The sequence below is a fragment of the Paenibacillus catalpae genome, from assembly GCF_900112695.1.
Classification (GTDB): Bacteria; Bacillota; Bacilli; order Paenibacillales; family Paenibacillaceae; genus Pristimantibacillus; species Pristimantibacillus catalpae.
Genome location: NZ_FOMT01000007.1, coordinates 1 through 57,671 on the forward strand (window position 1 = coordinate 1; position 57,671 = coordinate 57,671).

Annotated in this window: 56 protein-coding genes, 1 rRNA gene and 1 riboswitch (1 of these 58 running past the window's edge); of the genes, 8 read left to right on the plus strand and 49 right to left on the minus strand. The window is 48.0% G+C overall.

What is annotated here, in order from left to right; all coding sequences use genetic code 11:
* Both BM200_RS27285 and BM200_RS27290 read right to left on the minus strand, forming a co-directional pair.
* Positions 1-200 (minus strand): 16S ribosomal RNA (locus BM200_RS27285); the annotation flags it as partial.
* Between the two features lie 337 nt (positions 201-537).
* Positions 538-1,410 carry a nucleotidyltransferase-like protein gene (locus tag BM200_RS27290; RefSeq protein WP_091190160.1) on the minus strand — a complete coding sequence of 291 codons (873 nt, stop codon included), beginning with the start codon at positions 1,408-1,410 and terminating at the stop codon, positions 538-540.
* Positions 1,411-1,572: 162 nt separating this feature from the next.
* Between BM200_RS27290 and BM200_RS27295 the strand changes: the two genes are divergently transcribed.
* Positions 1,573-1,917, plus strand: coding sequence for a YgzB family protein (locus BM200_RS27295; RefSeq protein WP_175533066.1), 345 nt, complete (start codon positions 1,573-1,575; stop codon positions 1,915-1,917).
* Between the two features lie 66 nt (positions 1,918-1,983).
* On the opposite strand, the gene BM200_RS27300 is transcribed toward BM200_RS27295, so the two are convergent.
* The 26 genes from BM200_RS27300 to BM200_RS27415 form a co-directional block, all read right to left on the minus strand.
* Positions 1,984-3,696, minus strand: a complete 1,713-nt coding sequence (locus BM200_RS27300) for a glycosyl hydrolase family 18 protein (protein WP_245773182.1) — start codon at positions 3,694-3,696, stop codon at positions 1,984-1,986.
* A 312-nt stretch (positions 3,697-4,008) separates the two neighbouring features.
* Positions 4,009-4,446, minus strand: coding sequence for a peroxide-responsive transcriptional repressor PerR (perR, locus tag BM200_RS27305; RefSeq protein ID WP_091190166.1), 438 nt, complete (start codon positions 4,444-4,446; stop codon positions 4,009-4,011).
* A gap of 75 nt (positions 4,447-4,521) precedes the next feature.
* The gene (locus tag BM200_RS27310) at positions 4,522-6,336 is read right to left on the minus strand and encodes a DUF6677 family protein (RefSeq protein WP_091190169.1); all 1,815 of its coding nucleotides are present in this window, start codon (positions 6,334-6,336) and stop codon (positions 4,522-4,524) included.
* Entirely contained in the window at positions 6,318-7,028 is a 711-nt protein-coding gene (locus BM200_RS27315) for an MgtC/SapB family protein (protein WP_091190170.1), read from the minus strand. Before BM200_RS27315 ends, BM200_RS27310 begins: the two co-directional genes overlap by 19 nt.
* 119 nt (positions 7,029-7,147) lie before the next feature.
* Positions 7,148-8,590, minus strand: a complete 1,443-nt coding sequence (gene gatB / locus BM200_RS27320; protein WP_091190173.1) for an Asp-tRNA(Asn)/Glu-tRNA(Gln) amidotransferase subunit GatB — start codon at positions 8,588-8,590, stop codon at positions 7,148-7,150.
* A gap of 14 nt (positions 8,591-8,604) precedes the next feature.
* The gene (gene gatA / locus BM200_RS27325) at positions 8,605-10,065 is read right to left on the minus strand and encodes an Asp-tRNA(Asn)/Glu-tRNA(Gln) amidotransferase subunit GatA (RefSeq protein WP_091190175.1); all 1,461 of its coding nucleotides are present in this window, start codon (positions 10,063-10,065) and stop codon (positions 8,605-8,607) included.
* Between the two features lie 32 nt (positions 10,066-10,097).
* A complete protein-coding gene (gene gatC, locus BM200_RS27330; RefSeq protein WP_091190176.1) occupies positions 10,098-10,385 on the minus strand; it encodes an Asp-tRNA(Asn)/Glu-tRNA(Gln) amidotransferase subunit GatC in 288 nt (95 codons plus the stop codon).
* A 142-nt stretch (positions 10,386-10,527) separates the two neighbouring features.
* Positions 10,528-10,911, minus strand: coding sequence for an ATPase (locus BM200_RS27335; protein WP_091190179.1), 384 nt, complete (start codon positions 10,909-10,911; stop codon positions 10,528-10,530).
* A gap of 83 nt (positions 10,912-10,994) precedes the next feature.
* Positions 10,995-12,476 (minus strand): PH domain-containing protein, encoded by a 1,482-nt coding sequence (locus tag BM200_RS27340; RefSeq protein WP_175533053.1) that lies wholly within the window; start codon positions 12,474-12,476, stop codon positions 10,995-10,997.
* Positions 12,469-12,948 carry a PH domain-containing protein gene (locus tag BM200_RS27345; RefSeq protein ID WP_091190183.1) on the minus strand — a complete coding sequence of 160 codons (480 nt, stop codon included), beginning with the start codon at positions 12,946-12,948 and terminating at the stop codon, positions 12,469-12,471. The genes BM200_RS27340 and BM200_RS27345 overlap by 8 nt, the downstream gene beginning before the upstream one ends.
* Before the next feature lie 29 nt (positions 12,949-12,977).
* Positions 12,978-14,204: a M24 family metallopeptidase gene (locus BM200_RS27350; protein ID WP_091190186.1), complete on the minus strand. Its 1,227-nt coding sequence runs from the start codon at positions 14,202-14,204 to the stop codon at positions 12,978-12,980.
* 365 nt (positions 14,205-14,569) lie between these two features.
* A complete protein-coding gene (locus tag BM200_RS27355; protein ID WP_091190188.1) occupies positions 14,570-15,055 on the minus strand; it encodes a hypothetical protein in 486 nt (161 codons plus the stop codon).
* 21 nt (positions 15,056-15,076) lie between these two features.
* Complete coding sequence (locus BM200_RS27360) at positions 15,077-15,502, minus strand: hypothetical protein (protein ID WP_091190190.1); 426 nt, start codon at positions 15,500-15,502, stop codon at positions 15,077-15,079.
* Positions 15,499-15,645, minus strand: coding sequence for a hypothetical protein (locus BM200_RS30175; RefSeq protein ID WP_175533054.1), 147 nt, complete (start codon positions 15,643-15,645; stop codon positions 15,499-15,501). Before BM200_RS30175 ends, BM200_RS27360 begins: the two co-directional genes overlap by 4 nt.
* Positions 15,646-15,657: 12 nt before the next feature.
* Entirely contained in the window at positions 15,658-15,825 is a 168-nt protein-coding gene (locus tag BM200_RS30180; RefSeq protein WP_175533055.1) for a hypothetical protein, read from the minus strand.
* A gap of 39 nt (positions 15,826-15,864) precedes the next feature.
* On the minus strand, positions 15,865-16,731 hold the full coding sequence (locus tag BM200_RS27365; protein ID WP_091190192.1) for a hypothetical protein: 867 nt from the start codon (positions 16,729-16,731) through the stop codon (positions 15,865-15,867).
* A gap of 18 nt (positions 16,732-16,749) precedes the next feature.
* Positions 16,750-17,694 carry a type II secretion system F family protein gene (locus tag BM200_RS27370; protein WP_245773176.1) on the minus strand — a complete coding sequence of 315 codons (945 nt, stop codon included), beginning with the start codon at positions 17,692-17,694 and terminating at the stop codon, positions 16,750-16,752.
* Complete coding sequence (locus BM200_RS27375; RefSeq protein ID WP_091190196.1) at positions 17,678-19,048, minus strand: ATPase, T2SS/T4P/T4SS family; 1,371 nt, start codon at positions 19,046-19,048, stop codon at positions 17,678-17,680. Before BM200_RS27375 ends, BM200_RS27370 begins: the two co-directional genes overlap by 17 nt.
* Positions 19,045-19,890, minus strand: coding sequence for a CpaE/TadZ family protein (locus BM200_RS27380; RefSeq protein WP_091190198.1), 846 nt, complete (start codon positions 19,888-19,890; stop codon positions 19,045-19,047). The genes BM200_RS27375 and BM200_RS27380 overlap by 4 nt, the downstream gene beginning before the upstream one ends.
* Positions 19,887-20,603 carry a CpaB family protein gene (locus tag BM200_RS27385; RefSeq protein WP_091190200.1) on the minus strand — a complete coding sequence of 239 codons (717 nt, stop codon included), beginning with the start codon at positions 20,601-20,603 and terminating at the stop codon, positions 19,887-19,889. The genes BM200_RS27380 and BM200_RS27385 overlap by 4 nt, the downstream gene beginning before the upstream one ends.
* A 253-nt stretch (positions 20,604-20,856) precedes the next feature.
* Entirely contained in the window at positions 20,857-21,207 is a 351-nt protein-coding gene (locus BM200_RS27390; RefSeq protein WP_015842701.1) for a type II toxin-antitoxin system PemK/MazF family toxin, read from the minus strand.
* Between the two features lie 3 nt (positions 21,208-21,210).
* Positions 21,211-21,492 carry a CopG family ribbon-helix-helix protein gene (locus tag BM200_RS27395; RefSeq protein WP_041613299.1) on the minus strand — a complete coding sequence of 94 codons (282 nt, stop codon included), beginning with the start codon at positions 21,490-21,492 and terminating at the stop codon, positions 21,211-21,213.
* Between the two features lie 215 nt (positions 21,493-21,707).
* Complete coding sequence (gene alr, locus BM200_RS27400) at positions 21,708-22,892, minus strand: alanine racemase (RefSeq protein WP_091190202.1); 1,185 nt, start codon at positions 22,890-22,892, stop codon at positions 21,708-21,710.
* 163 nt (positions 22,893-23,055) lie between these two features.
* Positions 23,056-24,282, minus strand: coding sequence for a LolA family protein (locus tag BM200_RS27405; protein ID WP_091190204.1), 1,227 nt, complete (start codon positions 24,280-24,282; stop codon positions 23,056-23,058).
* Between the two features lie 176 nt (positions 24,283-24,458).
* Positions 24,459-26,906: an asparaginase domain-containing protein gene (locus BM200_RS30760; RefSeq protein ID WP_091190207.1), complete on the minus strand. Its 2,448-nt coding sequence runs from the start codon at positions 26,904-26,906 to the stop codon at positions 24,459-24,461.
* 33 nt (positions 26,907-26,939) lie between these two features.
* On the minus strand, positions 26,940-28,319 hold the full coding sequence (locus tag BM200_RS27415; protein WP_091190208.1) for an asparaginase: 1,380 nt from the start codon (positions 28,317-28,319) through the stop codon (positions 26,940-26,942).
* Between the two features lie 365 nt (positions 28,320-28,684).
* Here BM200_RS27415 and BM200_RS27420 point away from each other — a divergent pair, with 365 nt between their 5' ends.
* Positions 28,685-29,389 carry a YqaA family protein gene (locus tag BM200_RS27420; RefSeq protein ID WP_091190211.1) on the plus strand — a complete coding sequence of 235 codons (705 nt, stop codon included), beginning with the start codon at positions 28,685-28,687 and terminating at the stop codon, positions 29,387-29,389.
* A gap of 123 nt (positions 29,390-29,512) precedes the next feature.
* Here BM200_RS27420 and pyk read toward each other — a convergent pair whose 3' ends face one another.
* The gene (pyk, locus tag BM200_RS27425; RefSeq protein ID WP_091190456.1) at positions 29,513-30,934 is read right to left on the minus strand and encodes a pyruvate kinase; all 1,422 of its coding nucleotides are present in this window, start codon (positions 30,932-30,934) and stop codon (positions 29,513-29,515) included.
* Between the two features lie 139 nt (positions 30,935-31,073).
* Here pyk and BM200_RS27430 point away from each other — a divergent pair, with 139 nt between their 5' ends.
* Together BM200_RS27430 and BM200_RS27435 are read left to right on the plus strand one after the other, a co-directional pair.
* Positions 31,074-31,853, plus strand: a complete 780-nt coding sequence (locus BM200_RS27430) for a helix-turn-helix domain-containing protein (RefSeq protein ID WP_091190212.1) — start codon at positions 31,074-31,076, stop codon at positions 31,851-31,853.
* Between the two features lie 111 nt (positions 31,854-31,964).
* Positions 31,965-32,633 carry a hypothetical protein gene (locus tag BM200_RS27435; protein WP_091190215.1) on the plus strand — a complete coding sequence of 223 codons (669 nt, stop codon included), beginning with the start codon at positions 31,965-31,967 and terminating at the stop codon, positions 32,631-32,633.
* 70 nt (positions 32,634-32,703) lie between these two features.
* Here the strand turns inward: BM200_RS27435 and BM200_RS27440 are convergent, their stop codons facing one another.
* From BM200_RS27440 to BM200_RS27450, 3 genes are all read right to left on the minus strand, one after another.
* Positions 32,704-35,187: an EAL domain-containing protein gene (locus tag BM200_RS27440; protein ID WP_091190217.1), complete on the minus strand. Its 2,484-nt coding sequence runs from the start codon at positions 35,185-35,187 to the stop codon at positions 32,704-32,706.
* 249 nt (positions 35,188-35,436) lie between these two features.
* Positions 35,437-35,898, minus strand: coding sequence for a hypothetical protein (locus tag BM200_RS27445; protein ID WP_091190220.1), 462 nt, complete (start codon positions 35,896-35,898; stop codon positions 35,437-35,439).
* Positions 35,899-36,008: 110 nt separating this feature from the next.
* Positions 36,009-37,043, minus strand: a complete 1,035-nt coding sequence (locus tag BM200_RS27450) for a CobW family GTP-binding protein (protein ID WP_245773177.1) — start codon at positions 37,041-37,043, stop codon at positions 36,009-36,011.
* A gap of 135 nt (positions 37,044-37,178) precedes the next feature.
* Here BM200_RS27450 and BM200_RS27455 point away from each other — a divergent pair, with 135 nt between their 5' ends.
* Positions 37,179-38,168, plus strand: coding sequence for a diaminopimelate dehydrogenase (locus tag BM200_RS27455; RefSeq protein WP_175533056.1), 990 nt, complete (start codon positions 37,179-37,181; stop codon positions 38,166-38,168).
* Positions 38,169-38,516: 348 nt separating this feature from the next.
* On the opposite strand, the gene BM200_RS27465 is transcribed toward BM200_RS27455, so the two are convergent.
* Entirely contained in the window at positions 38,517-38,996 is a 480-nt protein-coding gene (locus tag BM200_RS27465) for a GAF domain-containing protein (protein WP_091190224.1), read from the minus strand.
* A gap of 104 nt (positions 38,997-39,100) precedes the next feature.
* Between BM200_RS27465 and BM200_RS27470 the strand changes: the two genes are divergently transcribed.
* Both BM200_RS27470 and BM200_RS27475 read left to right on the plus strand, forming a co-directional pair.
* Positions 39,101-39,601: a CAP domain-containing protein gene (locus BM200_RS27470; protein ID WP_091190226.1), complete on the plus strand. Its 501-nt coding sequence runs from the start codon at positions 39,101-39,103 to the stop codon at positions 39,599-39,601.
* A 142-nt stretch (positions 39,602-39,743) separates the two neighbouring features.
* A complete protein-coding gene (locus tag BM200_RS27475; protein ID WP_091190229.1) occupies positions 39,744-41,009 on the plus strand; it encodes an alkaline phosphatase in 1,266 nt (421 codons plus the stop codon).
* Positions 41,010-41,094: 85 nt separating this feature from the next.
* On the opposite strand, the gene BM200_RS27480 is transcribed toward BM200_RS27475, so the two are convergent.
* The 3 genes from BM200_RS27480 to BM200_RS27490 form a co-directional block, all read right to left on the minus strand.
* Positions 41,095-41,817: an amino acid ABC transporter ATP-binding protein gene (locus tag BM200_RS27480; protein ID WP_091190230.1), complete on the minus strand. Its 723-nt coding sequence runs from the start codon at positions 41,815-41,817 to the stop codon at positions 41,095-41,097.
* Positions 41,810-42,481 (minus strand): amino acid ABC transporter permease, encoded by a 672-nt coding sequence (locus BM200_RS27485; RefSeq protein ID WP_091190233.1) that lies wholly within the window; start codon positions 42,479-42,481, stop codon positions 41,810-41,812. The genes BM200_RS27480 and BM200_RS27485 overlap by 8 nt, the downstream gene beginning before the upstream one ends.
* Before the next feature lie 76 nt (positions 42,482-42,557).
* Positions 42,558-43,418 (minus strand): ABC transporter substrate-binding protein, encoded by an 861-nt coding sequence (locus BM200_RS27490; RefSeq protein ID WP_091190235.1) that lies wholly within the window; start codon positions 43,416-43,418, stop codon positions 42,558-42,560.
* Positions 43,419-43,668: 250 nt separating this feature from the next.
* On the opposite strand from BM200_RS27490, the gene BM200_RS27495 reads away from it, so the two are divergent.
* On the plus strand, positions 43,669-43,971 hold the full coding sequence (locus BM200_RS27495; protein WP_091190237.1) for a hypothetical protein: 303 nt from the start codon (positions 43,669-43,671) through the stop codon (positions 43,969-43,971).
* A 41-nt stretch (positions 43,972-44,012) separates the two neighbouring features.
* Here the strand turns inward: BM200_RS27495 and BM200_RS27500 are convergent, their stop codons facing one another.
* From BM200_RS27500 to BM200_RS27560, 13 genes are all read right to left on the minus strand, one after another.
* The gene (locus BM200_RS27500) at positions 44,013-45,284 is read right to left on the minus strand and encodes a nucleobase:cation symporter-2 family protein (RefSeq protein ID WP_091190239.1); all 1,272 of its coding nucleotides are present in this window, start codon (positions 45,282-45,284) and stop codon (positions 44,013-44,015) included.
* A gap of 2 nt (positions 45,285-45,286) precedes the next feature.
* The gene (locus BM200_RS27505; protein WP_091190241.1) at positions 45,287-45,889 is read right to left on the minus strand and encodes a xanthine phosphoribosyltransferase; all 603 of its coding nucleotides are present in this window, start codon (positions 45,887-45,889) and stop codon (positions 45,287-45,289) included.
* A 150-nt stretch (positions 45,890-46,039) separates the two neighbouring features.
* Positions 46,040-46,143: riboswitch (purine riboswitch) on the minus strand.
* 199 nt (positions 46,144-46,342) lie between these two features.
* Entirely contained in the window at positions 46,343-47,515 is a 1,173-nt protein-coding gene (locus BM200_RS27510; RefSeq protein ID WP_091190243.1) for a glycosyltransferase family 4 protein, read from the minus strand.
* Positions 47,512-48,657: a glycosyltransferase gene (locus BM200_RS27515; RefSeq protein WP_091190245.1), complete on the minus strand. Its 1,146-nt coding sequence runs from the start codon at positions 48,655-48,657 to the stop codon at positions 47,512-47,514. Before BM200_RS27515 ends, BM200_RS27510 begins: the two co-directional genes overlap by 4 nt.
* A 17-nt stretch (positions 48,658-48,674) precedes the next feature.
* The gene (locus BM200_RS27520; protein ID WP_091190248.1) at positions 48,675-49,685 is read right to left on the minus strand and encodes a polysaccharide deacetylase family protein; all 1,011 of its coding nucleotides are present in this window, start codon (positions 49,683-49,685) and stop codon (positions 48,675-48,677) included.
* A 41-nt stretch (positions 49,686-49,726) separates the two neighbouring features.
* Positions 49,727-51,088, minus strand: coding sequence for a phenylacetate--CoA ligase family protein (locus tag BM200_RS27525; protein WP_091190251.1), 1,362 nt, complete (start codon positions 51,086-51,088; stop codon positions 49,727-49,729).
* A gap of 49 nt (positions 51,089-51,137) precedes the next feature.
* Positions 51,138-51,698, minus strand: coding sequence for a YdcF family protein (locus BM200_RS27530; RefSeq protein ID WP_091190252.1), 561 nt, complete (start codon positions 51,696-51,698; stop codon positions 51,138-51,140).
* Between the two features lie 2 nt (positions 51,699-51,700).
* Complete coding sequence (locus BM200_RS27535; RefSeq protein ID WP_091190255.1) at positions 51,701-52,645, minus strand: glycoside hydrolase family protein; 945 nt, start codon at positions 52,643-52,645, stop codon at positions 51,701-51,703.
* Between the two features lie 29 nt (positions 52,646-52,674).
* A complete protein-coding gene (locus tag BM200_RS27540) occupies positions 52,675-53,343 on the minus strand; it encodes a sugar transferase (RefSeq protein WP_245773178.1) in 669 nt (222 codons plus the stop codon).
* A 7-nt stretch (positions 53,344-53,350) separates the two neighbouring features.
* A complete protein-coding gene (locus BM200_RS27545; protein ID WP_091190259.1) occupies positions 53,351-54,448 on the minus strand; it encodes a glycosyltransferase in 1,098 nt (365 codons plus the stop codon).
* 18 nt (positions 54,449-54,466) lie between these two features.
* Positions 54,467-55,717: an O-antigen ligase family protein gene (locus BM200_RS27550; RefSeq protein WP_091190261.1), complete on the minus strand. Its 1,251-nt coding sequence runs from the start codon at positions 55,715-55,717 to the stop codon at positions 54,467-54,469.
* A 2-nt stretch (positions 55,718-55,719) separates the two neighbouring features.
* Positions 55,720-57,027: a lipopolysaccharide biosynthesis protein gene (locus BM200_RS27555; RefSeq protein ID WP_091190263.1), complete on the minus strand. Its 1,308-nt coding sequence runs from the start codon at positions 57,025-57,027 to the stop codon at positions 55,720-55,722.
* 76 nt (positions 57,028-57,103) lie between these two features.
* Positions 57,104-57,671, minus strand: partial view of a tyrosine-protein kinase family protein gene (locus BM200_RS27560; protein WP_175533057.1) — the 3' portion only. Its footprint extends 14 nt past the window's final position; the window shows 568 of its 582 coding nt (coding positions 15-582); its start codon lies beyond the right edge, outside the window; its stop codon occupies positions 57,104-57,106.

A 57,671-nucleotide genomic window follows, 5' to 3' on the forward strand; every position in this document is an offset into this window, starting at 1 on the left:
CGATTCGGCCATGCGACCAATTCGCGTATCCGGTATTAGCATTCGTTTCCGAATGTTATCCCAGTCTTATGGGCAGGTTACCCACGTGTTACTCACCCGTCCGCCGCTAACCTTGTCCCGAAGGACAAGATCCGCTCGACTTGCATGTATTAGGCACGCCGCCAGCGTTCGTCCTGAGCCAGGATCAAACTCTCCATGAAATGGTTCTGTTTGACTTGCTCAAACTTGTTTTTTCGCTTTTTCCGTTATTTCTAACGGGGCAGTTTTGCTCGTTGTTCAGTTTTCAAAGAACAATTTCTCTTTCGTTTATCGCCCGTATCTCTCAGCGGCGACTTTTATAATATATCACAGTTGCCTATTTGAATGCAAGCACTTTTTTTCGTCTTTCGACATTTTTTTCAAATGTCGTTTTCGACTTATTTCGTATTGCCTCAAAAGCGGCGAGTATTAATGTACCACAGGGCAAAAAGATAAGTCAACCCATTTGTAAAAATAAAATACCCGTTCAAACAACGGGTATTTTGCATCATTACTGTATCAAATTGCCGTAAGCAAATATCTGAGTTCCATTACATCCGGATCTCCGTTATTCGGCAGAACCGCTACCTCGCGGACATATGCCCGCTTAACCAGATTCTGAACGACAAGGGACAAATCAATATGCAGTTCTTGTATCAATGGATAGTTCTGCAGCTCACATAAACTCCATGGCTCCTGCCTGCTGCTAATTGCTTCAAATAATAAAGAGCAGCATGCCTTCATTTTGTTCATAACGGTAAACTCACAAGCAAGCATAACGAGCCGGACACGCTGTTCCAAGGATTCCGGACTTGCCGTCAGTTCCTCATACAGCTTATATACACCCGGATGGACTCTGCGGATCTGTCTCCATAACGTAAGCTCCGGATGATACCCTTCTTCTATAAGTACAATGTGTGCCCAGTGATGAAGTGCTGTCATCACATGACTGTGCGCATCCAAAATATTATTGTCCTCAAGATCCTGCTTCGCTTGCAGATAGGTACGCAAGAATCCGGAAAACTCGGCGAAACGCTTTTGTTCCCGCATCATATCAGGAAATAACATCAATTGCTCACGAATATTCGTCAAGTAATTGTCGCGCTCCAACAATATCTCCCCCCGAACCATCCATTGGATTATGCTGCCGCTTCCTCTGCCCACAATCCATTGCTCCAAACGACCGGTGTCAACCGTCCGAACCATGATTCGTTTGCCATTCAAACAAACTTGTTCGGTTTCTTCACTTGCCCCGCTCTCTCGCACAACAAGAAATAAAACGTCCAACCCTTCAATCTGTGGATTATAAGGATACGGATTTTCGATTGCTACCAGACCGACTAAATCCAGCTGCGAACGATACGTTTCAATAAAATACTGTTTCGTATTCACTTGAGCCTCCGTATAGCTAAACCAATTGGATTAAGCTATAATAATTATCTGTATAGTATTATCTTTTTCGACAAACTGTGGCGGTTTCCTTCTTTCCAAATAAAGAAAACCGTTAACGTTACATACGTCTGTCGCATAGAGAGGAATGGAATAGTGAATAAGATTTTTTTCAAATCGGCAAAAATCAATGAATTCCGTTTGTGGGGCCTCGTCTTTACGCTAGTTGGCATGGGAGTCATGATCATAGGAACAGGCGGAATTGTCTGGTGGGGACAAACCGGCAAAATATTCGCTGCTATCTTTATGGTTATCGGAATGATCTCCCTTTTGATCAGCTGCGTGGTATATTTCTGGGCAGGCATGATGTCGACAAGCGCCACGATGCTCGAATGCCCTGAATGTCACCGACCGACAAAAATGCTTGGGAAAACCGACCGCTGTATGTATTGCAAAACAATACTGACGCTTGATCCCGCTCAAGCGACGCATGAGCCTTCGGTAGAATAGAACAAAAGAACATCCCCCTGGTGCCTGGCATCAGGGGGATGTTCTTTTGTTTATTTATAAAATTTATTATGGCCTTTTGTTAATTGCTTCATCAATTACTGACCAGATAGAAGAGGTCTGGAAGGAACGGTTCCATGTAGCAACGCCTGCAAGATCAAGCTCTCGCATTAGCTTCACACGGGACTGGATAGATTTCGCGTCTTCAATCCATATCCGGTTAAGAGCACCGTTCTCCGTATACTCCACATAATTCTGCCCCGAAGCTTGGTCAAACTTTGGTGTAAGTTTTTTGCTCGCTATAATGTCCTTAACCTTGTCCATCCCTACTGCCTTGGAACTTACTTTCCCGCCTTGTTCCGTCCAGATACGAGTATATAACGGCATACTCAGAATAAGTTTATTCGCCGGCACACCATCTTCTTCAATTATCCGTTTTACCGAATTCTCCGTCCAAGCAAGAGATGCAACAGAGCCTGCTACCGGACTGGAAGACCAGTGCTCGTCATAAGCCATCACCATCATATAATCGACTGTACGACCGAGTGCCGTACGGTCAAGGAACAAGGACCAAAGCTCACTATTAGATTTTGGCGTTACATCAATTGATACAACAAGCCCTTCTTCATGCAGAAGAGGTGTAAGCTCTCTGACAAATTGAACAAGATTCGCTTTATCCGACGTACGCACGTTCTCAAAATCGATATTAATCCCCTGGAGATCGTAGGTCTCAGCAAAAGCCAGCAACTGACGAATCATCTTGAACCGTGTATCGGCCTTGGCTAAAGCCTCGGTTGTTTGTTCTGGCTCAAATCCGTTACTGAATAAGGCCCAAACCTGCATCCCTTGTTTATGAGCCCACCGCACATAGGCCGGGTCCGCCTTGCCTTCAATGGTCCCCTTACCGTCCTGAAGCTCAAACCAGGTTGGACTTACTACATTAACGCCTTTCAGGCTGCTGCCTATGGATGCCGGATCAGGATTTTTCTCATACACAGCTTCCCAGGTAAGATTAATTTTTTTGCCAAGTACTTTCCAAGGAATAAACGCCTCTTCCTTAGTTGCTTGGGGCACCTTCTCTATACTAGCCAGCTCTACACTCGACTTCTGCATAAAACCAATTTGTCCTTGGGGACCTTGGACGAACAGCCATCCGTCTTCCTCTCCCCAAATCCGGACCACCTCACCTTGCGGCACCTTTTCCGCAATGGGCGAATGAATACTTGTTTTAGCTCGAATCGCACTGCCCTTTGATTTTAATGCTTTCGCTTGCTGAATAGATTCCCCGGCCTGGAGTAAAATAACGATGCCGGTATCCGCCTTGTACTCTGCCTTCAAGCCGTACAGCTCTTCAAGCGGTGTGATTGGTATATAGACGGCATTATCCTTCGTCTGTGCCGCAATATGCAATTCATAAGGCTTCTGATTAAGTTCTGCTGTAAGTGCATCCGTCTTTAACCTTAATACCTTATTATTAGTGGTCAAAACAAGGGAGCCGGTTGCCGCTTCATAATAGATAGGCTCGTCCGGTCCAAGCACCTTCTGCACGGCTGTAATAGGCAACAGCACTTCATCTTTATCAATAACTGCGCCTTGATCCATCAATTCGCCCTGATAGGTTATCGGATGTTCCATCCCGTAGTCAGGAACCGTTATATGCTGGTTAGGGATAAACTTCATGTAAATAAACCACACGCCCATCGCTGCCGCGATAAATAGCAGGAATAGCATCGTATACCATGCTCCCCCGCCCTTTCGGCGGCGCGGCGCCCTGGTGTACATCGTCTCCAATTGCTCACTCTCCTAAAAAGAATTATCACCTACAAACAGCCTAGTTTTGGCTGTTTGTGATGATTCTTACTTCGAAAGCATTAGCTTAAAGAATTATCACCTACAAACAGCCTGGTTTTGGCTGTTTGTGATGATTCTTACTTCGAAAGCATCAGCTTAAGAATTATCACCTACAAACAGCCTGACTGAGCTGTTTAAGATGATGCTTACATTGAAAGCATTCGCTTTTATAAAAAAGACGTGCAATTCCGCGTATTACCGCATCTATGCACGCCTTATTCTTCGAACTATTAGGATCTTGGATTATACTCTTGCCGCAGATTCGCAGCAGCTTGAGCATACCCCGTAAATCTCCATACGATGCCCTTCAACCGTAAATCCTGTCTTATGGGAAGCAGCTCGCTCCACTTCCAAAAGCGGCGGGTATTCAAAATCGACGATCTGGCCGCAGCTTTTGCAAATCGCATGGTAATGGTCGGACAAATCCGCATCAAATCGGCTGGAGTCGTCACCGTAGGTTAATTCGCGAACTAAACCCGCTTCGACAAATAACCTCAAGTTATTATATATCGTAGCCACGCTCATACTCGGAAAATTCGGAGACAGCGACTTATAAATTTCATCGGCCGTCGGATGTGACATCGAGCCCATCAAATAACTCAATATGGCGTGACGTTGCGGGGTCATACGGACGCCATTCATCTTTAACTGTTCAATCGCTTCGTTAACGCTGGCTCCCATTCCCCTCACGCCTTTCTTTTACTAGATAAAACTATTGTACGTTCATTCAAAATGGTTTGTCAATGAAAGCGCTCATCAATTGGTCTCATTCAACTGTATGTAAATACTGTTAGTTGCATTCACCTGAATACGGTAAATGCCTGACCCCATTGTACCCCGAATCGTTTTCTTACTTACCGCGAGCGGCAGATCCGTTGTAATACTGCCAAAAGTTACAGAACCAAAAACAGAATAATCCCCTATTGCAGGAACACGAAGCTTGATTTCACCTACCGTACTATCAAGATCCCAATCCCCGCCAACCGTCTGGCTCGCTAGCTCAATGTTACCGTTAAGCGTAGACGCTTTTACTTCACCAGCTGCTTCCTTTATTGCAATCTTGCCGTTTTTCGTGTCTGCTTCCACATTGCCAGCAATGCTGCTCAAAGTCATCGCTCCGTTCCAGGTCTCTGCCGCAAGATTGCCTGTCAGCGCCGTGACGGTCACGGCACCGTTCCTTGTAGTCAGTTCGGCATCACCGGTTACGCTTTGAAGCTTTATTCCCCCGTTCAGCCCGTGAATGACGAGCGGACCTTCAATCTGCTGAACGCCAATATCCCCATTGTCGCTCTTCAACTGCAGACCTCCAGGTGCAGTCAGACCGCTGGCGGTAATAGGCCCATTATTAACATCAACCGTTATCGTCATCTGAGGAACGGATTCTGTTTCAGACTCCGTTAACGGGGGAGTTGTAGCATCGGAAGACGGATTGTCTGTGTTTTCAACCGGATCTGTGGCTGTAACAGATTTCTGCGGTACCGTAATTACAATATTCATACGAGGTTTACGGCTTCCGTTTGTGCCGTACGGCTCGCCTTTGGCCGTAATGGTCATCGAATCCGCATCCGATACTCTCTCCACAGCCGATTTGTCTGCAATCTGCCGGGCCTCCTGCTCATCCGTGACATCTACCCAAACTTCCGTATCGATCACGATCTGATTGGTCCCTCCGCCGTGCACGGTTACTTTGCCGTTCGGATTCGATACTTTAAGCTTGGTGATTGCCGCTGCATCAAACGGTACTGTATCTGTGTCCTTCACATATTTAAAGCCCTTCTCTTCCCCGTAATCAGGGGCACCATTCAGATCAACGTATTGATCAAGCCAACGGAACGGAAGCTCTGCATATTGGGTTACCGTAAAAGCAACGACAGAAATAACTAGCGCGATGATCACGCCCATAAAATCAAATCGCAGCCTTTTTGTACCTTTCCGATAAATAATGCTGTAGATAACGATCTCTGCACCAAGCAAAATAAATACTGCTGGCCACCACTTGCCTATTAAGGCTATATCATTGCGGCCCTGCACCTGATCCCATAGCAGCAGACCGCCAATCAGAATAATAAATATAGCGGACGTGAAACGCCCTAATCGAAACATGGACTGAACTCCCTTCACTCGTGAAAACCACAAAACAAGAGCCACTGCCACCAAAAACGGACCTACTGACATTTCCGCCAAATCATCCATCCATGGGATAAGCGCCGCCGGAGGGTCAATCAGGATAAACATCAGCACACCTGCAGCCATAATCAGTATCCCAATCAGCGGAGACAATTTTTCCGATGAGCCCTCTTTGGACTCGGCCCTTGTCTGAAGAGCATCAAATACGCTGACGAAATAATAAACCGGCAGCGTAATGCCCAAATAGACGATAAACAGCAGATGCCTTGCAGCATTCGCATCTGACAGCCTAAGGATAGCTGCAATATCAAGAACTAGAGCTGCGATCAGAAGCAGTCCTCTCTGATAGCGTCCCGTATATAAATGTCCCGCTCCAGGGAGCACAAATGCGAGAAATAAGGTAAGAAGTCTGCTCTTGGGCCGATCTAATCCGAGCTCACGCAATGCACGCCCTCCATCTGCTGAATTTGTTCCAGTAAAGCTAATAACGATTCATTCTTTGGCAATTGCACCGTCAAATGAAGCATAAACTGCTGCAGGCCATGCTCCCGCTTCCCGCTTTCTTCAAGCATCACTTTGCGGATCACAATCTGCTTCTCCGTCAGCAGCGCGTTCAGCGTCCGGACAATGGTAGACTGCTCATCCGCCTGAACAATCAACTGATGCTCCCTCTTTGTGCTGATATACCTTTTCTCCAGCTTGTTGAACGCCCATAAGATAAGAAGAACGAGGACGGTTGTTACGGCAGCTGCAAAATAAAACCCGGCACCCACCGCGAGACCAATCGCCGAAACGACCCATAAAGAAGCAGCAGTCGTTAGTCCCGTGATGGACTTGCCCGTGAATAAAATCGTACCCGCCCCAAGAAAACCCACCCCTGTTATAACGGCTGCAGCCAACCGTGCAGGGTCCACGCGGACATTCGTTTCATTCACAAAAGAGGAAAAGCCATATATCGATAAGAGCATCAGCAAACAGGAACCGATACATACCAGTGTGTTTGTGCGCAGCCCAGCTGCATGATTGGATTGTTCTCGCTCAAGGCCAATCAACCCGCCTAACAGCATGGCAAGCAGCAGCCTCAATCCCAAATGAAGCTCGTTAATATACCAAGGATTCGTAACATCAAGACCCATGAGGCAGCACAACCTTTCGTATCATAATTGTACCATATTAGTATGCATGTGGACCTGCATTCCATGAAAAGACGCCGCTCATCACGAAGGATGAGCGGCGTCTAATGGTCAACTCCGAGTTAGGCTTTCAGACGTTCAAGCAGAAGCTTGTTGACAAGGGCCGGATTTGCCTTGCCTTTCGTCTCTTTCATGATCTGGCCGACAAGGAAACCTATCGCTTTATCTTTACCCGCTTTAAAGTCTTCTACCGATTGCGGATTCGCTTGAATAATCTGATCCACTACGGCTACAAGCGCGCCTTCATCGCTGATTTGTACGAGCCCCTGCTCTTCAACGATTTGCTGCGGAAGCTTGCCCGACTCCAGCATCGATTTGAAGACGGTCTTGGCGATTTTGCTGCTGATTGTGCCTTTCTCAAGCAAACCAATCATTTCCCCAAGCCCTTGGCCGGTAATTTTCACTTCGGAAAGCTCCAGGCTGTTTGCATTCAAATAACCAAGCAGATCGCCCATAATCCAGTTGGACACCGCTTTAGCATCCTTCGTATAGTTCAGGCTTTCTTCAAAGAAATCAGCAAGCTTCTTCGAAGATGTAATTACTTCCGCATCATAGGATGGCAGGCCGTAATCACTTGTATAACGAGCCTTGCGTGCATCCGGAAGCTCAGGAATCGAAGCGCGGACACGGTCTTTCCATTCTTGACTGATGTTCAGACGAACAAGGTCAGGATCCGGGAAGTACCGGTAATCATGCGATTCTTCCTTGCCGCGCATGGAGAAGGTTTTGCCTTGCGTATCATCCCATCGGCGAGTTTCTTGAATAACGACTCCGCCGTCATTCAGAATTTCAGCCTGACGGATTTGTTCGTATTCCAGACCGCGTTGAACGCCGCGGAACGAGTTCATGTTCTTCAGCTCGGCACGTGTACCGAACTTCTCTTGCCCATAAGGACGAAGACTGATGTTAGCGTCACAGCGCAGGCTGCCTTCTTCCATCTTCACGTCCGATACTTCGCAGTACAGCATGATCGCCTTCAGCTTCTCGAGGTACGCCTTCGCTTCCTCCGGCGTACGGATATCCGGCTCGGATACGATCTCAACAAGCGGTGTACCAACGCGGTTAAAGTCTACGAGCGAAGCATATCCGCCGTCCACATGCGTCAGTTTGCCGGCATCTTCCTCCAGATGGAGTCGAGTAATACCGATCCGTTTGGTCTCGCCGTTCACTTCGATATCAATCCAGCCATTTTCGCCAATCGGCTGATCAAATTGCGAGATCTGATACGCTTTTGGCGAATCCGGGTAGAAATAGTTTTTGCGGTCGAATTTGCTGATGTCGGCAATTTCGCAGTTAAGCGCCATAGCTGCTTTCATGGCATATTCGACAGCTTGCTTGTTCAGCACGGGCAGTACGCCCGGGTGCCCAAGACATACCGGGCATGTATGAGTATTAGCCGGTGCACCAAAAGCGGTGGAGCAGCCACAGAAAATTTTACTGTTCGTATGCAGCTCCACATGCACTTCCAGACCAACTACTGTTTCGTATTGAGTCGCTTCAGACATCGTTATATCTCCCTTCACCCTAGCTGCGGCCGTAATTTATGGAATTCGGTTTGCTGCTCAAACGCATGAGCTGCACGCAGCACGGTCGATTCATCAAATGCCTTGCCGATAATCTGCAAGCCAATTGGCATGCCGTCCGCTGTTCCGCAAGGAACGCTGATTGCCGGAATACCCGCAAGGCTGACCGGAATCGTACAAATATCGTTCAGATACATCGTTAGCGGATCGCCAACCTGCTCGCCGATCTTGAACGCGGTTGTTGGGGCTGTCGGGCCGATGATGATATCGTATTGATTGAAGACATTATCGAAGTCCTGCTTGATCAGCGTGCGGACCTTCTGTGCTTTCAAGTAATAAGCATCGTAGTAACCGGAGCTAAGCGCATAAGTACCCAGCATGATCCGGCGTTTCACTTCCGGACCGAAGCCCTGGCTGCGCGATTTGCGGTACAGGTCGATCAGGTTGTCCGGGTTATCCGCGCGCACGCCGTAACGAACGCCGTCAAAACGTGCCAGATTGGACGATGCTTCCGAAGAAGCAAGCAGATAGTAAGTCGCGATTGCATATTCGGTATGCGGAAGCGATACTTCCTCCCAGGTTGCGCCCATGCTCTCGAAGGTCTTCAAAGCTTGCATAACCGCTTCTTTCACCTTCGGATCAATGCCTTCACCCAGATACTCTCTAGGTACGCCAATGCGAAGGCCCTTCACATCGCCGGTGAGAGCACTGGTGTAGTCCGGAATATTCACGTTAGCGGATGTCGAATCCTTCTCGTCATAGCCGGCAATCGCTTGCAGCACGTAGGCGGAATCTTCAACATTTTTCGTAAGTGGTCCGATCTGATCCAGAGAAGATGCAAAGGCAACCAGACCAAACCGCGACACAAGACCGTAAGTCGGCTTCAGGCCAACAATACCGCAATAAGCAGCAGGCTGACGGATCGAACCGCCCGTGTCGGAGCCAAGAGAGAAGTATACTTGTCCAGCAGCAACGGAAGCCGCAGAGCCGCCGCTCGAGCCGCCCGGAACATACTCCGGATTCCACGGGTTACGTGTCGGATAATAGCTGGAGTTCTCGTTAGAGCCGCCCATCGCGAATTCGTCCATGTTCAGCTTGCCGATCGTAACCGACTGTGCCGATTTCAGCTTGGATACCGTTGTTGCATCATAAATCGGATTATAGTTGCTAAGGAACTGACTCGCACAAGTTGTGAGCAGCCCTTCCGTTACAATATTATCCTTCACGCCGGCCGGCAGGCCAAACAAAAGACCGCGTTCGCCGCCTTCTTGAAGCTGCTTGTCCAGGTTATCCGCCTGGCGGCGCGCATTTTCTTCATTTAATGTAAGAAAAGCTTTAATCGTCTCATCTGTCTCCGCAATGCGGCGGTATGAAGCATCCACCAAATCGGAAACCGTCAATTCTTTGTTATTGAGCTTGCTATGTACATCCTGTAGGCGTAAATCAAACAGTGACAACAGCAGTTCCTCCCTTCAAATACCTGTAGGTTCTATTCCAATACAGCCGGCACTTTAATCTGGCCATCTTCTTCATCCGGTGCGTTAAGCAGTACTTTCTCAATCGGAAGCGATTCACGGGTAATATCTTCCCGCATCACATTCGTAATCGGCAGCACATGGCTAGTCGGCTCCACATTGTCCGTGTCCAGGCCATCCAGCTTCTCGGCATATTTCAGGATCGCATTAAGCTGTCCCGTAAATTGTTCTTTTTCTTCATTCGAGAGCTCAAGCCGCGCCAAATTCGCAACATGCTCAACGTCTTTAATCGTAATGCTCATGGATGCTTCGTCCTCCCTTTTAAACCTTGTACTCATTCCTCCTATTATAGCTTATAATCGTCATTTCACAAAGTATTGTCTATCGACAACAAGAAAACGGAGCCTACCCCCGCAAGGGATAAGCTCCGCTAGATAATGGCTGTTAAATCCATGCCTTCAAATTAACCTGGCGAATAAAGTCTTCTCTCGACTGGCTTTCGCCGCCTACATTTTCCTGTTCCTCGGGTGCTTCTTCCTCACCCTTCATAATCCGGTTGAACAATTCTTCATTAAACGTTGCAAGCGCATAATCGATAAGCGCCTCCCGCTCGATCCGGTCAACCTCTTCCTGCAGCAGCACTTCCTCCAGCTCAACATCCTCATCCGGAACCAGGAAATTGCGGTTAGCCGCAGGTACTCTTACCACATAGTCGAACACATTGTCCGCGTTGCGGTCATAAGCAATTATATAACCATACTCCCCAAGAGGGAGATTTTGCTCGAATTGGTCAGCGATTATAACGACCTTTGCCCCTAAACTCAGCATTGTCCTCACTCCTGTCTATCAGCCGCTGTCTATCACTATTATCCTACTAAAAAATAATAGCGGTGTCCAATGAAGAGATATCCCTATTTTTTATTACCTGTTCGGTTATGGCTGTACCAGTGCCATACCCTCTCAACATCTTCCCGCTCCAGACAAGCAACCTTATATGCTTGGAGACTGCCCAGCACATGTGCGGATATCGACAACAGGCGCCTCTTTTGCTGTCTTCTCGTCCTCTTGGCGGTCATCGATACGATTTGCGGTCTTCGCATGTAATAGGTAATCCGCGTCAGGACCCGCTTGCGAAGGGTCAATTGACCGTGCTCCAAATTCATGCCCGCCGCCGATAAACAGCTCCAGCTCCAGGCTGCCGCAATAGGCAGCAAGAGCAAGGACCAGAGTCCAACGTTATGGAAAAAGTAAATAAGGACCGCACAAAGGAGACTAACCGCGAGCAGTCCCTTCCAGACATAATCGAAATACGCCCGCTTCGGTGCCGCTGCCTTAATCTTTGCCGCTGTAAATTGCGGCACAAAGCACGCCATTACCGAATCGAGGGACGTTGCTGGCATAAACGGATGCAGCATCAAACGTTCTGTTTTATCCGAGGAGACGACCTGCAGTTGTATCTGAGCATAGCCGATCCACTGATGGAGAAGGCCTTCCTGTACGATGACCGCCTGGACCTTTCTGGCATCAAAGTGATGCACTTTCTTTTCCAGCAACCCATATGAGATCGAAATTTGCTCATCTTGTTTGTCCGCTGTAAACCCTGAAAACTTGATCACATACAGGACAAGCGAGAGCAGCCACGCAAATGCAAGCCCGCAGACCGCAATGACCGCAATAACCGCATAACTGGGATCTACACTGGTGGATTCCTCGTATAACGTGGAGTATAAATTCGGCGCCAGCTCATTAATGAAATCGTCGGCCAGCGAAACGATACCGGCGATAAAGGCAGCAACCAGACCAAAATTAAGAGAGGTAGCAGCGGCAAGCAGCAGCTGTCCTGCATGTAATTGAAGCCTCGGCATGGCTCTTACTTGGGAAGGAGACCGGTCTTCAGCCGCTTCATCCCCTTCAGGCGCAGCATCAGCTTCCGACTGCAGCTCAACAGGTGTGAGCATCAGCTTCTGCAGCTGCCTCGCATCCTTATCGGTTAAAGCGGCCAGCACTCCTTCTGCCTTCTTGTTCCCGCCCGGCGTCTCAATCTTGACCTGCGTGACGCCAAGCAGTCTCTGAAGCAGTGGCTGCTCCAGATTAACGGAATGAATCCGTCCAAAGTAGATCGTTTTCTCATCCCGGAACAGGATACCTTTACGTATGACAATCCGGTCCTCTTCCACGGTAAAGGAAAACTTACGCCAGCCCAATAAACCGAGAAACAGCAACAAGGTTACTCCAGCAAGAATCCCCAGATAAATATAACCGTTTAATTCCGACCATTTCACACCTTGCAGCAGGGTGATAATAATGAGCGGCAATAAGCCCTTTATAGTATTGAACAGAGGGAACAGCATATAAATCGGATGCAGCCTGCGCGGTTTATGTCTTTTAATCATCCTGTTCATCTACTTTCGCAAGCTGGCCGATTCGTCTCTTCAGAAAATGAGCTTCGCTTTGCTTCAGGCCGCTGATCCTGTGCGTTGTTGCTGCTGTGACAACCGCCACACTGGCAAGCTCATGCTTACGCATAAGCGGCCCGCTCTCAAGCTCCACATGCTGGACGCGCACCATCGGAATAAGCACATTACGGATAACGATTAGTCCGGATCGGATCTCCAGCTCCTCTTCAAACAGCTCGTATTGAAAGTGCCGGTATTTCAGCTCGGGAAGGAGCCAAATAAACAACAGGGCTGACAGACTGACAACCCCAAGGCCAATAAATCCCGGAATATAGGTCCAATGCTTCCAGGCCGCAAAGGTTAGATAGGCAATCACCAGTATATACAGCACAAGATGTGTAAAGAACGAGCTCACTCGAAAAACGGTGATGTAATCACGATGAAGTCTCTTTGTTAACGGACGATCCATATCTGTAAGGCCCCCTTGGCTTACCATGCTTATGGCAATTTGATTAATCCTTCTCTGGTAAACGTTAAAGCCCGCGGGCGACCATCCGTAATCAAATAGCTGTTCTCAATCCCGACTACACCTTCTCCCGGAAACGTAAACTTCGGCTCAACGGCTATAACCATTCCCGCTTCCAGCGGAATATCAAAACCTTTGGCCAGGACAGGCCATTCGTCGATCTCGAGACCAATCCCATGACCAAGAAATTTAGCCTGATCAGCGCCATAGCCCATAAAATGCGGGGCTAGCCCTGCTTCATCCGCTTGCTCGAGCGCCTTGGCATAAAGAGCCGAGCAGATCGCTCCCTGCACCATTCCGTTCTCGGCTTCCCGGATAATCGCTTCTGAAACCTCATAAGCGCGAGCAAGCTTCTCTGGCAGTTCACCAATTACAGCGGTGCGGGTCTGATCGATCACATAACCGTCAATACAACAGCCGATATCCATTAGAATCGGCTCATTGCGTTCAATCGCCCGGCGGCTGACGCTTTGCGGCGACGTCGCGCCAAGACCAAGCCCTCCGGCAGGTCCATCGAAATAAGTAGGGACCGCTGCTGCCGACCCGGCGATAAACATCCCTGTGGCGATCTCCTGATTGTAGCCCCGCATACGCATCAAGCCGATATGCCCTCTTCTACGCATCTCATATTCAACACGTGCCATCCATTCCAATTCCGTTACGCCCGGCTTCAAAAAATCCAATGCTTCGTTTAATGCTTCATCCACAACAGCCGCTGCCGCTTCAAACCGGCTGATCTCAAGCGGAGACTTGATCATTCGCTGCCGTCTGATGATCGCTGAGCCATCAACGATAGAACTTGATCCTGCCCTCTGCAATAGTTCTGACAACCTCAGATAGGTTTGCGCAGGAAGCACATCCAGATCTGCCGCTATTGTAACCGTGCCGCTCGTTCCACCACTGAATACATGAGAGAATTCCTTCGCCAGCGTTTCGCCAAACTGACGGAATGCGCCAAGCTCTTTCACCGTAATGCCGCTTTCGAGCTTTGCCCGCTCTACGCTCCTTTTCACAAAGAAAACCGGATCCCCGTGCGACGGAATAAACGCATATCCGTTCTGCATAGAGCCGGTGTAATAATAAAGGTCTATATTTTGCGTCAGAAGAAACCCGTCCACTGCCGAAGCGCGCATCGCCTCCTGCAGCTTATTGGTCCTCTCCCGTACAACTTCCTCAGAAATGTCCTTGTTAATGTCCATTCGAAGCCAACTCCTAACTTCCATATTCCCCCTTTATTACATCAATTTTATGATGGATCGTCAACAGGGAACGAAAGGATTCGTTCCATCTCCCCTCCTTAAAAGAATTGACACATGCTTTTTGTGGCAATTCTTGCTTCGTAAGCATTAGCTTAAAGAATTGACACATGCTTTTTTGTGGCAATTCTTGCTTCGTAAGCATTAGCTTAAAGAATTGACACACGCCTTTTGTGGCAATTCTTGCTTCGTAAGCATTAACTTAAAGAATTGATACACGCCTTTTGTGGCAATTCTTGCTTCGTAAGCATGGACTTAAAGAATTGACACATGCTTTTTTGTGGCAATTCTTGCTTCGTGAGCAGCGGCTACCTCACGGTCAGCTCGGAAACACCTTTTATGTCCCATTCGACCGGTTCAAGCAGCGTGAATGCACGCGGGTAAACGACATGGATAATAAGGACAACTCCCGGTCTTTGAAGAGTCGCTTCATAATCGTATTGTTCGTTCCGGTAAGTATAAGGAAAGGTGTGATCATCGTTAATAACATCAAATACGAGCACATTTACCCGCTCCCGTACAGGCGAGTTCGGCAAGGGATTTCCTTGCGCATCAAGCTGCAGGTTCGCTTGCAGGTAAGCAGCCGCGGCCGAAGCGGCCGCATTCGGATCAATCCGCAGAATGCCTTCAGCCATTGCCTCCGGATCCAGCTGCTGCGAAGCGGCATGAGCAGCACGGTTCAGCGCATGCTTCCCCTGATAGAGCAGCTTCATCGCCATTTCCTCATCCGTTTGCAGAAAATGTACGGATACCCATACTGTCATCATTAATACGATCAACATCAACTTATACATCGCATCTCTCCGTTAGCACCCTTATGGCATATACTCGCTCATCTTCAACCCAAACGTCCGCATGCGACTGTCCGGAGAGACAGGAGCTAGTCCAATCAACCTGTCGATCTGAAACAAATTCTCATACGGATAGCTCATCTTCAGCATGATTCCCGTTCCCCTTGGCAAAGGAGAAGCCGGATCTGTCGCCGCTAGTCCGTTATCCGCCGTAACTTCATATTGAACAAGCTCAGGCTGCATCCCGAATGCGGCAAGACGCTCTCTTGATCGCTCCATCATGGCCGTGTCAATATAGCCGTAACTCCCGCTTGCACCAACTTCCAGCAAATAATCGGTCTCCTGCTGAAGCACCGCTTGCCTTGCTATCAGCACATGCTTATATATGGGTGAAAACATCATCCAGCACACCATGGCGGCAAACAACACAAATACTAATATATTTCTCATGGGCTCATCTGCCGGATATAGGCGCCGATAGCCGCTCCGGAACGCTCCACTTGCCGCTTCGTACCGCCGTCGCCTCCGGTAATTCCCGTATATAGCAAAATGACGGTCACCAGAAGCAGCATCGATATAAGTAAGCCTCTCAATGCCGTACCTCCTTAGTTGGAACCAGATCCCGACCCTAACATAGAGCTGATCTTCGTATTAGCCGAACTGCCTTGTGTCTGAATCTGCTTGCTTGTTCCCGTCGTATCATTCGCAATAATGTTATTAAACAAAATGATTACAACAACAAGCAGCATGACGGTCATCAAAATATTGCGCATCTTGCTTCACCTCCTTCATAGCGTTCTCTTACCGCAGGCTTATCCTAAAGACTCGAACAGCTTGCGGCCTTCCTGCACCCAGGGATAGATAAAAATTTGAAAGGTATACAATATAGGGATCCCTGCGATGATGAACAAGAAGTAGGATGTTGATTCTTTACGGCTTTCCTTCGCCAGCTCCAGCTTCTCTTTGTAATCCTGAATCCGCTCCCTGAGAAGCTTGTAATACTCCTGGCTCTCATGAAGCCGCAAGGAGTCAATCGTCTCCACGAAGCTCATCCCGTCGTCGGTGCCGATCCGGTGCTTGAACCGGCGAAGCGCCTGCTCTGCATCGTGATACCATTCGGCAAGCAGCCGTTCGAGATCCCCGCGCAGCGTCCGGGTAAACGGAATGCAGCGCGTCAGCTTCGTATGGATATGCAAGGACGACTCCGACAGATAGAGCAGCTGGTTGCTCATCAAATAGATTTCCTTTGTAATTCTTTGGGCGCGAAGCCGTCTGAAGGAACGCAGCCATGGCAAGTCCCAATACAAGAGCACAAATATCGTTAGAACAAACAAGTAACAAAGCCACGCCCCTTGCTCAATAGATAGACCTGCATAAATGGCGGCGACGGCTGGCAGCAGAATCAGCAGTATCCTTCTTGCCGCCGAATACCAAGCCGCATCTGCCGTAACTCCGCAGCCCGCCAGGAGGGTTGCGCGTTCGATATACATATCTTGTTCCCGTGATAACCGGAGCAGCTTCAGCCACTTATCCGGCAGCTCATTCGTCCGCCAGTTCAAGGCATCCAGATGGAACCATCTCGTCCGCCTTCTTGGCATCGACTGCAGAATCATATAAACCCCCAGAAAGCCGAATAGAAACTCCCCGGCAACAATCAGCAGGCGCAAGAACGATTCCATAGCCTTACCAGCCTCCCTCTACATCTTTTTGCGTGAAAGCCATAGTCCCATTAAGAAGGAAGCAAAGATCAGTACAATGGCGTTTAACAGCATGTCTCTGCCCTGCGGATCAATCAGGTAGTAGTAATAGGAATTCTCCCGGTTATAACGGACGTTAATGCCGATATAAAACGCAAGAAACAGGACCGGCGTAAAATTGGCAATCCGGATTTCCAGCAGCTTATTACGCTCCTGCTCATTGGCCCGGCGTGCCTTGCGCATATCGGCGATCAGCTCCTTCAGACTGTCAGCAATCGGCGAGCCTTCAGCTAAAGCCACCCGCATAATGTTTACGAAATAATCGCCCCACACATGGCCCAGCGCAGCCGAGAAAATTCTCAGGCTTGCCTCATCATCCCCGCGAACCGACAGGTTCCGGTACAGCTGCTCGAACACCGACTGCATAGGTCCAAGCAACCGCCTTTCCTCTACCGTCCGCTGCAGCCCGCTGCGGACCTGTCGTCCTCCCGTGACCAGATAACATTGATAGAACAGCTCAACTGCCGGCAAAAAATCCATCTGCAGCTGCATCTGTCTCTGGACAAGCATTGCCCGCAATATGGTGTAAGGCAGACACCCAATAACCGCTCCAAATAACAAAGTTCCCTTGATGCTTTGAAAAAAGAATCCGCCAACAGCGACTCCAGCGAGCAGGAGCAGAAATGATCCCACAATGAGACCGGACGGCTTCAGCTTGAGCTGCAGCGTCTCAAGCAGCTCGGACAAATGGCGGAACACCCGCTCGAACCGCTGGAGCTTTTCCGTCAGCCGGTAGCTTAGGCGGTTTTTTGCTTGAAATGTCAATCTGTCTCTCCGCGCCTGACGGTCAGTCCAGACGAACAATAAGCTGGACAGAGAAACGAACCATAAGCTAAAGAGCAGAAGAGCGCCTGCCGCAATAGACAGCTTAATCAATACCGCCATCCCCTCTCCGGAGCCGTGCCATTGCTTTGGGCGAGGGCTTCTGCGGATAGATCCAATGCCCGCTTGTCTCATCAAATCTTGCCCATTCACGGACAACAACTTCGTTATTCACCCATCCCAGCTCGCCGATCCGGGCAATAACCCGTCTTCCGCCCAGATAACGCATTTCAATGCCGATTTGTGTAACGTATTCGGCAATCCTTTTCGTCAAGCGCTCCGGATTCATGCCCCGCCCGTCCAGCATGCACATGTCCGCAATCGCTTCGGGCACATCCTCCAGCGTGTTGGCATGTACCGTTGTCATACTGCCGGAATGCCCCCTCGTACAAGCCCGTACGTATATGTTGGCGTCCATATCGCGGATCTCGGCATGGACGATTCGCTGCGGGGACTGGCGAAGAGCCAGCTTGAACGCCTGCTCTGCCCGGTGCTGCGAATCGTCCTCATCGGCCTCATACTCAACCGTATTCTTCCGGGGGAAATCACGCCCTAGCATCATTTCAAAACGCCCTTCGATCGTAACGATCCTTTCCTCATCCGGCAGTTCGGCAATCAAAGCTTTCATAAGATGTGTCTTGCCTGAGTTGGTCGGGCCGATAATGACCAGATTAAACCTCGCATCCAGCACATTCAGAAGCATGTCCTTCATAGGAATACTTAACGTTTGATAAGCTGACGAGCATAAAGTGCCGAGGCTAAAGCTGCGCACGGTAAAAAAACGAATCGTAAGGGTAGGCTTGGACGTAAAACCAAAGCCGGTCATGGTCACGCGCGAGCCGTCCCGCAGCATAACCTCTGCCCAACGCTTCCGGGGATTAATCCGGTCATTGTTATAAAGCACAAGGTTCTGCTGGATCCGTTCTACATCCCTTTCATGATCGAACCGGTATGGTGACAGCTTTGTTTGACCATCTCTCACTTCGTAGATCTGCGATCCAACCACCTGGATTTCCTCGAGACCGTCCTTCTTCGCAAGCACAAGCTCAAGCACGTTGAGTCCGATAACCTCAGCAAACAGCGCTTCCGCCAAAGTCGCGTAGGGATGCTTATAGCCGTCCAACTGATGAATACGGAGACGGATCAGCCGGTCGGCAATAATGGCCAGCACCTGCTCCCTCTCGGGCGCAAAACCAAGCACCGCCCGGTTCAAGGTCTCACTATACTGCCGGCGTTCCTCCTCCGTTAGCCCTCTGGGTGCAGCCAGGTAGGACCTGATCTCATCCGAGAGCCGACCGAAGTCTGCTCCCCTCCCTGCTGCATCGCTGCGATCCAAAGGATCAGCTGCAGAAGATTGGTCCAGCCTCAGCCGCGCAGAATAATCCGACGGAGAAAATTTACCCGCACTTGTGCTCAAGAGCTTACTCCGTTACGGTGAGCGAGCAGCTTGCGGTACCAAGGCTGGACGGCAAGCGTTGGCGTTATTCTGCGTATATGATGACGGTCCATCAACTGGTCTGCGCTCTCCTGCATTACAAGCTTGCCCGCAGGATCTTCCTTGAGCCATTGGCCATAATGGCCGCTGTCCAGCTGTGCATAAAAGTGATGTCCAAACCTTAATTCTCCAAGTTTTGTTGTACCCATCTCTTTGCAAATGTCCTTCATGCTATATCCTCCTGTGCTCCATGGCGAGTAAATGACAACGGTATCGTATTGTTCCGTTGATAACCCAAACAGCGGCGATACTTGCGAGATCCAGCGTTTTCCGTCTTCCTGAAAATGGGATAAGGCATCCGTGGTTACGATAATGCGAGTGTCTGCCTCCCTCAAGGCACATATCGTAGCTGCGTTATCCCAATAAGCTCCTACATCAATGATTACAATGGAAAAGGTCTGCCCCGCAACCCGGAGCAAGTGCTCCATCTCTTCCGGTGAATAAAATTCAGCCTGGTCCCTCAGCATGTTGCCGAACAAGACATGCAAATTCGGCACTCCTCTGACCGCCTGCACGGCACGCAGCAGCTTATCCGGCGTTAAAGCCCCGGACCTCAGCTCCGGTCGCAGCTTGTCCAGCGTAACGGCCGGTTCGACGATACCCAGGTACCGGTGCAGCTTCGCGCTTTTCAGATGCATACATAAATAACCGACCTGCCTGCCGCTTGCTTCGGCTATCCGAAAGGCTGCGGCGAACGCAGCGGAAGTGGTGCCAATATTCGGCGTCGTTCCAACAAAGGTGATTAGCGGTGCCGATGTGTTCACGAGCGATCCTCCTCTTCCAGCTGCAGTGATTCCGGGCTGTACGCGATAACCAGCTTGTGGAGGCCGTCCTTGCAATAACTGTCGATCTGCAGCCATTGTGACTCCGTCAGATTCAAATTTATATATTCAATCATGCCGTTCGCATCACGCCGCGAGGCATACATCCGCTCTTTATCCCCTTCAGCAAGCGACAGCAAATTAGGATCCTTCATATTGTCGATCTCCACATTGCTTGAGGATTTGACGGATGCTACCGTTACGAGCGAATCAAATATTCGCCTGGACGGCTCATTCTCGCCCGATAAATAAACGGAGACTTTGTCACCGGCGCGAATGCCGTTGGAGATCGAACGAACATAGTCGCGCGGAATTTGAAAGGTCGACTCCGAGTCTGCCGGCAGGAGATGGTACTGATCGATTTTCCAGCCAAGAATCGGTTCATTTGTCCCAAGCGGAATAACGGTCTCCATGCCTACCGCCTGCCTTGCCTCAACAAGCATTTCCTTCTCATAGCCTTCACGCGGTATCCGCTTGTAGGCAATATCCGCTTCCGTCAGCCGCCTGCCCGCTTCAACAAATTGTTTAGCCACAATTACCTCTACCGTCTCCTCGCGGGTGACCTGCAGCTTCTGCAGCTGGAACAAGCCGTATACCAAGAGGCCCGACAGCAAGGCGGCAAGCAAGCCGATTCCCGCATTTCTTCTTCTGTTCATCTTCTCTCCCCTCTGCATCACCCGGCGAAAAAAAAAGAACGCAGCAGAAGCCCTATTAAGGCTGATCCGCTTGCGTTCTTCGCTAAGCCGTGCACGTATATGTATTTAACAACTAATTGACCATATAATAGCAAAATCGATAAATAGTTGTCTATAGGTTTTTTTCAAAATTCTACAATTTTTCGATATATTGCGACGATTTTCTATAAGAAAAAACAAGGACAGCATCAGCCGTCCTTGTTCCATGTGGTGATTAAAAATCAATTAATCCAACGCTAATCAGCAGAGCATCGTCCACTTTACGCATCGTTTCATCGTCCAGGTGGGTGATCTTGTCGGTTAAACGCTGCTTGTCAATCGTCCGTATCTGCTCAAGCAGCACGACGGAGTCTCTGTCGAAGCCGTGCGCCGCCGCTTCCATCTCAACGTGCGTAGGCAATTTGGCTTTCTGGATTTGCGCCGTAATGGCCGCGACTATGACCGTCGGACTGAAGCGGTTGCCGATGTCATTCTGAATAACAAGTACTGGCCTTACTCCGCCCTGTTCTGATCCGACGACCGGTGACAAATCCGCAAAAAACACATCTCCGCGTTTTACGATCAACCTCTACACCCCGCTTACGAGACGGCCTAACGTATGATCGGCTTCTTCCTCCGCTTGAAAAGCTTCGGAGGCCATGTTCAAGTTGATTTTCGCCATTTCCAGATACCCACGCTGCATGGACTCGCGGATCTGCCGTTTTTTCCGTTCCACAAGATACAGCTTCATGGCCTGCCGAATAAACTCGCTTCGATTGGAATTTTCCTTCGCGACGATACCGTCGACCTCCTCCAGCAATTGATCCGGCAAGCTGATCATGATCCTCTTGGTGTTCTGCATATTGGCCACCGAACTAGCACCCCCAAAACTTTTCCAAAACCATTAATATTCATTATTACAAAAATACGCTGCCACTATACTTCATCATATCTATGTTCCGCGTATATCAATTATGCTGCATGATGAATGTCACTCCGAAGCATATACAAATTGTTTTAACTAATTCGCGATCGACAGCAAGAATCCTCTATTTTTCGCGAAAAGCTGCTATTAACAATTAATTCCTAACCAAAAACGAGCGGATTCGATACCGCTGCCACCTGACCGTCTCTCACATAGACGCGGGGCACGCGGGCTGCAACCATACAGGTCACTTCATAGGGAATCGTTCCCAGCAGGGAAGCGATCTCTTCCGCCGAGATTTCCTCCTGGCCTTGCCGCCCGATCAGCACGACTTCTTCGCCCGGCTCTACAGCAGCATCCGCCGCTGCATTGTCCAGAGCAATCATGCATTGGTCCATGCAGATCGTTCCAAGCACGGGCACCTTGATTCCGCGTACAAGTACATGAGCCTTGCCGTTCAGCATCCTGCTGAAACCGTCTGCATAACCGATTGGCAGTGTGCCAATCCGCTCCTCCTGCTTGGTTACATACCGGGAGCCATAGCTGATTCCCCAGCCCGGAGGCGCATCCTTGACCATGACAACTTCCGTCTTCAGCGAAAGGACAGGTTCAAGCTTGATCGTGTCGCGCTTCACTTCATCCGAAGGATATAAGCCGTACATGCTGATCCCCAGCCGGACCATATCGCCGCCGTATTCCGGCGTATCTATCCCTGCTGCACTGTTGGCCGCATGAATAATCCGGATCGGCAGATCATGGCTGCGGACATGCTCGGCAACGGCATAAAACCGTTCGTACTGCTGCCTGGTGTAGCTTTTGTCCGCCTCATCGGCTTTGGCATAATGGGTGAACAAACCTTCCACCTCAAGCTGCGGAACTTGAAGCGCCTTGCCGATAAAAGCAATGGCTTCCTCTGTTCCGATGATGCCAAGCCGTCCCATGCCGGAGTCAACCTTAATATGAGCTTTGAGCTTCTTGCCATCCGCATGAACAGGAAGGGCTGCAGCCGCCGCCAATATGTCTTCGCGGAACAACGCGATTGCAATATCCTTGTCGCGGGCAATGGAAAGCGCTTCTGCCGGTACAAACCCAAGCACCAGAATAGGCGTTGCAATTCCCGCCTGACGGAGCTGCAGCGCTTCATCCAAGAAGGCTACGCCTAAATAATCAACGCCGAAACGCTCTGCCTCGCGTGCAATTTCCACTGCGCCATGCCCATAAGCGTTTGCCTTGACCGAAGCCATTAACAGGCGCCCTTCAGGCATAGCGCTGCGGAATGCTTGCAGATTGCGGTTCAGCGCATCCAGCGAAATTTCTACCCGTGTCGGGCGATAATACGATTCCAAGTCGGTTCACCTTCTCCTCACCCTAACAGTCGCAGCAACCCGTGCCATGTAAACATCAATAGAAATAATGTTAAACGCTGTCGCGTGGGCTGTCAATGAAATGGCGGCCGGAATCGGATAGTACGTCTTGGAAAAATCCATGTTTTGTATGATCTTTTAACTATTATTTAGTGGCATCCACTTGAACGGACTGCGCAATACGGATCATCTCGGTCTCCGGAAGCGTTGCGCTTGTGAGACGAAGCTCATTCCCGTCCACGATCCAGGTCAGTGTCTTCTGGTCGTCTCCGCCCGTCAATTCGCCGATTGTAAATCCAAGATCAAGGAACGTTCCGCCTGTATACGTGGCGGCCATATCCTTTGGCTGCGTCTGAATAATCGAGAAGTCATAAGTGCCGGTATAGCGGGATACAACACCCGGCAATCCGCCAAATACGATATCCATGCTGTCCTTCAGGACTACGCCTTGAGGGAGGTCCGTTGGCACCATCACTTGAAGTTCAGTTGCTGCATCTGCCTCAGGGCTTGCGGCTGTGTCATCAGCATCCTCTTCATCTTCTGCTGCGGCATTTTTGCCGTCTTCATCCTTCGTTGCTTGATCCTTGCCGTCTGCTTCTTTGCCGTCTTGCGAATCAGTCGATTTGTCCGGCGTAACGGCATCCTGGCTGTCTTCCGTGCCGGCATTCGCGCTGCCGTCCACATCCGATTGATCCGGATCTGCAATCGTTGGCTGATCGCTTGTACCGCTGCTCGAAGGCGACGATTTCATATTGGCTTCGGTTTCGAACGTTGTGTTATCAAAGCTTGGGCCAAACTCGAAGCTCGTAAAGTCCACCTGTACCATGACAGAGGCATTTGCATCGCTGACTTGAACCTGAAGCGGCTTGTAATCCGATTTGTTCAGCCAGATTTTTTGTCTGGCGAGCGTGCCGTTATTATAGTTAGCCATAACGTCAAAGACATAGGATTTATCATCAACCGCGAACTGGCGTGAGTTGTCCGTCAGAATGCTTTGAATCAGCGTTTGATAGAGGTATACCTGCCCTTGATTTTGCGGCCAGTCGCTTTGGAATCGGAACACTTTGTTCAGGCGCGGCGTAAGGACAAATACACCGTCATCATTGCGCAGAACAATTTGTGTAATATCTTTCTCTGCATTCGTTAATTTAATGCGGTAAAAATGGGGCTTTTGGTAAGAAACTTCCACATTGTAAGTCAGCTCCTGCTGACCGGTATTCAGCTTCATTGTGCCTGTCCCCTGGTAGCTCTCCATATTGCTTACCACTTTGTCGAGCTCCTTGACCACGGACTCGGCGTCCTTCTTCCCGCATGCGCTTAGTACGAGTGAAAACACTAACAAGATTGCCGCTGCCCATGTCATGCGACGCATTACAATCATCCCCTCTTCACATTGTTTTTCCGACTGGTAACATGTCTATGAGGGAACTTGGACAATTATGCGGACTAGTTTGACAAGCTGGGGCTTGTATAAGAAATAAATCGCCGGACAGCATTAAAAACTGCCCTGCAAGGCTATAGCAGCCCTGCAGAGCAGTTAAAAGCATCTTATTTGGTATCGAGAAGCTTCATAATGACCGTGATCGCTTCCGCTCTCGTTGCTGTTCCTTCCGGTACGAAACGGTTGTTCAACCGGCCTTGTACAATGCCTTTATCCGCCACCGCTTTCACCGCACCTCTTGCCCACACCGGAATCTCAGCATGGTCAGAGAAGCTGGTAACGGCATCTTCCTCTGTTGTCAGCTTCAGAGCCTTGGCGATCATAACAACCATCTCGGCGCGGCTGATTTTACTGCCCGGCCTAAAGGTTCCATCCGGATAGCCGCTTGTAATCCCTGCGCTGACCGCCTGAGCTACCGCAGCCTTCGCCCATGCTCCGATTACGGAGGTATCCTTGAAGGATAACGCAGCACCCGGATCATCTGATTTAAGCGCGCGCATCAGCATCGCAATGAATTCTTCGCGGGTAACGGTAAGCTCCGGCTTAAAGGTGCCGTCGCTGTAGCCGTTCACGATACCTGCCGATACCGCGCTGCGAATCGAAGCTGCCGCCCAGTGTCCCGAAATATCGGAGAAGTCCGGTGCTGCCGGAGCAGCGTCAACTGCAAATACAGCAAACTTCGTGAAATGATCGGTAGTTACGGAGATCGTGCTTCCGTTCACCGTTCCGCCCATCTCAATCCATTGTTTCTTCGTCTCATCATAATAGAAGATTGACGGCTTCTTGCCTTCCTTAACCATCGAAGTATCAAACTTGAAGGTCAAGGTTACAGGAACAAGGAAATGACCTGCTTTATTTTTCACTACTTCAAAGATCGAAGACAGAAGCACATCATCTGCCTGTACCAGTCCGCCTGCTTGCGCAAGCTTCTCAATAGTGATCTTCAATTCCTCGCTTGTTGCCCCGCTAGGTACATGCACGGTGATGCTGTTGTCATAGACACTTAAGTCGCCGGAGCCGCCTGAAGGCACGGTAAGTTCATTGCTGCTCGGCGGGGTGCCTGCGCCACCGCTTGATCCGGAACCGGATGAGCCTGTCTTGAACGTGCCGGTCAGGCCTGCACTCTCATTCCCCAAATCGTCAAAGGCTTTAACCGTAAAGGTATATGACGTATTCGAAGAAAGACCTTTCGCGGTATAGGTTCTGGCCGATGAGGCAACCTTGGCAATTGGAGTCTCGTCCGTTCCCTTGTAAATCGCATAGCCTGCCACACGGGTCAGATCCGTCGCCTGCGGCCAGCTTAAGTTAATGCTGTCCGTCGTTTGCGCATCCGAGGCAAGCGCAGCATCCGCCGGCCATGCCGGTGGAGCCGTATCATCCATGACAATATCCTGCGCTCCGACCGTTTCGAACCAATCCTTGACCGTATTGAAATCTTTCGAGAACGCGAGGGACAAGAGCAGCATAATGCGGGCATGCTGCGGATTCAGGTTATCCCCGGCAATAACGCCGTTGCTGCCGCCGCTCATCGTTCCCGAGCCTGTTCTTGTCGTTGTTACAAAGATAACGCCCTTCTGGATAGCGGCGCTTCGCGCTTGGCTCATCTTCGCAGATATGCCTCCCGCTCCCGTTCCGGCAGTTACGATTCCTTTGGCCCCGTCCTCTACCAAAGCCCGGATCGCGCCGCCTCCCGCTTCCTGATAGCTGTAGGCGATCTCGACAATCGGAAGATCCTCCTTCGATATGGTCCGCAGATCAAACGGAGTAGCCCACTCCGGTGTTCCGGCTTTCAGAGCTCTGGCGTTCAGCCGGTACATTCTCACAGCCGGATCATCAATATAGCCAAGCGCTCCAAACATCGGAGTATCAAACGTATCCAGACGGTGAGCATTGGACTTCGTTACTTCGCGTGCCGCCTGAATAACATCGTTCAGCATAATAACCGTGCCATACCATTTGGTCTTATTGCTGGCAGCCACTTTAATCGCCTGATAAAGGTTAGCCGGACCGTCTGTACCGATGACGTCCCAAGGTCTCATCGCACCCGTTACAATAACCGGTTTCTCGCTGCGTACAGTCAGATCAAGGAAATAAGCGATCTCCTCCATCGTATCTGTGCCCGTCGTTACGACAACGCCGTCATAAACATTAAGGGCTTGGTCTACGGCCAATGACAGATCATACAGATCTTTCATAGAGTAGCTGCCCGATCCTTTATTGCCGAACTGGAAGGTCGATACGTCCGCATTTTTGTGAGTCGGAAGCTGAGCGACCATATCCGCCATTTTATACGTGCCGGCCGCATAGTTCTGAAAATTTGTTTTATCGCCTTGTGACGCTGCTCCGGCTATTGTCCCCCCGGTTGCCACAACCATAATATTCGGCAGGGGAGAAGCTGCTGCTTCTGCCGACAAAGCCGGTATATCAAAGGTCGGAAGCTGGGGAGCTGTTTCTTCCGCTGCACGCGCATAGCCCATAAATCCAGATAAAAGCGCAAGGATCAGCAGGGGAGAAAGAAATCTCCGCAGCATTCGATTATTGCTGATGACAGTCATATCCGGTTACCCTCCCTTCGTATGCGTTCCTGTTTAATGCACGCCAACAGGCTCTTCTACCACAGGTGTGGATTCAACCGGTTCAGTGCTCTCCGGCTCTGCAGTAGGTTCTGCGGAAGGTTCTACCGTTGGCTCTGCAGAAGCCGGAACCTCAACGACAGGTTCTTCAACAACCTCTTCTTCTTCAATCGAAGTTTTCAAAACCGTATTCTCATCTACGGAAATCTCAACATCCCCTGTGCCAAAGGACTGGAACCAGGAATGAATCGTAGGCAGGTCGCCGGTGAAAGCCAGAGAAAGGAGAAGCAGCATGCGTGCATGCGCAGCATTCAGGTTATCTCCGCCAATCGTGCTGCCTGTCCCGCTGTCATACATCGTACCGGAGCCTGTTCTAGTCGTTGTAACAAATACAACGCCTTTTTGGATAGCTGCCGAACGAGCCTGGCTCATTTTCGAAGAGATGCCGCCAGCGCCTGTACCTGCCGTTACGATGCCTTTAGCGCCGTCCTCTACAAATCCGCGGATTGCGCCGCCGCCTGCCTCTTGATAGCTGTAGGCAATTTCAACGATCGGAAGACTGTCCTTGGATATGGTCTTAAGATTAAACGGTGTTGCCCATTCCTCTGTGCCGGCTTTAATCGCTCTTGCAGGAGCGCGATAAATACGTACCGCCGGATCGTCTACATAGCCAAGCGCGCCAAACATTGGTGCGTCAAACGTATCCAGACGGTGCGCGTTTGTCTTCGTTACCTCGCGGGCTGCATAAATCACATCATTGAGCATCAGCACAGTTCCAAACCATTTGGTCTTGTTGCTGCTTGCCACTTTAATCGCTTGATACAGGTTAGCCGGAGCATCCGTTCCGATGACATCCCAAGGTCTCATCGCACCAGTAACAACAACCGGTTTTTCGCTCCGTACAGTCAAATCAAGGAAATAAGCGATTTCTTCCATCGTATCTGTCCCTGTCGTAACGACTACGCTGTCATAGTCGGCAAGTGCGGTATCAACCGCCAGAGATAAATCATACAAATCTTTGATCGAATAGCTGCCTGAGCCCTTATTGCCGAATTGGAAAGTAGATACGTCTGCTGTTTTATGTACCGGCAATTGAGCAACCATATCCGCCATTGTATAAGTGCCGGCTGCATAGTTCTGGAAATTTGTTTTATCGCCGTTTCTCGCTGCACCTGCAATGGTGCCTCCGGTCGCAATGACGAGAACGTTAGGCTTCTCCGAGGCTTCGGATTCAGCCGAAACAGGCGGAATGTTAAATGTAGGAAGTTCTACGGGTTCGGCCGCATTAGCCAAATTTTTTGAAACGACAATCCCGACCGTCCCTGCCGCCATCGACAGCAAAAGAAGCAATAAAACAAACCTCTTACCTAACACACTTTTGACAACGTTTGTCATGATTTGTCTTCCTCCCTATTCTATCTATTTATTTCAACACCTATAAGTCTATTTTATGTCACATATATTAACAAGCCCAATAATCCCGAAGTTAAGCGCTACCATTAGAGTTTATCTAAGTATTTCTTCAATTCTCTTGTTTGATTTATATAATTTAGGAGATTTAAATGTTAAATAAACTAACATTTAATTTACATATTCAGAACATGTCGATAGGAGGTAAAAGGGGGATAAAAAAAGGAGATTGTCGAAAGTTCGCAGCTATTCTTTCGCATTCTTAGAAGTAAAAAAAATGAAACCTAAGTCCTAAACTACCGTATAATTAACTACGGCTTTCCATGCGTAGAGAGGTGTGTGCCATTTTCATGCTCCAAGACATTGTTGACTTCCTAATGAAATTTGGCCCCTGGGGTTTGTTCGTTCATTCCATGATTGATGCAATCATCTTTCCAATACCGGCCTTATTCCTCCAGGTTCCATTAAGCCTAGTAAATCCGTCTGATGCGTTTTTGCTGGCTACCGTAGGATACATCGGTTGTTTGATAGGCACCCCTATTGGCTACTTCATCGGCAAATTTCTCGGCAACTCCATCCTTTATAAGATTCTTAAGAAGGAGTGGGTCGAGTCCGCTACAACTATGTTTCAGAAGAACGGGGATACAGCGGTACTAATCGGTTCTTTTACCCCCATTCCATTCAAAGTGTTCACGATTTTATCAGGCGCGCTCAACTTCCCGCTTTGGCGTCTCATGCTATACGCGGCATTAGGCCGAGCAGCAAAATTCTATCTGGTCGGTGGACTGATCTACTTTTATGGTCAGGCGGCCGAAAAAATGGTTCACAATGCATCGATGTATTTGTTCGCCATCGCTGTTCCGTTAATCGTCTTATTCCTGTTCTTCCGTAGAAGACTTCGCAAGAAGAAAGCTGCTAAAACGGCGGCGGCAGAAGCTGCAGCAGCAAGTGCAGCCGAGGAAACCGCTCAGGAGCAATCTGCGGCTAGCGTTACAGCAGAAGAATCCTCGTCCGATACTCCCATCCGGGCAACAACTCCCGCAAGCCATACTTAAACGAACATACAAGAGGCCCCTTCCCGGTCAGGAAGGGGCTTTCATGCGTCCAAATAAAACGCCCCTCGGAACCATCTGAACGAGATGATCCAAGGGGCGTTCTTCGCCGTTCACTATATAGGCTTAAATTCCGTACTGAGAGATCTTCACAAGGTTGGTAGCGCCGGCTTTACCTGTAGGCGTACCCGCTGTAATAACAACGTAATCACCTTTCTCCAGAAGACCTGTGCTGCCGCCGTTCGTTAATGCCGACTCAAAAATATCATCGGTCGAGTTAGGTCTGCCGCCTTTTACCGGGATAACTCCCCACATAATGGCCAGACGAGGAAGCACTTTCTCGTCTGAAGCTACCGCGATGATCGGCGATTTCGGACGGTATTTGGATACCATACGAGCCGTAAAACCACTCTCTGTCGGCGTAACAATAGCTTTCGCGTTCAACTCAAGCGACGAGCTTACCACGGCTTGGCTGATTACTTCCGTAGTCGTTGTTGGCTGTGCGCCTCTGCGCTGCTGGAACTCGTCGAAGTAATCCAGCATCGATTCTGCTTTTACCGCGATCGAAGCCATCATGCTGACCGACTGCACCGGATATTTCCCGGCTGCCGTCTCTCCCGACAGCATAATGGCGTCCGTTCCTTGAAGAACAGCGTTTGCCACGTCACTAACTTCCGCACGGGAAGGACGAGGGTTGATCTGCATCGAATCGAGCATTTGGGTCGCAACGACAACCACTTTGCCGGCTGCATTACATTTTGTAATCATTTCACGCTGAATCATCGGAACGTCCCAAGCTGGAACTTCTACGCCAAGATCGCCGCGGGCAACCATAATGCCGTCGGATGCTTCAATGATCGAATCGAGGTTATTAACGCCCTCTTCATTCTCGATCTTCGAGATGATTTGGATATGTCCTGCGCCGCTTTCATGAAGCAATTCACGGATTTGCAAAATATCTTCCGCTCTTCTCACAAAGGAAGGAGCGATAATATCGATTTTCTGTTCGATACCAAACAGGATGTGGCGGATATCGCGTTCGGTTACGCCAGGAAGTGTTGTGCGAATTCCCGGCAGGTTGACGCCTTTTCTCGCTTTAATAACGCCGCCGTTCAGAATGACGCAATCGATTTCCGTTCCGTTAACAGCAACAACTTCCATCTCGATCAAGCCGTCGTCAAGCAAAATTTTATTGCCAGGGCTCACAACTTGCGGCAGCTCCGCATAGTTCACGTGAATACGCTCGCCGTTACCGATGATTTCTTCCGTTGTCAGCGTCAGCGTCTCTCCAACCTTCAGCAGGTAAGAAGCCTCCTCCAGCTTGCCGATCCGAACCTCCGGACCTTTAATATCAAGCAGGATCGCGACAACACTATTCGTTGCTGCTGCGGCTTCCCGAATACGAGCAATGCGTGCCGCATGATCCTCCAGCTCGCCGTGTGCCATATTCAAACGGGCAACGTTCATTCCCGCGTTAATCATGTCAATTAAAATTTCTGTCGATTCGCATGATGGTCCCATGGTGCAAACAATTTTAGTCTTGCGCATAATGTCTTTCATTCCTCCTGATTGTACGAGTCTGTTGAACAAGAATACCTTTATTGTAGCCTGTTTCTTCCCAATCGACTATGAATTATAGTACTCTTATAGAAACATAGTACGATAATAATCGGAGGAGAACAGAACAGTGCTTAGCCTTGAATATGTAAGACAAGACAGAGGAACCGACTGGTTTGACGACGGTCATCGGCCGGAAAGCTCTTCCACACTCGTATTGGCGAGTTACGGAAAAGTGGTGTACTGGATCGAGAATGAGAAAATTATTTTAGAAAAAGGCGATTTGTTGTACATCCCGGCTGGCCAGTCCTATTATGGCAAATGTGTGCCAACCGTTTTCCACGAGAAATACGTCATCGAATTTACGGCAGTCACCCCTGCGCTCCCGCTTCTGCAAAACAATCATTGGGTAAAATCCCGGACGGGCGCTTATGATCTGATCTTTGAGCGGATTAAGACCATGCACAATGAGTGGATAGAGAAACATCTGTATGCCGAAGTCCTTGGCCTTGCCATTCTGTACGAATGCCTGGCCCTCTGGAACCGGGAGCTTGATGAAGGGCCGGCTACATCCGCTGCCCATCAGCAGGTAGAACGGATGAAAAACTATATTATGAACTACTATCAGCAGAAAATTACAAAAGAGGAGCTTGGCGAGCACATACACAAGAGCCCGAACTACGCCGCTACGTTATTCCGCCGGGTAACCGGTCAAACGATCAGTGAATACGTCCATAAGGCACGAGTCAAAAAAGCGATTTATCTGCTGGTTGATTCCACCCTTACCGTAGGGGAAATATCCGAATCCGTCGGCTACCGTGACTTGTCCTATTTTCAGCGCATCTTCAAGCGCGAAACAGGCAAAACGCCATCCGCCTATATGAAAGACCGGCCTAACCCCATTCCTTGATCCTTGCTAAGCAGCAGCGGAAAAATGACAAAAGCAGCAACATTCGATTCAGATTTTCGTTTATGAGGGTAAGATATAACTAATCCTGTTCCCTGAAATGGAGTGAAGCTCATGTGGCGTCTATTAAGCCTATTGACTGTGATGCTGCTTCTTGGCGGATGTTTTGGTCTTGGAGGGAACGGAAATTCGTTATCGCCAGCACCTTCAGCAACACCAACCAACGAGCCATCGGTCGAACCTTCACCATCTTTATCTCCTACACCAGCACCAACAGCTACACCAGCTGCGACTGCGGAAGAAACTGCCAAAGCGATTATCGCGTCCATGCAGCAGCAGGATATAGAGAAGCTTTCCACCTATATCCATCCCGAGAAAGGGCTGTTATTCTCCCCATACGCGCATATCGACAAGGACACGGCGCTCACGTTTCATGCGGGTGAACTGCCGGCTCTGGAGGATCCAAAGATCTATGAGTGGGGGAGCTATGACGGCTCGGGCGAGCCGATCAGCCTCACTTTCGGTGACTATTATAAAAAATTTGTGTATGACCAAAACTTCGCTGAGGCTGAAGAAGTCGGCCATAACAAAGTGCTGGGCCAAGGCAATTCGCTTGTCAATCTCCGGGAGATGTATCCGGGCAGCACATACTTCGACTATCACTTCAGCGGCTTTGACCCCGAGTTAAGCGGAATGGATTGGGAGAGCCTGATCCTTGTTCTTGAGCAGCATAACGGCGCCTGGTACCTATGCGCTATCGTGCATTCCCAATGGACCATCTGAATCAACAATGATAAAGGGCGCTCCATCGTCATCATGACGATAAGAGCGCCCTTTCCTTTTTCTATACGGCCTATTCACCTGCAGCATTGACAGAACGGACTAATTCGGCGAACCGTTCCGGCGTAACCGGCGGACTAAACAGATAGCCCTGCATGAGATCACAGTTATGTTCCTTGATAATCTGCAGCTCCTCCGCCGTCTCCACACCTTCCGTAACAACCTTCATATTCAGGTTATGGGCAATGACAATCAAGGATTTAAATATCATCTGCTTGCGGATATCCGTCACGATTCCCCTGATAAACGATTTATCCAGCTTCAAATAATGAATAGGGATATTCTGCAAATAACTAAGCGATGAATACCCCGTGCCAAAATCATCCAACGAAAGCTTTAAGCCAAGCTCCTGAAGCTCATGTAATATTTGCAGCGTATGCTCGGGATTCTCCATAAAGATGGATTCCGTTAATTCCAGCTCAATCTGCTCCGGACGGACACCAACCTCTGACATAACAGCTTTTATGCTTGCCACAATGTCTTTCTGCTGGAACTGCATCATCGACATGTTTACACTAACCAAAATCGCGTCCATCCCCATCTGCTCCCACTGCTTCACCTGTAGGCACGCTGTCCGTAGCACCCATTCCCCGAGTAAAATAATAAAGCCCGTCTTCTCGGCAATCGGAATAAATTCGAGCGGCGATACCATGCCAAACTCCGGATGCTTCCAGCGCAGCAGCGCTTCAACTCCATGAATACGGCCTGTCCCAAGTTCAAGCTTTGGCTGGTAATGAAGCATGAACTGATTCGTCTCCAGCGCATCGAGCATACTATTTTCCAATATCAGCTCTTTCGTCGGGACGTCATTCATCAGCGGTGAATACAGCTTATAGGTATTGCGCTGCTTCTTCGCCACATACAAGGCGATATCGGATTCCTTCACAAGCCGGTCGACCGTCTCCGGGGTCCACTCCTGCTGCACACTCATCCCGATGCTGGCCGTCAGATAGAAGAGCCGCCCCTTCATCTTGATCGGCTCCGCAATGACACTCAGGATCCGCGTTGCAATCGCGGTAGCCTGCCCCATGTAGCTGATCTCATCCAGAAGGACAACAAATTCATCGCCGCCAAACCGGAAAACTTGGCCAGCCTGACCCGTCACGTCAACAATCCGGTTCCCGACCTGCTTAAGCAGCATGTCCCCCATCGTATAATCAAGCGTTTCGTTAATAATTTTGAAACGGTCCAAATCGACATACAGCAAGGCAACCTGTCCACTACTGCCCGTCCTGGTCTCCATGTACCGCGTGTAACCGTAACGGTTCGGGAAGCCCGTAACCAAATCATGCGTTGCCTGATGCTGGATCAGGTGCTCGGCTTCCTTGCGGAAATCAACCATCCGGTTAAAATGATTAGCCATCGTCTCAAACTCATCATTTGTCCGGATATCCAGCGTCAGCTTCTCATTGCCAATCGCTACGGCCGAGGTCACCTGAATGACCTTTTTAATGTTTTCCAATACAATCTTCTTCAGCAGCAGAAGCGCCAGAATTGACATAAGAACGAGAGTGATGACCGCAAGCAGAATCGAGCTCCACAGAGATGAATAGAACGTCGTCAGCATATTGCTCTTCGGAATCGCCATCTCGAAATGCCATGTAAAGTCCTGAATCCGAATAGGAATCAGCATCCGGAACATTTGTCCTTTCGTATAGCGGTCCGGTGTATATTGGATGGTAGAAAAGCTCTTCTTGTAATCGTTGATGGAGCCTCCCCCTTGCCACATCTCATAGGGCTTCATGACAAGATCCGGGTAAGCACCGTTTGCGAGGTAATCGTTATTAGACGTGATAATGCTGGCATGGCCGTTTAACGGACGGATCTTGCGGATCTTTTCCTGCACCGTCTGAAGCGAAATATCGCCTCCGACAATACCGAGGAACTGACCGTTCGCATCCAGAATCGGTAATATAAACGAGGTTACGATAATCTTCTTGCCGTTCAGATTATAGGGATATGGGTTACATAAGGTAAACTTCCCGGATTGTTTGACGGCTTGATAGAAATCCCCTTCGCCGTTCTTTTTGTTATAATCAACGGTAGGGATCGCTTTCAGACCGTCATTCGTTCGTACAATATAAGGGATAAACCGGCCGGTAGCATCATCGTAACTGCTGTCCATACTATGCTGGTCATCCTTTTGATCAAATGCGTCCGGCTCCCAAACGGTATAAACGCCAATCAGATCAGGATTATTGCGGACAACAGCTTCGAGCATATGTACAGCATAGAGACGGTTCTGTACGGCATCCGTACGCATTTGGAGCAGAGCATCTCTAATCGTTGTGAGAGAAGACAAGCTTTTATTAATAGAGGTAGTAAATTCGTCGATATATTGGATAGACTGCTTTTGCGCCAGCAGCTCGCCTTTCTCCAGACTGGTATCATAGAGCTTGTTCAGATAGAAAGAAACCAATAAAGAATAAGACAGCAGCATGAGAGCTCCCAGTGCAATAATTAGTTTCTGTGCGATGCTGAGCCTTATTCCCCTCAAATCTCTATCCTCCTTCTCTATCTCCAGACCTATCCAAATGTATTTTCCAATTTATGATATGGTTCTAGTATACTTGACAAAATAAGATAAATTCAACGGAAAACTATCGATTAATATGACAAAATAATCATTTCTTCGACAGGTTAATGTCGAATTATGTAACTTTCCAATCATCCAGGAAAATGAAAAGAGGCTGCTTAAGCGTATTAGGCAGCCTCTTTATTCCTAATCCTATAGTCCTAACTTCGTTCAACCCTGTTTTACATCTCTCTGGGGCTCTTGCTGCGCATCGCTCTTATGGTGCATCCGGTGAAGCTTATGGAGCTCCTCGCGAAGCTGCTCTGCTGTTTTGCCTTCCGTTGCGATGCCGTTTTCTTTGGCTTTCTGACGCAGATGCTCCAGCATTTTCGCTTTATGCTCGGTCTTGAAAGCCTCCCACTTCGCTTTATCCTTCTGCTTCGCCGCTTCCAGCTCTGTCCTCAGCTGCTCTGCCGATTTGCCCTCCGTCTTAATGCCGAAATACTCGGCCATATAACGAAGCTTAGCGAGCCTGCGCTCGTCGTTATTCTTGCCATACATACCGCCGTGATGGCGGCCATGCCCCTCCATGCGGTTATCCTGCGTAGCATCCTCCGGCTGCGCTGCATAGACCGGAGCCGATAGCAGCAGCATAGTTGCTGCGAATGCGCCGATGATCCATTTTCTTTTCATGCCTTGCCACACCTTCCTATCCAATTCGTGATGCCGGAGCTTTGGAGCCCCTAATGGATTATTTTTCCCAAGCAAACGGATAGATAGACATGACTTTGTCGTCTCGCCAATTATTCTGTCGAATGATCGGCCTGCCGTTCGACTGTGCGAAGCTGCTCGAGCAAAACATCCTTCGAGAAATGCTCACCAATAAAGACGGCAACATCATTCACTTCGCCTTGCGGGGTAATCCGAATAAAGTCGGTTTCACGGTAGGCATATTGGAACAGGAAGCGGCTGGCTGTATCCGAGAATGATACGATACCTTTCGCCCGGTACACATTATCCGGAAGCCCCTTAAGAAATTCCTCAAAGGCAACGCTATCGACCGGTCCATTCATGTAATGAGTCATGACCATCACATGCTCGTGGGTATGATGGTGATGATGCTCTTCATGATGACCGTGCTGGCTGCCAGTATCCTGATTATGTACAGCTGACAGCTGAACAACATCTTCGGCTTGTCCGTTCAGGAATGCCCAGTCCTCCACCTTGCATCGGACGGTCGTCATAACGGGAGCAACCGTGTTCATTTCCCTAAGCAGCTGCTGCGCCTCAACCAGCTCTTCCGGTGCCAGCTTATCTGCTTTATTGAGCAGCAGCCTTGTCGCACACCGGATCTGCTCACGCATCAGCTTAAATGTCTTGCCTTTCCCGCTCCGGCTGCGCTGCAGCAGCTCGGGGCCATCTACAACGGTAATCACGCTCTGCAGTTCAATCCGGCAGTACAGCGCCGCTTCTGTTACCCCATCCATAATCTCCATCGGATTAGCCGCGCCGGTTGATTCAATGACAATCACGTCCGGCTTATGCGTCTCAATCAGCGTCTTGATCTCCAGACTGAGATCGCTTCGGATCGTACAGCAGATGCACCCGCTCAGCATTTCCGACATGGGAACATCATCGCCGACCATCTGGCCGTCCAGATTAATATCGCCCAGTTCATTCATAATAACGGCCGCTTTGAGCCCTTGTGCCTGCCACTGCTCCAGCAGCCCGGTTAGCAGAGTTGTTTTGCCGCTGCCAAGAAAGCCGGACAGCAAATAAATCGGTACATTCGTTTGGTTCATTTTTTGTCGTTCCCTTTCGTCTGTCATTCCTTTCATTATATCGCTCCCGTAGAGGGGATGCACCTGTCTGCAAGTGTTTATAATAACGAAATGAGGATGGACATATCTTACATGTCATGTTAGGATGTTAAGAGTTGTTTTGTTAAAACTTTTTAAGAAGGGGGCAATAAAGTGAGCAATCAAAAGATTCAAATAGGTATCGTAGGTTACGGCAATTTAGGTAAAGGGGTACATAAAGCCATTGCGCAAAACAGCGACATGGAGCTGGTTGCCGTCTTCACACGCAGAGAGCCATCCGAATTAGCAGCTGGCGCGGAAGGCATCCGTTTCGAATCCATTACCAATGCGGAAGCCTATAAAGGTAAAATTGACGTTATGATTTTGTGCGGAGGATCTGCTACGGATCTGCCTGAACAAACACCGTTCCTGGCAAGCATGTTTAATACCGTTGACAGCTTCGATACCCATGCCAAAATTCCTGAGTTCTTTGAAGCTGTTGATCGTGCCGCTTCGGAGAATGGCACTCTGAGCGTGATTTCGACCGGCTGGGATCCGGGTCTCTTCTCGCTTAACCGTCTGCTGGCGGAAGCGATCCTGCCGGAAGGCAAAGACTATACCTTCTGGGGCAAAGGCGTCAGCCAAGGCCATTCGGATGCCATCCGCCGCGTACCGGGGGTTAAGGGCGGCGTTCAATATACCGTTCCCGTGCAAAGCGTAATCGACCGCATCCGCTCCGGAGAAACTCCTGAATTCACTACTCGCGAGAAGCATTTGCGCGAATGTTATGTCGTTGCAGAAGAAGGCGCGGATGAGGAGCAAATCCGTCAAACGATTGTAAACATGCCGAACTACTTCTCCGATTATGATACGACTGTTACTTTCATTACCGAAGAGCAGCTTAAATCCGAGCATCAAGGCATGCCGCACGGCGGCTTCGTTATCCGCAGCGGTGTAACCGGCCAAGGAACCAAACAGCTGATTGAATTTGGCCTGAAGCTGGAAAGCAATCCTGAATTTACAGCAAGCGTGCTTGTTGCTTACGCAAGAGCCGCACATCGTCTGAGCGCAAGCGGTCAGACCGGCGCCAAAACCGTATTTGATATTCCATTTGGCCTGCTGTCGCCAAAATCCGCGGAAGAGCTTCGCCGCGAGCTGCTGTAATTGAAATAAAAAAAAGGCTGCCCGGGCGCCATGAAATGGCGAGGGCAGCCTTTTTCTATTTAAGCTACATTATAACCAAACGGATCTGATGATGATTACAAGCAAAATAAAGAGGACGAGAATGAATCCGAGTGAAGAACCTCCACCATACGGATACCCGCATTGGGCACCTGCAACTGGACCTACTCCGTAGCTCATTTGTTCATCTCCTTTAACTAATGTACAGTATCCTATGTTTAAAAACCCAATCGGTATAGGCATTTACCGAAATTGTGCGTTTGCTGAGTTTTCGGTTTTTGATGCACATTGTCAAAGGAACTGAGCATGTACCCCATCTTTTTAACGATTTTACAGATGTTCGCCCAGCCGCTCGTTAAATATAGTCAAAAATTGAAGATCCGTTTCATCGAAACGGCTAAACGAGGGACTGTCGATGTCCAGTACGCCAATGATCTGACCGCCGCTGTAGAGAGGGATAACCAGCTCGGAATTGGAGGCACTGTCACAAGCGATATGCCCCGGGAATTGATGCACATCTTCGACAAGTACCGCTTCCTTGCGCGCAACGGACGTGCCGCATACTCCTTTGCCAAGCTTAATCCGCGTACAAGCCGGCTTCCCCTGGAAAGGACCCAGAACAAGCTCATCCCCCTCAAGCAAATAAAAACCAACCCAATTGATATCATCCAGAAACTGTTGAAGCAGGGCGGACGCATTCGCCAGATTGGCAATCCGATTGCGCTCGTCTTCGACCAGTCCCGTTAATTGTTTGATAAGCAGCGTATAATTCTCTTCTCGCGTGCCCGTGTACAAGCTTCCATTAAACAATATCATCACTCCTACTCTATCAACCTGACCAACCATCCAAACCAGACTTGATTGTATGAATAGAATAACATAATTCAGTATGATCGATTAGGGGGATAATTTGGGTGACGAAGAAGAAAACTGTTTTGAGGAAGAACACTGCTGCCAGGAAAACCGCTGTCAAGAAGACCGCCGCCAATAATACGAAAACGGATCTGCTCTATCCTTTGCAGGAAACTTTTGAAGATGAAGTATTCGCACTTGTCAATCAAGAGAGAGAAGCGGCCGGCTTGCCGCCTCTCAGCCGCTTGGAAGTGCTCTTTGAAGCAGCCGAAGCCAAAGCGCAGGATATGCGGGATAATAACTACTTCGATCATATCTCTCCAACCTACGGCACTCCCGGGCAGATGCTGACCCAGTTTGGTGTGGAATGGACCGCATACGGGGAGAATATCGCTGCAGGGCAGCGGACACCAGCGGCCGTAATGGAGGCTTGGATGAATAGTCCGGGCCACCGGGCAAATATATTGTCTCCCAAATTTACTCATCTAGGAGTTGGATTTGCGCCCGGGACTACCGATAGCCGATTCCGGACTTATTGGGTACAAGAGTTTGTAAGACTATAGATCTGATTTTCAGCCAATTCCCTACTTTATCCCTATTTATGTAAGTTATTTACAACACATTCACTTGCTCCATACATTCTCCTAATAGAAACTCTGTAAGATGCAGTTGAATCAGAGCATTCAAATAGGAGGAGATACTAGAATGAAAGTCACCAAAGGTTTGAAAACCGCACTATTAGGAACTGCAGCAGCGGCACTTGTCGTTACCGGTTATACAGGCATTCACAGCAGCAATCAGGCTGACGCAGCGACACAAAAAGCGAAAAACGTTGTTCTGTTCGTCGGCGACGGCATGGGAACCGCCCAGCGTGATGCCATTCGTCTTGCCACAGTAGGCGAAAGCGGGCAGCTGGCCATGGATTCGATGCCGTATGTCGGCCTGATTCATACAAGCTCAACAACTGCCATTACGGATTCCGCTGCTTCTGCAACGGCTTATGCGAGTGGAGTTAAAACGTATAATGGCGCAATCGGCATGGATGCGAACAAAAAAAGCGTCAAAACCATTATGGAATATGCGAAGGATAAAGGCATGTCCACCGGTCTTGTCACAACAAGCCAAATCACGGATGCTACGCCTGCAGCTTTCGCTTCCCATGTGGAAGACCGCTCCAAGCAAAGCGACATTGCCCTGCAATATTTAACGAAATCGAAGGTTGACGTTCTGCTCGGCGGCGGCGAGGACTTCTGGTTCCCTGCAGGCAACAAGGGAGCTTTCAATGATGAGACAGCAGCTGATCCATCTGAGAAAAGCAAAGGAACACAAGGCGACCTCGTGAAAAAGGCGAAATCACTTGGTTATACGTACGTAACGAACAAAACGGATATGACAAAAGCAAAAGGCAAGCTGCTTGGCCTCTTCGCCAACGAAGAAATGTTCCAGCAAAAACCGGAAGGCCAAGGTGATGTCTACAATCCGATCGTATCGCTGCCAGACATGACGAAGAAAGCGCTCGATACCCTTTCCAGTAATAAAAAAGGCTTCTTCCTAATGGTTGAAGAAGAAGCAACGGATGAAATGGCTCACAACAATAACGCGAAGCTGACGATCAAAGCCGGCCAAGAATTGGACAAAGCGGTCAAAGTCGCCAAAGATTTCGCCAAGAAGCATCCGGACACGCTGGTGCTCGTCCTTGCCGACCACGAAACAGGCGGCTTCTCGGTTGAAGAGGTTGACGCCTCCGACGAATCGGGCGACGGCACTACGATCTCCGGCGAAGATGGTCCATTCGCTATTGCGAACTCCAAAATGAGCTTTACAGTAGATTGGACAACCTCCGGCCATACAGGCGTTGACGTACCGGTTACCGTAACAGGTGCGGGTGCAGAGCTGTTCACGGGTATTTATGAGAATACCCAAATCTTCAGCAAGCTCGCGCAAGCGATGGGCATTACGGTTAAGAAATAATTGCCCCGGCAATAAAATCCCCGCTAATCAAAAGAGACTTCCAAGGAGCAACAACGCTCCCTCGGAAGTCTCTTTTTCAAGTTCATTATAATACTTTGCTAAGGAATTCCTTCGTTCTTGGGTGCTGCGGATTCGCAAACACATCCCGCGGAGCTCCCTGCTCAACAATCTGTCCGCCGTCAATAAACAACAAACGGTCTCCAACCTCGCGTGCAAAGCCCATCTCATGGGTAACGATAACCATCGTCATACCTTCCTTCGCCAGCGCCTTCATAACGTCAAGAACTTCGCCCACCATCTCCGGGTCAAGCGCCGATGTAGGCTCGTCAAACAGCATCACGTGAGGGCGCATCGCCAGCGCACGCGCAATCGCTACACGCTGCTTCTGTCCGCCGGACAAGCGATTCGGATAGGCATCACGCTTCTCCTCCAGTCCAACCCGGCGCAGCAGTTCAAGACCAATCTTCTCCGCTTCAGCCTTTGGCATGTTCTGTACCTTGATAGGAGCAAGCGTTACGTTTTCCAGAACCGTCTTGTGCGGAAACAGATTAAACTGTTGAAATACCATCCCCATGCTTTGACGCAGTTCATTAATATTAACTCTGCGGTCCGTCAGCAGCTTGCCTTCGTATTCGATTTCGCCGCCTGTTGGGGACTCAAGCAAATTGAGACACCGGAGAAAGGTGCTTTTGCCGGAGCCGCTCGGCCCGATGACAACAACAACCTCGCCCTTGGCGATCTCCGCGTTGATACCGTTCAGGATATTGGCTTTGCCAAATGATTTCTTCAGTCCGCTTACCTTAATCACTTGCTTTCAACCTCCTCTCGCCAATGCCAAGCAGCTTGGACATCGTAAAGATCAAGACAAAATAAATCAGAGCCGATACAAGCATTGGTTCAAGCGATATGAATGTCGCACCCCGAATCGAGTTAGCCTGATAAGTCAATTCGGCGAAGCCGATAACCGACAGAACCGAGGATTCTTTTACAACAACGACAAACTCGTTGCCAAGCGCCGGAAGCACATTTTTAAACGCTTGAGGAAGAATAATTTGTCGCATTGCCAGACTTCTCGACATCCCAAGCGAACGGGCAGCCTCCATTTGGCCTTTATCAACCGCCTGAATCCCCGCTCTCATAATCTCGGCGATGTACGCGGCGCTGTTAATGGTCAGAGCCAGGTAAGCAGCCGTAAAGATCCCGATATCAAACCCAAGGAAAATCGGAAGACCATAGTTAAACAAGAACAGCTGGACGATAAGCGGTGTCCCGCGAATAATTTCTACATATACAGATCCGATCAGACGAAGCGGCCATAGTCCTGAAAGACGCAAAAACGATACCAGCGTTCCTAATACAAGTCCGCTAAGAACGGCTAGCAGAGAAACCTCCAGGGTCATTCTGATGCCTGTCCAGTAATAAGAGCCATATTCGTTCAGAAAAGAAAAATCCCAATGATACGCTAATTCCATTGCTGTCAACCCTGCCTTCTGTATTCACATGAAAAGGGAAATAGCGGCTTACTCCTCTATTTCCCTAATCATCGATTTATTGCTCCGAGACTGCTGTCATTTCCGAAACCCATTGATCAATCTTCTTGTCTGCAATCAGATGATCAAGCGTTTTTTGAATTTCCGCCAATAGACCGGCTTCCCCTTTATTAACAGCGACAGCTGATCCGCTGTTCTCGTATTCAGGTGAAATTGCCGTCAGTGCAAGATCCGAATTTGTGTTCGCGTAACCTTGAGCAACCGGAAGCTCAGCGATAAGGGCATCCACCTTTTTCGATTTCAGCTCAAGAACCAAATCCGTTGTTTTACCCAAAGACTTCAGCTTTGCCCCTTTGATGCCTTGGGCAATTTTCTCTTGCGTAGAGCCCATCTGAACACCAATGGCTTTGCCTTCAAGATCAGCCATCGTATTGAATTTTGCGTTATCCTCAGCACGCACAAGGACGCCTTGCTTCGCTTCGTAATAGATCTTCGAGAAGTCTACGGCTTTCGCGCGTTCCGCATCCGGTGTCATACCCGCGATTACGAAGTCGATTTTGCCAAGCTTCAGCTCTGCAAGCAGGTTGCCGAAGTCCATATCTTTAATCTCCAGATCAACACCAAGATCCTTTGCGATTTCTTTCGCAATCTCGATGTCGAAGCCTACGATTGTATCTTTCCCATCAATATTCTTATGGAACTCATATGGCGCATATTCCGCGCTTGTTCCAAGGACGATTTTGCCGGCTTTCTTAATGTCCGCCAGCTTGCCCGTTGCCTCTGCAGCACCGTTGTCAGCCGAAGCCGCCGGGCTTTCATTAGACGATGCATTATTCCCATTTTTGTTGCCGCCGCATGCTGCAAGCGTCAGTACGACAACCAAAGTTAATACCAATACCAAGCTTTTCTTAACTGTCATGTCATTCAACTCCTGATGTCTGATCATTAAAAACTAGTTGATTATAATTCATAATCACGCATAAAGATACAGGTTTTTTCTCCCATTATTTTCAGTTTTTCTAAGCCGTCAGTCCTAAAAACAGCCTTCTATGGAAGCATTCCCATTTCCATGACAATCCTTCCCCAACGCTTCTGTTAAAAACTTCATCCTAAAGCCAAGATAACGAGTATAATAAGAGCTTACCCAATCCAATAATGAGGTGCTTCGAATGTCCATTAGCTTCACATCTTCAATCATTAGCCGATTAAAACGGGAAATAACGGAGATAGAGCGGCAGATTGTTAATGATAAGAATAAAATCGCCAAAATAAATGCTAAAGTCAAACAGCTTCAAAAGGACACCACTGAAGGCTCCTCGCCGGCAGACCAGAGCAAATTGACTCAGATCAAAAAGCTGAGCGCACAAGCTGCACAATTAGCGGACATGCAAGCCGATCTGGCCAAGCAGTTGTCCGTGAAAAACGCGGAGCTCAGGCTTCAGCTTGCAAAGGACAAAGAAAAAGGGATGTAACTCCATAACGGGCTACATCCACTGAAAAGATCATAATTAAATCAAGCTTCTGAGCTGTTCTTGCTGGATAGCAGCAAATTCAGCAGAATAGCTGTAACGGATCCCGTTACGATCCCGTTCTGAAGCAGCATTTTCGCAAAATCCGGCAATTGGTCGAAGATTTGCGGTACCGCTGACGAACCGAGGCCGATGGCAATGCTGCAGGCAGCGATAAGCAGGTTTCGCTCCTGCCGCAGATCTACTTCTGACAATATCGAGATGCCGGATGCCGCAACGGAGCCGAACATAACAAGCATCGCTCCGCCAAGCACCGCGTTCGGGATAACGGTTGTAATAGCGGCAAGCTTTGGCAGCAGGCCGAGCACAACCATAATTCCGCCAGCCGCAAAAATGACATCCCTGGTCTTTACGCGAGTCAGCGTGATCAAGCCAACATTTTGCGAAAAAGCCGTATAGGGAAACGCGTTAAATAAGCCGCCAAGCATAATCGCCGCCCCTTCGGAACGCAAACCGTTAATGATCTGTTTCTGCTCAACCTTCTGATCCGTCGCCCGGCCGACTGCCAAGTAGACGCCTGTCGATTCCACCATGCTTACAATATTGACTATAATCATCGTAAAGACTGCAGTTAGGCTAAATTGCGGTGTGCCGAAGTAGAACGGCTGAACGATGTTAAACCATGATGCTTCGGAGACAGGCGCTAAGCTAACCATCCCCATCGAGTATGCCGCAATGGTACCAACGGCAAGCCCGATCAGAACGGAAATAGATCGCAAGAAGCCTTTAGCGAACCGATTAACGAGCAAAATGACGACTAGCGTGCCAAGAGCCAATAGTAAATTGCGCGGCATGCCGAAATCGCTGCTGCCTTGACCGCCGGCAACATTATTCATCGCTACGGGGATCAATGAAAGTCCAATGATCGTAACGACCGAACCGGTGACGATAACAGGAAAGAACTTTAACAGCTTCCCGTAGAGCGGTGCGGCCAATACAACAAATAAGCCTGATAAAATAATCGCTCCATAGGCAGTCGCCAAATTCGAGGCCGAAGCAATCGCTATAATCGGACCTACTGCCGTAAACGTGCAGCCGAGTATAACGGGCAGTCTGCTGCCAAAATATTTCGTACCCAGCACCTGCAAAATTGTCGCAAGCCCGCAGGTGAACAGATCTGCTGCAATTAAGTATGCCATCTGTGCGCCGTTCAATTGGAGTGCGCCTCCGACGATTAACGGAACGACAACAGCACCCGCGTACATCGCTAAGACATGCTGAAACCCTAATGTAATTGCCCTTTGTTTGCCCAGCATACCTATACCGTCTCCTTTACCAGCACTTTGGCAGGTTCCTGAAAATAGATTTCCCCTGGCGCCATTTTGGAAATGGTCGCAAGCGACTCAACGCTGACATTCATCTGCTCAAGCAATCCTCGTCCCTCTTGAAACCCTTTTTCAATCACGCAGCCTACACCTGCCAGTTCAGCTCCAGCTTCACTAACGATTTGAACTAAGCCAACAAGCGCTGCCCCTGTCGCAAGAAAGTCGTCTACGATGAGCACTTTATCTTCCGGTCCCAAATAATTTTTAGAAATCGTCACCTGGTAAGTTTCTTGTCTTGTAAAGGAGTGGACGGACGCGGAATAGACCTGCTCGGATTGCGTAACCGCCTTTTTCTTCTTGGCATAAACAAACGGAACTTGTAGAGCAATGCCAACAGCCATCGCAAATTGAATGCCGCTTGCTTCAATCGTCAGCACCTTCGTAATCGGCTTGTCCGCAAACCGTCTGGCAAATTCCCTGCCAATCTCTAACGCAAGCGCCGTGTCCACTTGATGATTCAAGAAGGAGTCCACCTTAAGTACCGTATCGGACAATATCAATCCTTCTTCGCGTATTCGATCTTCCAGCACTTTCATCGTTAGTATACCGCTCCTCTTCGTAATGTAAAAAAAAGGGACAAGCCCCTTAAGCTAATGCTCAAGTGTGGCCTGTCCCTACGACATCCCTATTCGTGTACGCTAATCTAATCCTATATCTCCCCAAAAAAAGAGGACAGAAATATAAAACGTGAAAAGCGAATCACTCATAGTCGGATAGTTGCAATGGTTATCCGGTAGAAACTTTTGGGCCATATCCCCAAGATTATATGAGTTGCATTTAAAAAAGCATTTACCATAATACTAGGAATGTCTAGTAGATTACAAGTGGTAAGTTTTTGAAGAAACAAAAGACTTCCCACCAAGTTCGTTAGAACTGATGAGAAGTCTTCTTTAACTAAAAACTACCGAGCACCTCGAATCATGACCTGTGGGGTCCTCCTTATATAAACGATAGGATGATTGCAATAACGGATGATCCCTCCTTTTTTTCTACACGGTGAACTTGATTGGCGATACTGCTGCTTGCTCTTTAGGCAACGGAATGCGCTCGGAGTACACATCTTTCATCTCTTCAACGATGTTGGGAATATCAAATGATTCTGCTTTTTCCCAGCTGGTTTTCCCCATCTCAGAACGCAGTTTTGGATTTAGATAAAGTTTCAGCAGCGCTCCAGTGGTTGCCGCCACGTTTCCGACCGGTACTCTATAACCATTCTCGTTCGATGCTACCAGTTCTCGATTGCCTCGAATATCCGTAACAACCATCGGTTTTCCAGCTGACATCGCTTCAAGCAGCACCTTAGGAAGTCCTTCACGCTCAGACATTAACGCACAGGTATCCGCGATATTCATCAGCTCCGGAACATCTCTGCGGAAACCTAAGAATAAGATGTTCTTTTCCAGATTCAATTGTTGGACCAACGCTCTCAAGACCGGTTCCCGGTCACCAACTCCTGCCAGCAAACCAACAACAGGCACGCCAAGCTGGGTCAGTTCATGCAGCGCATATATGAGTTGCTCGATATTCTTATTGCGGTTCAGCTCTGCCACACTGAGCACCACAAATTCTTTACCGCTCAAACCAAGTTCATTGCGGAGCGAAGCGACTTTCTTAAGATCAATGTTCCGATAAGAGCTGACATCAACGCCAACACCCGGGATATATACAACCTTGTTCCGCACAGGAAATTTACTGGCTCTTTCATGATCTTCATGATTAATTGCTATAATGACATCCGTCCATCTCGCTAGCATTCGTTCAACCGGGTAATATAACAACCAGTTGAGCAGCGGCGAGCCTTTGAAGAAATGGAAGCCATGTGCCGTATAAATAACATTCTTACAGCCAGCCAGCTTGGCGGCTATTCGGCATACTACACTTGCATTGGGTGTATGGACATGAATCATATCGTATTGCTCTTCTTTAAATCGCTTTACCAATTGCTTTAATGCTTTAACATTCTGCATAGAGAACGGATTTCGACTAAACGGAATATCGTGACAGGCAATGAAGGCTCGTTTGACGTCTTCCTTGCAATGATCTGGGCTTGCATAAGCATGCACTTCATAGCCATGATACTTTAACATGTTCATGAATGGTATATGAAACACGGACAAATGAGAGTAAACCGTTGCTACATAGGCAATTTTTTTCGTACTCATCGTAATCCTCCTTGAATATCGCCTACTTTAATTTTACGTCCTTTCACTTGATCATACAGGGATTCCCATTTCGCGATAATTGCGTCCATCTCATAATGGTTCATTACAAATTCACGGCCTTTTCTACCCATGACTTCCCTATCATTAGCCGATAGCGCCATTAGCGAAATCATTCTTTCGGCCAGATGTTCACTATCAGAAGCTCTCGCCAAATATCCAGACATACCTTCTTTAACGACTTCCCGGTTCCCGCCTACATCTGTCGCTACCATCGGGAGCTCGCATGCGGATGCTTCAAGCAAGACCATGGGCATCCCTTCCCATAGGGAGGACATGACATAGGCGTTTGAAGCGTTCATTATACGCGGAATGTCATCGCGAATACCCAAAAACTTGATCTTGTTGTCGAGTCCAAGTGACTTAGATTGCAGTTCAAGAGCTTGCCGATCTTCTCCGTCGCCGACAATTAACAGCTGACACTTGCTATTGTGCTGAATAACTTGTTTGAAGGATTTCAATAATGTCGGATAATCCTTAACCATAGACAATCTGCCGACTGCCAGCCAAACGAACTCATCTTCAAGTCCAAGCTCGTGACGAAGAGAATCGTACGAATCCGCATTTTTCTTGAATCGCTTCAAATTGATACCGTTTGGAACAAACATAATTTTTCTCTTTGTACTGGCTCCCTTTTGTATAAAGCTGTCTACCGCATCCTGACTCACATTGGTCATTAAATTACAAAGTGAATCTGTTAGCCGGTACATCAGCATCCTAATTTTCCCCCCTTCATTTGTGTTGTGCGCCGTTGAGATTAATACCGGCATATACGTAACGAGACGAGTTATTCTGGCCAGCAAGTTCGCATGGATCATATGACTGTGGATGATATCCGGACTGAAATCCATGATCAGCCTTCTCAATTTCCATATCGCCCGCGGATCCGGGGCTCCTTTGTTCATATCCAGTGTATTGATTTGGATTCCTTCTCTGTTGAGATTCTCTACATTAATAGTAGGCTTAATCATGGAGATGATCTGAGCAGTCCAACCTTTCGCTGTCAGTCCTCTGGCCAGCTCAATGACTTGCATTTCAGCTCCAGCATGATCCAAACCAGTGATAAGAAATAATATTTTCTTCATATCGGCAAGTCTCCTTCTTACCCACTTAATCGATTTTCATCAAATTTGACTGACGTTACTTGGGCAGTTAGATCTTCCATACTCATGCTTACCATTCCATATTGTTTATTCAGCTTTTCAAAATGATCGATTATCTTTTTGATAAAGATCCAGTTCTCTTCCTGGTTTCTCGCAAAATTATAAGGATGCCACCAAAGATGATAGACAAGACCATGCTTGGCGGCATAAGTCATGCTTGATAGAATCCGTTGCAGGCGAAGACGTTCAAGCAATCGCAGCTTTCCGGAATACGGCCTTAGAAAATGACTGGCGGGTATATTGACCGGCATGCTGTCTGCTGACTCCTCTACCGAATAGCAGTTATGCCCGGAAAGGTTGAGATAGGTATCCATCAATCGAAACGCTCTTAACAGAAACGAATCATTTTTGCTGTATCCTTCCCGATAAATCCAATGATCAGGGTTGCCTCGGTAGGACCGGATACCCTGCTCCTGAAGCACGCCTAAATAGGTTTCATTAAACTGATTCCTGGGGAAAACGATACTTTGGATATTGTAGCCCTTCTTCTCTGCGATTCGAATGGCAGCTGCTATATCCGCATTAAATTGATCAACCGTCTGCCCTTCCTCTAAGCAATAATAATGAGAAAACGTATGTGTAGATATTCGCTGGTACTTCGTTTTTTGAATAGCTTTTATGATTGAAGGTGCAAAATGAAACGATTCCTGCTGGCCGCCGTCAATTGTTTGATCTGCAATATAAGGATAGGGAGATAAATTTTCATTTTTATAGGTTGGTTTTTGCTGCGGGATGCTGCTCATCATCTCATCTGCATGGTCACAGAACATAAGCCCAACTACTGCCCAGGTAGCATGGATGCGCTGCTCTTCAAACAGCTTTAGCAGCTTCGGGATGATTTCCAGCTCATTCGACATCTGTGCTTCATACTGATCCAATGTAACAATATCTCTTACTCCCCAGTACAACTCAAAATCAAGTGATATGACAAAGCGGCCATTGTTTTGCATGGATTAGTTTCATTCCTTATCTTAGAATAATTTTCTTTAGCTCAGTGCACCATTGATATGGTAAAGCGGTACTTCCCTGAAGAAGTTGATTCGATATAATCAACAAATTCGAAATCCACTTCACATTGTCCGCCCATAATCGTTCTGGCATCCTCTACCAGTCTCTTGATTTCTTCCGAATAAACCTGATAATGATCGAGCTTCTTATTGGCAGGATCTACAATAATCTTGATCCTGTCATATCTGTCTTGGACGACCTGAAATTTATTAATGAATGCACTCGACATCAACAAGCGGATAAACATCCTTCCATCTATCCGGTCACCATTCTTATTGATGAAAATATCAGTCGTTCTTCCGATTACATCCTTCAGTAAGGGCATTCCCCGTCCACAAGAGCATTCTTCATCTGACATAACGCCCATATCGCCTATGCGGTATCGAATCAATGGCATGGTATAGTTAGTCAGCAGAGTGATGACGATTTCTCCATATTCCCCTGGCTCCACGGGCTGTCCCTTGTCGTTAAGAATCTCTACATAATGGGTCATTGCCGATAGGTGTAATCCATGATGATGATCACATTCACATGCGATGTCGCCAACTTCTCTGGAACCATAACGATTAAACACCGGCGCCTTGAACACCCTCTGAATGGTTTCGCGCATCTGCGGATGAAGGACGCCAGCCGAGGTCAGAACCGCTTTAGGCGTATAAATATAAAGACCTCTTTCCTCAATGAATTTTGCCAGGTCATATAGATTTTCAGCAAAAGCAGTAATTTGCACAGGTTTAAATTCATTTAATTCATGGATAAACTCTTTCATTCTGTCTTGCGTCATGCGGAAGGAATTTAACCAGCGCTCATTCCTCATCCATCTGCCTAAATACGTTTTTACGGTCTCTCTCCCAACAAGCGTGTCCCTTACAGACCCCCAGACATAGGCTCTTCTGCAGCCCATCTCCATACCGGTCCATTCATCATCTTGCAGCTTGACGGCTGAGCTCCAGTCCATAAATTGTTTATCCTGAAGCAGCTTGATCGGTACCCCCGTTGATCCTCCCGACGATTCCTCAAAGGGTGAGCGCGAATCGAGATCATCGGATTTTAGTGCATCAAAATGTCGCTTGATCGTATCTTTATCAAGCAGCGGAAGGTGATGAAAACGATCGAGGTGAACATTGCCACTCTCATCAACCGTTCCATTTTCAAGTAATAAATGCCGGTAATAGGGAACATGAACGTAAGCATGCTGTAACAGCGCCGTCAGCTTGGTCCGCTGTAACCTCAATATTTCTTGTTTGCTTAGCCATTGCCACTCGTCCAGTTTTTGTTTATATTTCAGTGTGTTCCCTTTTACTTTGAGCTCTATCTCCCAGGCCACCCGCTTAATATTGTTCATTTTAGATTGCTCCTAACCGAACAGTGGTTGAGTTACTTTCTGAATATATTTAGTATTTAATAATGTAGCCGAACAATTTGATATATTCTGAAATCGTGTAGTTCACGTATTTCCGTTTACTCCACCAGTACACGGGATCGAAGTTTACACTTGGAGCATTAACATAGGTCAGATCTATACCGGAATGGCTATAGACCTTATTGAATGTGTAGCTTACTCGTCGCATATGATAGTTACTCGATACGACCAGGGCTGACTGAAAGCCATACTGCTCCATAAGAGCCTTTGAATAAACAGCATTTGTATAGGTGCTTGTTGCCTGGTATTCGGGAATAATAGCGGACTGTGACACCCCCGAGCGTATAAGCGAGCTTAGTCTAATTTCACCGTAGCCGCGACCATCCGTTCTAGTCACAATCATTCGATTCGCATAACCTTGATTCATCAGTTCGATGGCTTTCTCCATTCTGCCTACGTCTCCACTTAGCAGAATGATGACATCTACTTTTTTTGGTTCCTCGTTAACGACCAGGAATCTGCCGATTAAACAAAATAGAAGTGCCAGCACTAATAGAATCGCTACATTGATCCCTATTAATTTTCTAATCATGGTTATTTGGCCGATACAGACAAATTGTCTATTCCATCATCGATATAAGCCCGATCATCTATAGAGACATTGGATTGAATCTGATTACGCAGCGAGTTTCTGTCGAGATGAACAGCTTCTGCGCCTAAATGGTAATCCCAAATCATCGCTTGGATATAGTTTTTTGTCCCTTTAACAAATATGGCCTGCTTAGTCTGCTCGCTTGTTTGAATTTGCACGCCAGTGAAGTTGTTCCCTGAGATCTCATAAGGCAAATCCATATGCCCGTCGAGGTAGATGCCGTAATCAGCGTCTTTAATGAAGATTTGCGAGAAATTGTTGCCATTAATCCATATCTTATCCGGCTTTTGCACAGGTTCTGTTTTGAAATAAATCGCTTTCTCAAAGCCGGTAATGTTTAGGTTATGCGCTTCGACCCAGCTGACATGATCCGATCCTTCCTCCGCATAAAAAAACAGGCCATTACCATAACCCGGACGGCCAATAATCTTGATATTTGAAATACCCGCAGATTTTAACGTTCCGGAAAACTCCTGGGCCCCGTCCAGGTAAATACCCGATTTACTGTACCCTTTGAAATCATAGGCATAAATGATGCCCCCGTTAACCGCGGAATTTCTGCGCAGCTCAATAACATTCACATTTCTGACCGGAACAAGCATGGTGCCCGAGTTTAGTTGAAGCGTGACGGAAGGCTTTACGATTATTGTATTTCCAACATCAAACTTGCCTGCCGGAATTTCCACATCCCCCCCGCCGCTAGCGGCTGCCAAGTCAATCGCTTGCTGTATATCAGAGCCGTCTTGTATATGAGCTATTGCTTCCAGCACATGTTCACCAGCCCTCGCAGGTGTAGAATGATTAGAACGGTCAGGATACCAAAGCTTCAAAATCACTATTACGATTGCAGCTGCAATTACACTAAATAACCATATTTTTTTCTTCATCCATCCGCCCCGCTATGATCAATTTAACCTTATCTAGCCCCTTCGCCTGTTATTACCACTCGAACGGTCTTCAGCAAAATTAGGAGATCCAGCCTTAAGGATAGTCGGTCAATATACTGCATATCCAGCTCCAGCTTTTGTTTCGGAGTGATATCGTAACCGCCGTTAATTTGAGCCCAGCCGGTCAAGCCTGGCTTAACCGCCAGTCTGTTCACGAAACCAGGAATTTCACTGTTAAATTGATAAGTAAAATAAGATCTTTCCGGCCTTGGTCCAACGATGCTCATTTCACCCTTAATGACATTCCAAAGTTGAGGAAGCTCATCAATTCTTGTTTTTCTTATGAAAGCACCTACTTTTGTCACCCGGGAGTCATTTTTCTCTGCCCATTGAAGTCCGTTTTCTTCTGCATTTTTGACCATCGAACGCAGCTTGAAAACATAGAAACTTCTACCCATCAGCCCAACACGTTCCTGTGTATAAAATGCAGGTCCGGTTGTTTCAATCATAATAGCAACCGTAAAAATGGCTACAATAGGTAACGATAGAATAAGCCCGACTATCGCGAGGAATACATCGATCACCCGCTTGAAATATTGGATATACAAACCTTGCTTATACCCTGTTTGCGAAATTACTAAGATGGGTTCTGCAGCCTCTGGCTGATAAGTCTTCCTAATTGCCTCTTCCGTCATCAACAGTCGCTCACCTCATGCTTATAAGTACTTTTTCGTATAAATCCGTAATTTTACGAGAATCATAGTCCAATGCCCTTGCATAACCTTTGCTTCCAATATGAGGGTCGCTTATTCCTTTCAACATACCGTCAGCAAGAGCGGCCGCGTTCTCTACGGGGACAAGCAGACCATATTCACTTCTGCTCAAAATATCACCGGGGCCACTATCGCAATCGGTTGCAACAATCCTTGCCTTACACGCCAGTGCCTCGAGCAGAACATTCGGAAACCCTTCAAACCGAGAAGATAATACAAATAGATCTGCATGCTTCATATAAGGATAAGGATTTTCTGTAAAGCCTATAAAATGCACGTGTTCAGCAATGTTCAGGGATGAAGCGAGCCGAGCCAATTCCGCTTGCAGACTTCCTTCACCCAAAATATATAAATTCGAATCCGGGTATTGAAGCGAAACCTGCTTGAAGGCTTGAATCAAAATATCGTAACCCTTTTGATACTCCAGCCTGCCGACAGAGACGATATTTTTGCCTATACGACTCGTGTAGGGGCTCGGTTCACTGGAGAGCCGGGCAATCGTCTTGATATCGATCGGATTATTAATGGTCGTCACCCGGCTTCCCTGAACACCGGTAAACGTCATAATCTCATTACGCATCAATTCGGATTGTGCAATAATTTGATCCGCCAGCGGATATAATCTTCTATACATCGTTTGATACATTATTTTTCGATAAAAGCTGTAGGAGTTGATTGTTTTCGAGGGCAGATTAGCCTCTCTTATGACTACTTTCGTTTGCCGGCGGATAAAGGGTCTTGCTAGCAGCAAAGACAAATTTAATTGTTCAAGCGTGGAGAGGATCACATCGGGTTTTGTCTTGTTTATGGCGTTCAATAGTTTAGGGATGATATATCGTGCCCTGGTTATTCCAAGGTCAATCACTTCTATATCCGTTGGCAGCTGCTTCGTATATGGTCCCGTTAAATTTGCCGTCATAAATACAGGCTCAAACCGTTCCCTGTCAAAATGCTTCAGCAGATTGACAAAAACTTTCTCCGCCCCGCCACCATGCAAATTGGGAGTCATCAGCATAAGCTTTGTTTTCATACGGAATACTCCCTCTCTTTATTGTTGTACAGCTTCGGCTTGCTGAACGGATACTTTCGTCTTCATATAGTAGGTAATCCCCATAATGATCGACAGCATGATCCAGTGAAACTTACTGTAGTAGGAGACATGTGCTAAATCCCATAGAAGGAAAATGAGCAGTGTGGAGATACTAAAGAATCCAATGTGGCTTTCTGTTTCATTCCCGCTTAATAACTGCTTGAAAGCAGTGACCAGCAAGATGAGAAATATGGAGTAATAGAGCAGCAAACCAAGCAGCCCATTGTCGCTTAGCAGCTCGAGATAATTGTTATGAGAGTAGGTTTGATAGTCTGTTAGATATCGGAATTGATCTGTTCCCCAGCCCGTGATGGGCCTGGCCTCCCACAGCTTCCACGCATCCCCCATCATACTTGATCTTTCCGTTAAGCTGTTGTCGTTGACATTTTTACCTTGAAGCATGTCAAAGATTCTGCTCAATCTGACGAAAAACACGGATTCCTTCAGGAGAATGAACAGTTCTGTCAGCACACCTGCTCCGATGACGAGAATAAGCATTTTTTGCAGGAATTTCACCTTGATAAAAAATCTCACAAATACAAGGAAACCTAGCATAAATACGGAAAGCATCGCTTTACGGGAGCCTGTCAGAAAAATAATTTCGTAGGTGAAGAGCACTAGTAGAAGTATGTATACCCCTTTTAGCAGCATCTGGCCAAAAGTAAGCTTGCTTTTCTTTGATTTTTTAATCAGCCCTTCCATTGTAAGGAGCATGCCGATAAATAAGGCAATTGCAAAGGTATTCGGATTTCCCAAAAACGAGGTGACTCGGGTATTGTCGTCAGTAACGATAAAACCGCCGATTTTATTCCAGATATCGATAGTCGCAACGACTAATGCCGCCAAAAAGCCTATGGTGATGGAGTGAAAATGGCCTTGATAATTGACAATATTGACTAGGATGAGGGATATGAAGAACAGCTGGACGAGAGTGAACATCATATCCACGCTCTGATTCGTCCATATCAAACTTATGGAGACATAAATAATAAAGCAAAGGTAGCAGAGCAGCGGGATAGGTACTACAAATTTATAGTCCTTGATTTGGGTAATCTCAAATACAAAGAAACCAACGACCAGGCATGCACAGCCTTGTGGAATCCAGGACAAGGAGGGATTAAATGAAAACACGATAATCGTAAATACGAATACAGACAAACAAATATTAGTCAAAGTTAAACGTTTGTCAGCTGCCATGGTATTGGTCATGATTAGCCTCCATATTTCCTCACTCTTTCCTTACTGGCCTTCAGCATGGATGCGATCAAATAGGTATTAAATACGACACCTACCAAGGTAAACATCGCTATACAATTTACAACTGAAAAATAGGTTCCGCCTACAAACAATGCCCCAAATCTTGCTGTCATGAGCAGCGTCTCATAAATTAACAGCCTTCGTTGCAGACCAAATACGGTCATTAGCACTAATGCCGGAGCACTTATAAAGGATAAGAACATCCATATGACCATCCAGCTTGCATAGACCCCAGCTTCCATCCATTCGGTGCCAAGAATGATCTTGAATAATTGCGGGCCAAAAACAACGATGAACAAAGAGGGCAGTAAGGCAATAAGGGCAAGAGTAACCGTAAATTTTTTGAACATTGCATTCAAATTAATCTCGTCCTGCCGGGCTTCGCTTATCCGCTGCAGAAGCACCTGTCTGACCGATTGGGCAACCAGTGTAACCGGGAATTGTATAAGTCTTAACCCCAGCGAATAAAGACCAATAACCGCTGATCCGTAGAAATAGCTGAGCATAAAAATCGGCAAATTTTGCGATAGCGAGTTTACCAACGTTTGAGGTGTGCTGTATACCGGAAATTCCGAATATTTTCGAGCTGCTTGCCTCAGCTGATCAACCTTAAAGTTACGTTTGAAGAGGCTTGAATTCTCTCTCCATGTTTGGAATAACCAGATCGCGGAAGCAATCACTTGTCCGACAATTTGACCCCCGATCAAGCCCATCGAGGCAAAACCGGATGATCCTGCGGCGATTTGGGTGGAGGCGATACTGCCCTGGCGTCCTACCAATGACTTGGACATCCGTTTGTACTGCTTCTGTCTAGTGCTCCAATAATTGAGGCATTGATACAAGCCCATTGCACAAACACTTATTGGCACCCAGATCAGCCACTTTTTTAATTCAGGGGAACCAAATAAGCGGGCAATGGAATCATCAAAGAATAAACAAAAGATTAGCAAAACCGCACTCAGCAATACGGTTATGATGCAGGATAGCAGAAAGATACGAGTCGCTTCGTCCTCATCTTTAGGCAGCACGATGGCCACCTCATATCGGAATGATGCGATTACTGAAAATAACGTGATGATCGATACATAGAGCGAAAAAACACCTAGCTGATCTGGCTGATAGATCCGACTCAATACCGGTACGATTATCATGGCGATCATTTGAGCAATTGCCGTTCCATACATCATGACAGAGACATTTCTGATAAATTTATTATTTATCCATCTATTCAAGACTGGATTCGTAAGACTGCTTATTTTCATATGATGTTCTCCGTCCTCACCACTGCACCTCTACCTTAAATGAAGGAGCAAAGGTGCAGCGACATTTCAACAACAACTAATTAGCGATCTTGCGTTTGTTTTTGTTATTAAATACGACTCCGACAATTCTGGTATTTACCTGCTCAATCATAGACTTCACCTTCAAAGCGTGATTCTTCTTCACCTTGCCGTCCTTCATGACAAGCAGCACCCCATCACTCATGGAAGATACAATTTGAGCATCCGACCATATCATGGCGGGCGGCGTATCCATAATGATCAAATCGAATTCCCTCTTTAACTCCTCCAGAAGGGTAGACATTTTGCTGGAAGTCAGCAATTCAATCGGGTCGATAAAATTCGGGCCGGATGAAATCAGGAACAGATTCGGCATCATCGTATAACGAATGATATCGCTGGTCTCGTAACGTTCCGTCACGACATTGGTAAGCCCATTGTTATTGGCTACTCCGAATACTTCATGAAGGAACGGTGTCCTGAGATTCGCATCCACTAACAACACCTTTTTATCCTTCTGAGCGTAAGAGCAAGCTAAGTTAACTGCAGCTGTCGTCTTGCCTTCTGATTTCCCGGCCGAAGTGACCGTTAACACTTGGCAGGTTTCGTTTTCCATAATTTGATCA

Bases quoted from the DNA above. Each gene is read 5' to 3' on its own strand.
- BM200_RS27545 (WP_091190259.1), bottom strand. From the start codon at position 54,448: ATGAAAACAAAGCTTATGCTGATGACTCCCAATTTGCATGGTGGCGGG.
- BM200_RS27350 (WP_091190186.1), bottom strand. From the start codon at position 14,204: ATGGACATTAACAAGGACATTTCTGAGGAAGTTGTACGGGAGAGGACC.
- BM200_RS27435 (WP_091190215.1), top strand. From the start codon at position 31,965: ATGTGGCGTCTATTAAGCCTATTGACTGTGATGCTGCTTCTTGGCGGA.
- BM200_RS27510 (WP_091190243.1), bottom strand. From the start codon at position 47,515: ATGAGTACGAAAAAAATTGCCTATGTAGCAACGGTTTACTCTCATTTG.
- BM200_RS27385 (WP_091190200.1), bottom strand. From the start codon at position 20,603: ATGAACAGAAGAAGAAATGCGGGAATCGGCTTGCTTGCCGCCTTGCTG.
- BM200_RS27515 (WP_091190245.1), bottom strand. From the start codon at position 48,657: ATGAAGAAAATATTATTTCTTATCACTGGTTTGGATCATGCTGGAGCT.
- BM200_RS27365 (WP_091190192.1), bottom strand. From the start codon at position 16,731: ATGGAATCGTTCTTGCGCCTGCTGATTGTTGCCGGGGAGTTTCTATTC.
- BM200_RS27420 (WP_091190211.1), top strand. From the start codon at position 28,685: ATGCTCCAAGACATTGTTGACTTCCTAATGAAATTTGGCCCCTGGGGT.
- BM200_RS27490 (WP_091190235.1), bottom strand. From the start codon at position 43,418: ATGACAGTTAAGAAAAGCTTGGTATTGGTATTAACTTTGGTTGTCGTA.
- BM200_RS27525 (WP_091190251.1), bottom strand. From the start codon at position 51,088: ATGAACAATATTAAGCGGGTGGCCTGGGAGATAGAGCTCAAAGTAAAA.
- BM200_RS27555 (WP_091190263.1), bottom strand. From the start codon at position 57,027: ATGAAAATAAGCAGTCTTACGAATCCAGTCTTGAATAGATGGATAAAT.
- BM200_RS27475 (WP_091190229.1), top strand. From the start codon at position 39,744: ATGAAAGTCACCAAAGGTTTGAAAACCGCACTATTAGGAACTGCAGCA.
- perR (WP_091190166.1), bottom strand. From the start codon at position 4,446: ATGGGAGCCAGCGTTAACGAAGCGATTGAACAGTTAAAGATGAATGGC.
- BM200_RS27345 (WP_091190183.1), bottom strand. From the start codon at position 12,948: ATGGATCGTCCGTTAACAAAGAGACTTCATCGTGATTACATCACCGTT.
- pyk (WP_091190456.1), bottom strand. From the start codon at position 30,934: ATGCGCAAGACTAAAATTGTTTGCACCATGGGACCATCATGCGAATCG.
- BM200_RS27405 (WP_091190204.1), bottom strand. From the start codon at position 24,282: ATGCGTCGCATGACATGGGCAGCGGCAATCTTGTTAGTGTTTTCACTC.
- BM200_RS27495 (WP_091190237.1), top strand. From the start codon at position 43,669: ATGTCCATTAGCTTCACATCTTCAATCATTAGCCGATTAAAACGGGAA.
- BM200_RS27415 (WP_091190208.1), bottom strand. From the start codon at position 28,319: ATGACAAACGTTGTCAAAAGTGTGTTAGGTAAGAGGTTTGTTTTATTG.
- gatB (WP_091190173.1), bottom strand. From the start codon at position 8,590: ATGTCTGAAGCGACTCAATACGAAACAGTAGTTGGTCTGGAAGTGCAT.
- BM200_RS27355 (WP_091190188.1), bottom strand. From the start codon at position 15,055: ATGTATAAGTTGATGTTGATCGTATTAATGATGACAGTATGGGTATCC.
- BM200_RS27315 (WP_091190170.1), bottom strand. From the start codon at position 7,028: ATGGGTCTTGATGTTACGAATCCTTGGTATATTAACGAGCTTCATTTG.
- BM200_RS27335 (WP_091190179.1), bottom strand. From the start codon at position 10,911: ATGCTGAGTTTAGGGGCAAAGGTCGTTATAATCGCTGACCAATTCGAG.
- gatC (WP_091190176.1), bottom strand. From the start codon at position 10,385: ATGAGCATTACGATTAAAGACGTTGAGCATGTTGCGAATTTGGCGCGG.
- BM200_RS27485 (WP_091190233.1), bottom strand. From the start codon at position 42,481: ATGGAATTAGCGTATCATTGGGATTTTTCTTTTCTGAACGAATATGGC.
- BM200_RS27450 (WP_245773177.1), bottom strand. From the start codon at position 37,043: ATGAAAGGAATGACAGACGAAAGGGAACGACAAAAAATGAACCAAACG.
- BM200_RS27340 (WP_175533053.1), bottom strand. From the start codon at position 12,476: ATGATTAAAAGACATAAACCGCGCAGGCTGCATCCGATTTATATGCTG.
- BM200_RS27500 (WP_091190239.1), bottom strand. From the start codon at position 45,284: ATGCTGGGCAAACAAAGGGCAATTACATTAGGGTTTCAGCATGTCTTA.
- BM200_RS27445 (WP_091190220.1), bottom strand. From the start codon at position 35,898: ATGAAAAGAAAATGGATCATCGGCGCATTCGCAGCAACTATGCTGCTG.
- BM200_RS27505 (WP_091190241.1), bottom strand. From the start codon at position 45,889: ATGAAAGTGCTGGAAGATCGAATACGCGAAGAAGGATTGATATTGTCC.
- BM200_RS27535 (WP_091190255.1), bottom strand. From the start codon at position 52,645: ATGAAGAAAAAAATATGGTTATTTAGTGTAATTGCAGCTGCAATCGTA.
- BM200_RS27520 (WP_091190248.1), bottom strand. From the start codon at position 49,685: ATGCAAAACAATGGCCGCTTTGTCATATCACTTGATTTTGAGTTGTAC.
- BM200_RS30760 (WP_091190207.1), bottom strand. From the start codon at position 26,906: ATGACTGTCATCAGCAATAATCGAATGCTGCGGAGATTTCTTTCTCCC.
- BM200_RS27360 (WP_091190190.1), bottom strand. From the start codon at position 15,502: ATGAGAAATATATTAGTATTTGTGTTGTTTGCCGCCATGGTGTGCTGG.
- BM200_RS30180 (WP_175533055.1), bottom strand. From the start codon at position 15,825: ATGCGCAATATTTTGATGACCGTCATGCTGCTTGTTGTTGTAATCATT.
- BM200_RS27550 (WP_091190261.1), bottom strand. From the start codon at position 55,717: ATGACCAATACCATGGCAGCTGACAAACGTTTAACTTTGACTAATATT.
- BM200_RS27370 (WP_245773176.1), bottom strand. From the start codon at position 17,694: ATGGCGGTATTGATTAAGCTGTCTATTGCGGCAGGCGCTCTTCTGCTC.
- BM200_RS27530 (WP_091190252.1), bottom strand. From the start codon at position 51,698: ATGATTAGAAAATTAATAGGGATCAATGTAGCGATTCTATTAGTGCTG.
- BM200_RS27300 (WP_245773182.1), bottom strand. From the start codon at position 3,696: ATGTACACCAGGGCGCCGCGCCGCCGAAAGGGCGGGGGAGCATGGTAT.